This is a genomic window from Streptomyces sp. NPDC091377 (assembly GCF_044757045.1).
In the GTDB taxonomy this organism is placed as follows: Bacteria; Actinomycetota; Actinomycetes; order Streptomycetales; family Streptomycetaceae; genus Streptomyces.
Map to the genome: position 1 here is coordinate 796,799 of NZ_JBIVUE010000001.1, position 57,671 is coordinate 854,469.

The following is a 57,671-nucleotide window of genomic DNA, read 5'->3' on the forward strand; positions in this document are numbered from 1 at the left end:
TTGTCCGTCCCCAGGGAACTCTGGGCGATGAAGGCGCCGATGAGCGAGCCGCCCACGCCGGTCGACAGGACCAGGGGGCGGGCAGGCAGACGATGCGGCAGTCGACTCGCCGCCGCCCAGGCGAGGGCCACACCGAGCACCGCGGAACTGATCGCTTCCAAGAGCATGTCGGGGTTCCTCCCACCAGGCCGTCCCGCCCTAAACGGTCCTAGGCGGTCATACCCCTGACCTGCGGAATGCAATCCCCTCTGTGCGTGAACTGTGGGGGGAGTGTGGAGGCAGTCGGGGGCGCCAGGGGCGCTCGGGGCGCCGGGGACGGGCGAGACCGACGGGAACGGCGAGGGCCGGTGGCCGGGGCTCTCGCCGCCGGGCCACCGGCCCTCGTACCTTGTCTCGCGTCGCCCTACAGCGCCCCGAAGCCCACCTTGCGCGGGGCCGCCTCGCCGATCTCGACGTAGGCCAGGCGGTCGGCCGGGATGAGGAGCTTGCGGCCGTGCTCGTCCTCAAGGCTCAGCAGCTGCGACTTGCCCGCCAGCGCCTCGGCCACCACGCGCTCGACCTCCTCGGCGGTCTGACCGCTCTCCAGAACGATCTCGCGGGGCGCGTGCTGCACGCCGATCTTGACCTCCACGGCTATGTCCCTCCGACGGTCAGTGAAGTGCGCGACCTTCCGCGCCGTACGCAGCACACATTAGCCCGGTGAGGGGACCTAGATGTTCCGCCCTGCCACGCCAGGAGCGAACAGCGGGCGGGAACAAAGCGAACAGCGGGCGGGAACAAAGAAGGACGGGCGGGTCCTCGAGCCGGGACCCGGCTCGGTCCTCGGCTCAGTGCTGCTGCTCGCTGCCGTGCAGCGGGAAACCGGCGATACCCCGCCAGGCGAGCGAGGTGAGCAGCTGGACCGCCTGGTCACGCGGCACACTGCGGTCGCTGTGCAGCCAGGAGCGGGCCACGACCTGGGCGAGGCCGCCCAGCCCGGAGGCCAGCAGCATCGACTCGGCCCGGGACAGGCCGGTGTCCTCGGCGATGACCTCGCAGATGGCCTCGGCGCACTCGGTGGTGACCTTGTCGACGCGCTCGCGCACCGCGGGCTCGTTCGTCAGGTCCGACTCGAAGACCAGACGGAACGCGCCGCCGTCGTCCTCGACGTACGCGAAGTAGGCGTCCATCGTCGCGCGGACACGCTGCTTGTTGTCGGTGGTCGACGCGAGCGCGTGCCGTACTGCCTGGATCAGGGACTCGCAGTGCTGGTCGAGCAGGGCGAGGTAGAGGTCGAGCTTGCCGGGGAAGTGCTGGTAGAGCACCGGCTTGCTGACGCCGGCGCGCTCGGCGATGTCGTCCATGGCGGCCGCGTGGTAGCCCTGGGCCACGAACACTTCCTGCGCGGCGCCCAGCAGCTGGTTCCGTCGTGCACGGCGCGGCAGGCGGGTGCCCCGCGGGCGTGCCGCCTCTGTCTGCTCGATGGCTGTCACGCCGCCTCCCAAGATCGTCCCTGTGCGGTGTGCCGCCGCGCGGCCATCGTACTTTTCGGTAACCGTGGTGTGCGCGGTGCGAGCGCAGAATTTCACGGACCCGGCCGTCATGAAAGCTGTGCGTATGGCGCCGAACACGGTCCGACCGGGAGAAACCGTCGGGGCTCGGCCCTGGTAGCGGTCCCTCGGTCTTCTTGTTCCGGTCAGCGGTAGTCGTCCTCGTCGAGGGAGACCACCCTGGCCTGCTCGGCCAGGTCGCCCTCGTCGGCCTCGTGGCTGTTCAGCGCGGTCGGCGGGTCGTCGCGCTCCGGGGCCACGGCGGCCCGCTGCTCGGCGGTGTCGGCGTCCGGCGCCTCGACGTCGGGCTCCGTGGGGTTCTCCATGCCCTCTTCGCCCTCTTCCAGGAATGTCTCGGGGTCGGTGGGGTCGACGGCCATGGCGGGCTCCCTTCCTGACTACGAGCGTAGGAGACAGCCGCCCCGGACGCTATGCGATCCGCGTCCGGGACGTCACGCCGCGCGAAGGGAGGCACGTATCCGTACTTGTCCGTAATCGGCCCGTCTCTGCTTGTGATGGCGAACACAGGAACCGCTGCGTGATCGTCTCGTAACATTGCCGCATGTCTTCGACCGAGTCGCCGTCCGTATCGACGGCCAACGTCCTCCCGAAGGTGGCGCCCGTCAGGGTCGCGGACGGTGAGCGGCTGCGGTCGGTGCGGCTGCCGGGGATGTCGCTGACGGTCCGTTCGCGACCGGGCGCCCGCGAGGGACTGCCGCCCGCGCTCTACGTCCACGGACTGGGCGGCTCCTCGCAGAACTGGTCGGCGCTGATGGAACTCCTCGACGGCACGGTGGAGAGCGAGGCCCTCGATCTGCCGGGCTTCGGCGACTCCCCGCCGCCGGACGACGGCGACTACTCGGTCACCGGGCACGCCCGCGCGGTCATCCGCTATCTCGACGCCGCCGGGCGCGGCCCCGTCCATCTCCTCGGCAACTCGCTCGGCGGAGCGGTCACCACCCGAGTGGCCGCCGTACGGCCGGATCTCGTCCGGACCCTCACCCTGGTCTCGCCCGCCCTTCCCGAGCTGCGCGTCCAGCGCACCGCCGTACCGACCGCGCTGCTCGCGCTGCCCGGTGTGGCCCGGCTGTTCACCCGTCTCACCCTGGGCTGGAGCGCCGAGCAGCGGGTCCAGGGGGTCACCGGGCTCTGCTACGGCGACCCCGGACGGGTGACGCCCGAAGGGTTCGGCCACGCGGTGCAGGAGATGGAGCGGCGGCTCCAACTGCCGTATTTCTGGGACGCGATGGCACGCTCCGCGCGCGGTATCGTCAACGCGTACACGCTGGGCGGCCAGCACGGACTGTGGCGGCAGGCCGAACGGGTGCTCGCGCCGACCCTGCTCGTCTACGGCGGCCGGGATCAGCTCGTAGGCTTTCGGATGGCCCAGAAGGCGGCCCGCGCCTTCCGGGACAATCGGCTGCTGTCACTGCCGGACGCCGGGCATGTGGCGATGATGGAGTACCCGGAGACGGTGGCCTCGGCGTTCCGTGAACTCCTCGAAGACTTCGGGGAGCCCGCCGGGAGCGCGAGATCGGGTACGGGTGCGGATGTGAAGGCCGTGGCGGCGGTGGACGATGGCGGGAGCGATGTGACGATGGACGCAACGAGGGCCGGGAGTGAACCGGCCGGGTCCATGGACACGTCGAGTACAAGTACGAGCGGGTCGGATGGGTCGGGTACACCGGGCGCACCGGTCACACCCGTCACGCCGAGTACGTCGGATGCGTCGGACCCGTCCGGTCCGTCCACCGGTCCATCCACGAGTACGTCCACGAACACAGGGAGCTGAGGCGGGACGTGGGACGCCACAGTCGCCGGGGGTCCGCCCCCCAGGGGGACGCCACGGGCACGGGGGGTCGCCGCCGAGGGGCGGGGGCCGAACCGGGCCAGGGGGTTTCCGGGGCGCCACGCTCCACTGACGGCGTGCCAGGTCGCGCCGCTGACGGCACGCCGGGTCCAGGCGGGCCGCGTTTCGACGGAAGAGCCTCGGCCGCAGGTGGGCCGAGGCTCACTGACGGTACGCCCGCGCACGGCTTTCCCCGACTGCCCGACGGCACGCCCGCGCACGGCACGCCGGCCCATGGCACGCCGGCCCACGGCACCCCGGTGTACGGGGCCTCCGCTCACGGGACGGCGTCGGCGCGGGGCGGGCACCCCGAGCAGTACGAGACCGGTGGTGGCTGGGGGGAGCTGAGGGGACGGGGCACCGGCGGTGCTTCCGGCGCCGCCGGCCAGGGTGCCCCCGGGGGTCCCGGAGGTTCCGGGGGTCCCGGGATACCGCGACAGCGACCCACCCGGCCCGCTTCTGCGGCCGGTGCCGGGCCCCGACAGGATTACGTCGACGCCTTCGACGGCGACGACGAGGGGTTCGACCCGCCGCACGGGGCGAGGTCCGGCTCCGGCGCGGGCCGCGCGGGTGACCCGTACGCCTCCGTCACCCGGTGGGAGACGCAGACCGACACCCAGGTCGGGCTGCTGATCGACGCCCGTGACGGCGACGACGGTCCACCGGGCTCCACCGCGCCCGAGCGCGGCAGGGACGGCAAGGGCGGCAAGGGCCGGACCTTCACGGGGATCGCGGCGCTCGCTGTGACGACCGTGCTGGCGGTGGTGGTCGCCGGACAGGTCCGCGCCGGCGACGACCCCTCCGTACCGGCGAAGCCCGCCGCCGATCAGGCACGGGACACCCGTGATCCCGCCTCGCGCGGGGACGGGCGGCCGACGCCGACCGAGTCGCCGAGCGTGGTGCCGCTGACGTACGACCAGAAGATGGCGAAGCTCTACCCGCTGAGTGAGACCCTGGCGGGCTCCGGCGAGTTCGAGGCCGTCGAGGGGGTCGACAGGGCGCCGGGCGACGGGGACAAGTACACCTACCGCGTCGACGTCGAGGAGGGGCTCGGGCTCGACGCCGACCTGTTCGCCGAGGCCGTGCAGAAGACCCTGAACGACGAGCGGAGCTGGGCCCACGGAGGCGGTCGTACGTTCGAGCGGGTCCACTCCGGCTCCCCGGACTTCGTGATCACCCTGGCCAGTCCCGGTACCACCGGCGAATGGTGTGCCATGTCCGGTCTGGACACCACCATCGACAACGTCTCGTGCGACTCGGCCTCCACCGAGCGCGTGATGATCAACGCCTACCGGTGGGCGCAGGGCTCGGAGACCTACGGCGACCACAAGATCCACGCCTACCGGCAGATGCTGATCAACCACGAGGTCGGACACCGGCTCGGGTACACCCATGTGACCTGCGACGCGGACGGCGATCTCGCGCCGGTGATGCAGCAGCAGACGAAGTTCCTGGAGTACGACGGGGTCTCCTGCCGGGCCAACGCGTGGCCGTACCCCGGAGGTTCCGGGAGTTCCGGGGACGCCGGGAACTGATGCCCGGGGCGGCGCCGTGCCGGGCCCCCGTGGGCGCCCGCGGCCCTGCGTAGCTGCATGTAGCCGCTTGATCGCATAGCGCGACGGAACGCGATCCGCACGGGAAAGTTACGACCGTTCACCCCTTTTGGTGGCGCGATGGACAACCGTCCGTCGCGCCACCGCCTTGTCCACATACGTTCGTCCCGCTGCGAGCCACCGGGTCGGCGGTGGCTCCCCATACAGGAGATCGGGGGTGCACTCGTGCGCATCGGACTGCTTACGGAGGGTGGCTATCCGTATGTGAGCGGTGATGACGGGCTCTGGTGCGACCGGCTCGTGCGCGGGCTCGGGCGGCATGAGTTCGACATCTACGCGCTCAGCCGCAGCGAGCGTCAGGAGCACGAGGGCCGACTGCCGCTGCCGCCGCAGGTCCGCCGGGTGCGGACCGCGCCGCTGTGGACCGCCCAGGACGACGGGGTCGCCCACGGACGGCGCGCACGCCGGCGGTTCGCGGAGGCGTACGGGGAACTGGTGGCGGTGCTGTGCGCCGCCGAGCCGTACGGGGGCGCGGACTCCTCCGAGCCGTATGGGGGCGCGGACTCCTCCGACCTGGCTGGTCCGTCCGCCGTGGCCGGTCCGTCCGGCCTGTCTGGTCTCTCCGGCCTGTCTGGCTTCTCCGGCCTGTCTGGCTTCTCCGGCCCGTCTGGCTTCTCCGGCCCGTCTGATCTGGTCGGGTCTCCCGGTCGGTCCGGCGGTTCCGGCGGTTCCGGCGGTTCCAGCCGTTCCGCGGTTCAGGCGGACCGTTTCGCCTACGCGCTGTACGGGCTCGCCGAACTCGCCCGCGACGAGGGCGGACTGGTCGGCGCGCTCCGCTCGGAGATTGCCGTACGCGCCCTGGAGCGCGCCTGTCGTGCGCCCGGCGCCCCGCGCCCGGCGCGTGAGGCGCGCGTACCGGATCTGCTGGCCGTCGCCGCGCATCTCGAACGCGCCCTGCGCCCCCTCTCCCTGGACTGGTACGAGGACACCGGGCTCGGCTCGGTCGACCTGTGCCACGCCGCGTCCGGCGGTACGGCCGCCCTGCCCGGACTGCTGGCCCGGCACTTCACCGGCGTACCGCTGGTGGTGACGGAGTACGGCGTGCGGCTGCGGTCGCACTACCTCGCGTCCGGCGCCGATGTGGCGGCCCCCGCCGTACGGGCCCTGCTGGCGGCCTTCCACGGACGGCTCGCGGCGGAGGTGTACCGGCGCGCGGCCCGGGTGACCCACGGCAACGCGCACGCGCGGCGCTGGCAGGAGCGGTGCGGGGCCGGCCGGGACACGCTGCGGACGGTGTACCAGGGGATGGACGTCACCCCCTTCGCGGAGGCCGGTGAGGCACCTGAGCAGACCGACCCGGACACCCTGGTGTGGGTCGGCCGGGTGGAACCCACGAAGGACCTGATGTCGCTGCTGCACGCCTTCGCGGAGATCCGCAGGGCGGCACCGAAGGCACGGCTGCGGGTGGTGGGCGCCGCCGTCGGGGCGGAGGGCGCGGAGTATCTGGCGCACTGCCGGGCGCTCGCGGCGCACCTGTTCCCGGACGAGGCCGCCGGTCCGCACGCGGTCGGCGAGAACCCGGTGTCCTTCGAGGAGATCGGCGGGCCCGACGTGCCGACACCGGCCGCGGCGTACGCCTCCGGCGCGGTCGTGGTGCTGTCCAGCGTGGTCGAGGGATTTCCGCTGAGCCTGGTCGAGGCGATGCTCAGCGGGCGCGCGACCGTGTCGACGGACGTGGGCGCGGTGGTCGAGGTCATCGGCGGTACGGGGCTGGTCGTACCGCCCCGGAATCCGCGGGCGCTCGCGGAGGCGTGCGTCGCGCTGCTACGGGATCCCGCGCGCCGTGCGCGCCTCGGGGCCGCCGCGCGCGCCCGGGCGCTCGAACTGTTCAGCGTCGAGCAGAACGTCGCGGCGTTCCACGGCATTTATCTGGAGGTCGTCTCCCAGTGCCCGGACCGCCATGTCGTCCTCGACGCGACCGGCGACCCGATGCCGTTCGCGGTCCCGGCGGAGGCCCACGTCCCCGGTCACTGGACCGCCGACGTCACCCACCACATGGCGGCACCCCGCGGCACCCCGGGCTGGGCGGCGGGGCCGCCGGTGCGGGGGGCGGCGAGGACACCGCGGCCCGCGCCACCGTCACCGGCACCGTCACCGGCGTCGGTGGGACTGGCGGCCGGGTGGACAGGGGGCGGTGAGCGGTGAGTGCGGTGCGTGACATCAGGGGTGGCAGTGGCATGAGTGGCGTGAGTGGCGTGAGCGGTATGGGCGGTGCGAGCGCACGGCAGATGGTCGACCGTCCCGGCAGGCCGGTCAGTCCGGGGGCCTGGGACACACGGTCGGAGGAGTGGCTGGGGGAGGGGACCTCGGAAGTGGGGCGCGACGACGGTGACTTCGGTGGCGACGGACGGGGCGCTGAGCCCGCGATAGGCGGCGCCGGTCCGACCGGCGAGCCGAGCGGGCCCGGACGGTCGGGCGAACGGCGGGTCATCACCGCGGCCGGACAGGCAGTCGGATCCAGGAAGACGGCCGGGCAGGCGACCGGATCCACGAGGATGGCCGGGCAGGCGACCGGATCCAGGAAGACGGCCGGGCAGGCGGTCGGGCCGCGGCGCGGTACCGCCGACCCCGTGAAGGCCCTGATGCACCAGCACCGGGACCTGTGCGAACAGGCTGTCGACGCCTTGGAGATCGCCGCCGGACTTGAGGCGCACGGGGTCACCGACCGGACCGCCACCCGCTTCCTGCACCGGGACGTCTTCTCCCTCGCCGAGGAGATGTTCGCCCGCGTCCCGCGCGACGGCGAGGCCCGCCCCCGCCCCGAGGCCCTCACGGTGCCCGAGGTGCGGGCCGGCTGGATCGTCCGCACGCTGCTGCCCGGTGCGCTGGGTGCGGCTACGGTGGCCGCACTGCCGTACACCGACGGGCTGCTCCGGCCGGCCGTCGCCGCCATCGGCATCCTCGCCACCGCGCTCGGTCTGCGCGCCGCCCTCACCGCAGGGCCGCTCGCCCCACGCCGCCCGCTGCCGGGGACGTACCCCTCCAACGGCGTCTGGATCTGCTGGCTCCTCGCCTACGCCGTGCTCGGCGACGGTCTCCTCCAGGCCGCCCTCACCGGCGGCCCCGACACCCTGCCGACCGGCACCCCCGACGGCCCCTGGCCCCTCACCGCGGCTCCGCTGCTCACCCTCGCCCTGGCCTGCGCGCCCGCCGCCTGGGCCGCCCACCTCTTCGCCGCCGGGGCCCGCCGCGCCCTCACCGCCAGCCGGGGCCTGGAGGAGTTCGCCGGCGCCGTACGCCCCCGACTCCTCGGCTCGTTCGCGCTGTTCCTCGGCGCCCTCGCCGCCCTGTCCACCGGCTGCGCCACGCTCCTGGACGAACCCGGCACCCCCTTCCGGCTCTCCCAGACCCTCACCCTCGGCGCCCTCCTCCTGCTCGCCCGGCTCCTGCACCTCCACGGCTTCACCCACGCCCCCGCCGTGATCCTCACCGCCGCCGCCGGTACCGAGGCCCTCGCCCTCACCACCGTCTTCGCCGGCCGGCTGCCCGGCCTCGACCCGGTCGCACTGCCGGTCGAGTCCCTCGTGGACACCTGGGGGCCGGCCGCCGTACCGACCCTGATCTGCGGCCTCGGGGCCCTCGCCCTCCTCGTCCACGCGGCCCGCACCCTCACCCGCGCCTCCGCCCACGCCCGGACGGAGTCCCCCTGACGACCGCACCGACGCCGCGGCCACCGGCACCGGCAGCCCACGACAACCCGGCGCACAGCGCCGAGCACCCCGGCATCACCGCCGAAAAGCACCCGTGTCACCCCCTCGAAGGAGAACACCAGATGACCACCTCCCGACCCGGAGCAACCGGAGCACCAGGACCCACCGGTGCCTTCGGCCCGACCGGAGCGCACACCCCGGGAGCCGCCCGATGAGGGTTCTGCTGATCGGAGCCAACGGCTACCTCGGCCGTTTCGTCGCCGACCGCCTGCTCGCCGACCCCGCCGTCCAGCTCACCGCGCTCGGCCGCGGCGACGACGCCGACGTCCGCTTCGACCTCGCGTCCGGCAGCCCCGGCGCGCTCACCCGCTTCCTCGACGCGGTCCACCCGGGCGTCGTCATCAACTGCGCCGGCACCACCCGCGGCGGCGCCCGCGATCTCACCCGGCACAACACCGTGGCCGTCGCCACCGTCTGCGAGGCCCTGCGCCGCAGCGGCTGCGGCGCCCGACTGGTGCAGATCGGCTGCGCCGCCGAGTACGGTCCCAGCCAGCCCGGCTCCTCCACCGCGGAGGACGCCGTGCCGCGGCCCGGCGGCCCCTACGGCGTCAGCAAGCTCGCCGCCACCGAACTCGTCCTCGGCTCCGGCCTCGACGCCGTCGTGCTCCGGGTCTTCTCCCCGGCCGGACCCGGCACCCCGGCCGGCTCCCCGCTCGGCCGGCTCGCCGAGGCCATGCGCCGCGCGATGCAGTCCGGCGACGGCGAACTGAAGCTCGGTGGTCTCGGTGCCCAGCGCGACTTCATCGATGTCCGCGATGTCGCCCGGGCCGTCCACGCCGCCTCCCTCTCGGCCGCCCAAGGCGTGATCAACATCGGCTCCGGCCGGGCCGTCCGGCTGCGTGACGCCGCCGCCACCCTCGCCCGCGTCGCCGGCTACGGCGGCGCCCTGCACGAACTCGACGGCCCGCCCGGCCCACTGCGCGCGACCATCGGCCACCCGCGCGGCGAGTCCGACCATCTGTCCCCCGTCGCGTACCCGTACCCCGACGGCTGCGGCAGCTGGCAGCAGGCCGATGTCCGCACCGCCCGCGACCGGCTCGGCTGGCGGCCCCGGATCCACCTCGAAGAATCGCTCGCCGACATCTGGATGGAGGCCGCATGCCGTATCTGAAGCTGACCGGCCCGACCAGGCCGCCCCGGCTGCACACCCGTGCCCCCGGCGACCCGAGCAGCCTCGTCCGCACCGGCTTCGGCGTACCCGGCTGTGCCCACCCCCTCGTCGCCGGTGCCGAATGGGCCGCGCTCGCCCGCCCCGGCGCCCCGCTGCACTGGGTCGTCCTCGATGTCGCCGACGGTCCCGGCGACCGCCCCGACCCGCACTGCCTGGAAGCCGCGGGCCGGCTGCGCAACGCCGGGATCCGGATCCTGGGCCGCATCGACACCGCCTACGGCGCCCGCGGCTTCGGCGATGTGATCTCCGACGCCCACCGCTATCTCGACTGGTACCTCACCGACGGATTCCTCCTCGACCGCTGCCCCGCCGGACGTGACACCCTCCCCGAGATCCGCCGCACCGTGACCGCCCTGCGCGCCATCAGCCCCACCGAACCCCATGTCGTCCTCGGCCACGGCACCCACCCGCACCCCGGCTACGCCGAGAACGCCGACCAGTTGGTCACCTTCTCCGGCCCCTGGAGCGACTACCGCTGGTCGCAGGTGGCCGAGTGGACCGCCGGCTATCCACCCGAGAAGTTCTGCCACTTCGTCCACGGTGTGCCCCGAGGGCATCTGGACGAGGCCCTCCGTATCGCCCGCTGGCAGGGCGCCGCCACGCTCTGGTTCACCGACCGGGTCGCACGGGGCCGGCGGGGCGGGCGGGACACCCCCGGAGGGAGCCCCTGGGAGACCATGCCCGGTTACTGGGACGAGATCGTCTCGCGTGTTGGAACAGGTGTCTCGGAATGAAAAAGGCCGTGGCACTGTTACGGGGAGAACCACCGTAGTGATAGACCGACCAACGGAGTCCCCGTGTCGCTGCCACCCCTGGTCGAGCCCGCCGCCGAGCTCACCGTAGACGAGGTCCGCAGGTACTCCCGCCACCTGATCATCCCCGACGTGGGCATGGACGGGCAGAAGCGGCTGAAGAACGCCAAGGTGCTCTGTGTGGGCGCCGGCGGCCTGGGCTCGCCGGCGCTGATGTACCTGGCCGCGGCGGGTGTCGGCACGCTCGGCATCGTCGAGTTCGACGAGGTCGACGAGTCGAACCTGCAGCGTCAGATCATCCACAGCCAGGCCGACATCGGCCGCTCCAAGGCCGAGTCCGCGCGCGACAGCGTCCTGGGTATCAACCCGTACGTGAACGTGGTCCTTCACCAGGAGCGGCTTGAGGCCGACAACGTGATGGACATCTTCAGCCAGTACGACCTGATCGTCGACGGCACCGACAACTTCGCCACCCGCTACCTCGTCAACGACGCCTGCGTCCTGCTGGACAAGCCGTACGTGTGGGGCTCGATCTACCGCTTCGACGGCCAGGCCAGCGTCTTCTGGTCCGAGCACGGCCCGTGCTACCGCTGCCTCTACCCCGAGCCCCCGCCCCCCGGCATGGTCCCCTCCTGCGCGGAGGGCGGCGTCCTGGGTGTGTTGTGCGCGTCCGTCGGCTCCATCCAGGTCACCGAGGCGATCAAGCTCCTCGCCGGCATCGGTGAACCGCTGATCGGCCGCCTGATGATCTACGACGCCCTGGAGATGCAGTACCGCCAGGTCAAGGTCCGCAAGGACCCGGACTGCGCGGTCTGCGGCGAGAACCCCACCGTCACCGAACTCATCGACTACGAGGCGTTCTGCGGTGTCGTCTCCGAGGAGGCGCAGGCCGCCGCCGCCGACTCGACCATCACTCCCAAGCAGCTCAAGGAGTGGATCGACGACGGCGAGAACATCGAGATCATCGACGTCCGTGAGATCAACGAGTACGAGATCGTCTCCATCCCGGGCGCCAAGCTGATCCCGAAGAACGAGTTCCTCATGGGCACCGCCCTGGAGAGCCTCCCCCAGGACAAGAAGATCGTCTTGCACTGCAAGACGGGTGTCCGCAGTGCGGAAGTCCTCGCGGTCCTGAAGTCGGCGGGCTTCTCCGACGCCGTCCACGTGGGCGGCGGGGTCATCGGCTGGGTCCACCAGATCGAGCCGGACAAGCCGGTCTACTGATCCGGCTCCACCGTCCGACCGGCGGGGGCCACAGGCGCCAAGGGTGCTTGTGGCCCCCGCCGTCGTCATGAGCAGGTCGTGCCGTCCTTGGGTGTCCTGCCCTCCAGCAGATAGGTGTTGATCGCCGAGTCGACACAGTCGCTGCCGTTGCCGTACGCGCCGTGGCCCTCGCCCTTCCAGGTCAGGACCACTCCGACGCCCTTGCCCAGCTCGTCGGCCATCCGCTGGGCACCCTCCACCGGGGTCGCCGGGTCGCCCGTGTTGCCGACCACCAGGATCGGTGCCGCGCCCGGGGCGCTCACCTCCGGTGTGTCGAACTGGCCCAGCACCGGCCACTCGTGGCACCAGCCGGCCGTGTCCCAGCCCAGGAACGCCCCGAACACCGGCGAGATCTTCTCGAACTCCGGCAGCAGCGCCTTCGTCTCCTTCACGGTGGGCCGCTGCTTGTCGTCCAGACACGATATGGCCCGCTGGGAGTGGGTCGAGGTGCCGTAACGGCCCGAGGCGTCCCGGTCGTTGTAGGCGTCGGCCAGCGCGAGCAGCTCGGAGCCGTCGCCCTTCTCGGCCGCCTCCAGCGCGCTGGTCAGCGTGGGCCAGCTGGACTCGCTGTACAGCGGCAGCACGATGCCGATCACCGCGAGCGTCTGGGTCAGCTCACGGTCGGACGAGGTGGCCAGCGGCTTCGCGTCCATCCGCTTCAGCAGGTCCGCGATCCGGCGGGTGCCCTCCTCGGGGTTCTCGCCGGTGGAGTCGAGGTAGTTGTCGAGGGCGCGCTGGAAGCCCCGCGCCTGGTTCTTGGCGTGGTCGATGGTGCCCGCGGCCGGGTCGACCACCGCGTCCAGGACCAGCCGCCCCACGTTCTTCGGGAACAGATGGGCGTAGACCCCGCCCAGCTCGGTGCCGTAGGACATGCCGAAGTAGTGCAGCTTGGTGTCGCCCAGGACCTGGCGCATCAGGTCCATGTCGCGCGCGGTGTCCGTGGTGGAGACATGCGCCAGCAGCGGCCCGGCCCCCTTCTCGCAGCCCGCCGCGAAGTCGGCCGCGTCCGCGAAGAGCGCCCGCTCCTCCTGCGCTGTGTCCGGCGAGGCGTCCAACGACTCGGCCGCCTCGATCGCCTTGTCCTCGCGGCAGCGCACGCCCTCGCTGGCGCCGACCCCCCGCGGGTCCCAGCTCACCAGGTCGTACCGCTCGTGCAGGGTGCCGACCGTGGACTCGAACGCCGGCATGGTGGACACGCCCGAGCCGCCCGGTCCGCCGAAGTTGAACAGCAGCGAGCCGATCCGGTCGTCCCCCTCGGCCTTGGCGCGGATCAGCGCCAGATCGATCGTCTTCCCCTCCGGCTTCGACCAGTCCAGCGGCACCTTGAGCGTGGCGCACTGCCAGCCGCTGCCCGGAGCCGGGGAGTCGTCGGTCGCGTCGCACTTCCCCCAGTCCGGCCGCTGGGAGGTCAGCGACGCCGGCAGCCCGGATCCGGACGGGGGCGCCGCGCCGGTCGGGCTGGAACTCCCGTCGCCGTCACCGCCCTTCCCCTCGTCCGACGAACCCGAGCTGCACCCGGCCGTCAGCAGTGCCGCCGCGGCGCCGAGCGCCGCCCACCGTACGAAACGCGTCATCGCATCCCCCTCGTTCTTCCCCCGCGCAAACCGCCCGCCTCTCGTCCGCGAGCGCTGTCTGACCATCGTAGGCGGAGATCGCACTGTCTGTCGGAGCCTGTGGATAACTCTCTGACCTGCGGTTTTCCTGGTCGCTCTGGTGGTGGGTCGGGGTGCTCCGCCGGTCAGGAGCAGACCGTGCCCGCCGCCGGGACCCTCCCGTTCAGCAGATAACCGTCCACCGCCGTCCGTACGCACGGGTTCTTGCTGTCGTACGCCCCGTGCCCCTGACCCTTGTACGTCACCTCGACGCCCACGCCCTTGCCCAGCGCGGTCACCATCTTGCGCGCGCCCTCGTACGGGGTCGCCGGGTCGCCGGTGTTGCCGACGACCACGATCGGCGCCGCGCCGGGCGCGCTCACGTCCGGGTGGTCCGCGGCGCCGGGCACCGCCCAGTCGGTGCAACTGATCATGCCCCAGGCCAGATAGTCGCCGAAGACCGGCGAGGCGGCGCGGAACTCGGGGAGCTTCCGCTGGACGTAGCCGACGTCGTAGCGGGGCTTGTCGTCGGCGCAGTTGATGGCCACATTGGCCGCGGTGAGGTTGCTGTACTCCCGGTTCTGGTTGCGTCCGTTCATCGAGTCGGCCAGCACCATCAGGATCTGGCCGTTGCCGTCGTACGCCTGGTCGAGGCCCTCGGTGAGATAGGGCCAGAAGTCCTGTGAGTACAGCGACTGCGCGATGCCGCTGGTGGCGGCGGTCTGGGTGAGTTCCCGAGGGAAGACACCGGGGATCGGCTTGCGGTCGAGGTCGCGCAGCAGCTTCGCGATACGGCTTTTCACGTCCTGGGCGCTGGTGCCGATCGGGCAGTCCTCCTCCTGCGAGACGCAGTTCTGGGCGAAGTTGTCGAGCGCGAGCTGGAATCCCTTGGCCTGGCCGAGCGAGCCCTGTTCGGAGGTCTGCGTCGGATCGACCACCGCGTCGAACACGGCCCGGCCCACGTTCTTGGGGAACAGATGGGCGTAGACGCCGCCGAGTTCGGTGCCGTAGGAGATGCCGAAGTAGTGGAGCTTGCTGTCGCCGAGGACCTGGCGCATCAGGTCCAGGTCGCGGGCCGCGTCGGTGGTGCGCACCTGCGGGAGCACCTTCTTGGAGTTCTTCTCGCAGGCCGCGTTGAACTCCTTCACGTTGTTCAGGTACGTGGCGCGCTCGGCGGCGTCGTCGGGGGTCGCGTCCTGCTGGAAGTACGCGTCGAGTTGCTGGTCGTTCTCACAGCGGACCCCGGCGCTGCGGCCCACCCCGCGCGGGTCGAAGCTGACCAGGTCGTAGCGGGTGCGCAGGGTGTCGTACTCGGTCCCGAAGGCGGGCAGCGTGGTGACGCCGGAGCCGCCGGGGCCACCGAAGTTGAAGATCAGCGAGCCGAGGCGCCGGTCCGCCGATCCGCTCGTCCTCGCCCGGATCAGCGCGATGCCGATGGTGTCGCCCTTGGGATCGCTCCAGTTCAGCGGCGCCTTCATGGTGGCGCACTGCCATGCCGTGCCGCCCGGCAGCGGTGAGGGCGCGTCCCCGCCGCCCTCGGCCTCCGACGGGGCGGGACACTCCTTCCAGCTCAGTTTCTGCGCCGTCGGATCCTCGCCCTTGGAGTCGTCGTCACCACAGGCCACGGCGGTGGAGGTGAGCAGCAGGGCGGTGGCGGTGAGAGCGGCGGCCCGCAGGGATCGGTTCGGCATGAACCCATCCTGCGGTCGGCCGGGGCACGCCGCTCGGGGCACGGGCCGTACGAGGTACTGGCCGTGCGAGGTACTGGCCGTACGCGTGCCGGCGGTACGGGCGTCAGTGCGTGAAGCGGCTCACTGTCTGCGGGTGGATCACCAGACGGACCTGGTCCTCGGCCAGCATCCCGGCGAGTGCGGTGGCGCGGGCCGGGTCGGCGAGGTCCCAGTAGCGGGCGGCCAGCCGGGAGCACAGGTCGTGCGCCCCGTCGGACTCGACCGTGGTGCGGCCGGCGACCGACACCCAGCGCTCGGTCTCCCCCACGGGCGCGGCGACGACGATCGAGGCGCGGGGATCCTGGCGCAGCCGCCGCACCTTGAGCGTCTCCGGGCCCGTGAACAGCTGGATCGTTCCCTCGGCGGTGGCCTCGAACCACACCGGACGCGGCTGCGGCGGGACCGGTCCCTCGGCCACGGACAGGAATCCGTGCAGGGGGCGTCGGAGGAATTCGAGGTCCTGGGCGGTCAGCGCACTGGTACTCATGGCGCCGATTCAACACGGCCGCGTCGGACGATTCCATAGGTGAGAAGCCGGGTCGCCTGTGTATGCGTCTCATGGGGGTGCTGGTGTCGGTGACGTGGCGTCGGTGACGTGGGCGTCGGCGGGGACGCCGGTGACGGCCGGGGGCGACGACCCTGATCGTCGGTGTCTATCCCGCGCGCGTAGAGCGCCCTTTCCGGATGCCGCCGCTATAGGGCGTCGCGTCGGCTGCCCGTCCTCAGAGCGCGCCCTTGCGCGTGAGGTGGCTGAACGCCAGCCAGCCCGGCAGTACCGGCAGCCACAGGGTGAGCAGGCGGAACATCAGGACGGCCGGGGCGGCCACCTCGCTGGGCAGGCCGACCGCGATGAGGCCGAACGTCAGGGTGGCCTCCACCGCGCCGACACCGCCCGGCGTGGGCGCCGCGGAGCCCAGCGCGTTGCCCGCGAGGAAGACGATCGCGACGCTGGCGATGCTGATGGAGGTGGTCTCGTCGCCGAAGGCGCGGATCGAGGCGTCCAGGCACATCACGAAGCACGCCGTCAGCAGCAGCATGCCGCCGATGCCGGTGACGAGCTTCTGCGGGCGCTGGAGCACATCCAGCATGCGCGGTACGACGCCCGCGAAGAGCGACCTCACGCGCGTGACGACGAACTTCCGCAGGAACGGCACCGACGTGGCCACGAGTGCGAGCACCGCGACCGTCAGCAGACCGGCGATGACGGTCCGGGACGGCGACAGCGACGGTGTCTTCTCGATGCCGGTCAGATAGCCGAAGGCCAGCAGCATCAGGATGTGACAGCCCAGTCCGAACAACTGCGACGCGCCGACGCTCGCCACCGCGAGACCGGGCCGCACCCCCTGGCGTTGCAGGAAGCGCGTGTTCAGGGCCACACCGCCGACCGCCGCAGGCGCCACGATCTTCACGAACGACCCGGCGACCTGCGCCGCGACGGTCCGCACGAACGGCACCCGTTCCGGCACGAACCCCAGCAGGCTCATCGCCGCCGCGAAGTAGCTCAGCGCCGAGAACAGCACGGCCGCGATGACCCAGCCCCACTCGGCGGTCGCGAACAGTGTCCCGAACTCGATGTGGGTGAGCTGCGAGAGCAGGAAGTAGGCGGCGAACGCCCCGGCGATGATGCTGATCAGGGTGCGCGGCCTGACCCGCTCCAGCCGGGCCGGTTCCACCGGCGCCTGTGGCCTGATCCGCAGCACCTCGTGCCGGATCTGGGTGAGCGGATCCTCCTCGCGCGCCTCGTCCATGGCGACGTCTATGGCCCGCTTCTCCGCACGCGACTGGGCGCGCGCCGTCTTCTTGTCGAGCTTCTCGGGTACGGCGCCGGCCTCGTCGCCCGCCGCCTCCGCACGGGCCGGCTTGGACTGCCGGGACGCTTCGAGCACGGCCTCGCGCTCCCGCTCGGCGCGTTCCCGGGCCAGTCGGCGCAGGGTCGCGCGCGTGGAGCGGGTCAGGCCGATCGGCTGGAGCATCGGCAGACAGTCGGCCACGGTGTCCGGGCCGAGCACACTCAGCGCCGATGCCACCGCGCGCTCGGCGCCCACCCGCAGGGCGAGCGTGGTCACCAGTTGCGCGATGTCCATGCGCAGCAGCAGATCGCCGGCCGCGATCTCACCGCCGCGCAGATCGGTGAGGATCACCCTGCCGGAACGATCCACCAGGATCGCGTCTCCGGCCAGCCTGCGGTGCGCGATACGTCGTGACTGCAGGGCCCGTACCTGGTGCCAGGCGTTGCGCAGCAGTTCGTCGGTGATCTCCTCGTCCGCCAGGGAGTCGAACGAACGTCCACCGGTGTGCTCGTAGACCAGTATCACGGCGTCGGGACCGAGTTCCGAGGTCGCGATCAGCTTGGGCGCGTTGGCCCCGGCGGCGATGGCCGCGTAGGCGAGCAGCGCCTCCTGCTCCAGGGCCTGGCGCAACGACTGGAGACTGCGCCGGGTGGCGAAGCCGCGCAGGGTCAGATTGCGCCACACCCGGTAGAAGAAGCCCTGCGCCTGCTGCTCGCGGTCCACGACCGTGACATCCAGCGGGCGGCCGTCCTCCAAGGTGACGAAGTAGCGCCTTCCGCGGTCGCCGATGTCGGTGTCCGTGGGCTCCTCGCGCGCGGCGCTCACCGGGCGGAAGCCGACCGTCCGCAGCCCCGCCATGAGGGTGCGCCCGGTGGGCCGGACGTTCGGCGAGCCGACCGCGTAGAGCGTCCCGTAGGCCACGCTCCAGCCGATCAGCACCGTCAGGATGATCGAGAACGGGGTCGTGTAGCCGGTGACCAGCATCGAGAACGCGTCGAGCATCAGGACGATCCACAGCACCGCGCGCCAGCGTGGTCTGCGGGACATGCCGACGGCGGTCATGTACGCGATCACCGGTGCGAGGTAGCCGTGCACCGGGTCGGTGAGCGCGGTGATGTCGCCCGGGGAGGGCTGGGTGAGCGCCTCCTGGATGGAGCCCGGGGCGGCCTCGGCGACCCACAGGTCCGTGGCGAGGGTCACTCCGTGCGCGAGCACCGCCGCGAGCACGCCGTCGGCGATGCGCAGCCCGTCGCGTTTGATCAGCCGCTCGATCGCGAAGGCGACCGGGACCAGCAGGATCGCGATGCTGGACGCCAGCCCCGCGATCTTGATCAGCAGGTCGGGTGCCTGGCCGGTGCCCTTGTTGATGTCCTGTTCGAGGCCCGAGGTGGTGCCGTGCGCGAACGCCGCGATCGCCAGCAGGACGGCGATCCCGAGGACGCCGACCAGAAGGCGCATGAGGTCGGAAGGACGGTGCACGCGCGCGGGGAGCAGTGGTTCGTCGCCCTCCACCGCGTCCGGACGGTTCTCCTCGGGACCGGGACCGGGACCGGGCCCGGGGCCGGGACCGGGGTCGCGGTCGGGGTCAGGACCGGGACCGGGGGGCGGGGCGGGCGTGGAGCCGTTGTCGCCGTCGCCGTTGCGGTCGTTATGGCCGTCGTGGTCGTCCCGTGGGTCCTGTCCGTCGCGGGAGCCCGGTGGACCGGGTGGTCCCGGTGGACCTGGCGGGCCGGGCGGGCCGGGTGTGCCAGGCGCCTCGGTGCCTTCGGTGCCCTTGGGCCTGTCGGGGGTGACGGGTGCGGGTGTGACGGGGGGGACGGGTGTGACGGGTGTGTCACGGGGGTCCGGTGTTTCCCGGGACGGCCCGTCGCGGTGGGCGGATCCGTCGCCCTCGCCCGGTGCCTTCATGACCGTCTCGCCGGTGTCCGGGCGCGACGCGGCGTCAGCGGTACCCGCCGCGTCCTCGGGGTGCACACCCTGCTGCTTCATCGACTCTTCTTGGTCTCGTATCACCGGTCACCGCCCGCACGATGGTGGCATGCCCCACCGACACACGGGGGCATCAGGGTGCAAAAGCGGGGCCGCACAGTCTGCCGGAAGCGCCGCGGCGGGGCGAGGGCCACGCACCGTCGCGGGCCCGCCGCATTGTCGGTGGGGTGGGGCAGGATGGGACGAATGAGTGAGGAGAGCCTGCCGGTGGACGCCCGTGCGCAGTACGCGGACGCCCTGCCGGACTACGCCGAGCGGGTCCTTGAGGTGGCCGAACTGATTCCGCCCGGCCGGGTGATGACGTACGGCGATGTCGCGGAGTGGTTGCAGGAGGGCGGCCCGCGTCAGGTCGGCCGGGTGATGGCCCTGTACGGCGGCGCCGTCCCGTGGTGGCGCGTCGTGCGCTCGGACGGCGTTCTGCTGCCCGGGCACGAACTGGAGGCGCTCGCTCACTACAGAGCCGAGGGGACGCCCCTGAAGACGGCGAGCCGGGCCGCCGAGAACCATGTGCCCCGGATCGACATGAGACGGGCGCGCTGGGACGGCGGAGGACACGCGGAGGCTCACACCTGACAGCTTCCGCCATCGCAGGCCGCCACGGGGGAAGCGTGATCCGTACGAGGGAAGCGGGGCACCGGCGTGACATGACATACGTTCGTGCAGCGAGGGGCGGGTGTGACGCACGGGCCGCAAGGGAAGAAGCGGAAGCCCGGCTTCCGGCCTCTTCGGCGGCGTAGCGTCGGCTGCGCGCGTCCCGCTCACCCCGCGGTCACCGCCCGCCACACCCGACGACGGCCGTCCCCCGGCACCCCTTGCCGGGCGGCGCCTCCCGCAGCCCGAGACAGACCCGAGCACGACCACCAGGACCGGCGAACCACGTGAGCTCCTCTTCCTCCACAAGGCGTCTGCCGCACCCACAGGTGCGGCAGGGGAACCGTGGCGCTCACCGGCTGGTGCGTACCCCACCGGCCCCGCCCGACCCCCCTCGTCTGGACGCCGAACAACGTGCGGTGGTTGCTCACGGTCACGGCCCCCTGCTCGTTCTCGCAGGTCCGGGCACCGGGAAGACCACGACCCTGGTGGAGTCGGTGGCCGCCCGCATCGCGCGCGGAGGGGACCCCGCCCGCATCCTCGTCCTGACCTTCAGCCGCAAGGCCGCCGTCGAACTGCGCGACCGCATGGCCCTGCGCATAGGAGCGGCCCGCGCCCCCCAGGCGACCACCTTCCACTCGTTCTGCTACGCCCTGGTCCGCGCCCACCAGGACAACGAACTGTTCGTGGAGCCCCTGCGGCTGCTCTCCGGCCCCGAGCAGGACGTCACGGTCCGTGAACTGCTCGCCGGCCAGACCGACCTGCAACGGGCCGACCTCGCATCCGTGCGGTGGCCCGACGAACTGCGCGCCTGTCTGACCACCCGGGGCTTCGCCGACGAGGTCCGCGCGGTCCTCGCCCGCAGCCGTGAGCTGGGCCTCGGCCCCGAAGCCCTGGACGCCTTCGCCCGCCGCATCGGACGGCCCGACTGGCGGGCCGGGGCCGCCTTCCTCGCCGAGTACCTCGACGTGCTCGACCTCCAGGGCGTCCTCGACTACGCCGAACTCGTCCATCGCGCGGTGCTCCTCGCCCACCGCGCGGAGATCGCCGAGAAGCTCGCCACCCGCTACGACGCCGTCTACGTGGACGAGTACCAGGACACCGACGCGGCCCAGGTACGGCTGCTGCACGCGCTGGCGGGCGGCGGGCGCACCCTGGTCGCCTTCGGCGACCCCGACCAGTCGATCTACACCTTCCGGGGCGCCGACGTGAACGGCATCCTGGAGTTCCCGGACGACTTCCCGCGCGCGGACGGCCGCGCGGCCCCCGTAGAGGTGCTCGGCACCTCACGCCGCTCCGGCGCCGCCCTGCTCGCCGCCACCCGCCTGCTCACCCGCCGCATGCCGCTGACCCGGCTGCCCGCCGACAAGGTTCGCGCCCACCGGGAACTCGCCCCCGCGCGCGAGGGAGGCCGGGTCGAGGTCTTCACCTACCCGACGGCCGGCACCGAGCTGGACAACATCGCCGACATCCTGCGCCGCGCCCACCTGGAGGACGGCGTCCCCTGGCGCGACATGGCCGTCCTCGTCCGCGCGGGATCCCGCACCATCCCCACCCTGCGCCGCTCCCTCACGGCCGCCGGGGTCCCCCTCGACATCGACGGCGACGACATCCCGCTGCGCCACGAGCCGGCCGTGGCACCCCTGCTGACGGCCCTGCGCGCGGTGGCCACGGCGGAGGTGACGGGACGGAGCGACGGGGGAGCGCGGAGCACCGGAGGGCAAGGGCTGTCAGGGCCCGGCCCCGACCCGTCCCCCGGGTCGGAGGAGGAACCCGCTCCGTGGCTCGACACCGAAACCGCCCTCACGCTGCTCACCTCCCCCCTCGCCGGTATGGACGCCGCCGATCTGCGGCGCCTCGGGCGGGCCCTGCGGGACGAGGAGCGGGCCGGCGGCAATCCGCTGCCGCCGCCCTCGGACGAACTGCTCGCGCGGGCGCTCGCCGAGCCGGAGCGGCTGGCCGTGCACGACCCGGCGTACGCGCGCGGCGCCCAGCGGCTCGGCGGGCTGCTGCGCACGGCCCGCGAGCGCCTCGCGGGCGGGGGCACCGCCGAGGAAGCCCTGTGGGCCCTGTGGGAGGGCACGCCCTGGCCCGGCCGCCTGGAGCGGGCCACCCGACGCGGCGGCGCGGCCGGCCGCAACGCCGACCGCGACCTGGACGCCGTCTGCGCCCTGTTCGCCACCGCCGCGCGCGCGGAGGAACGCACCGGGGGCCGCGGCACCCTGAACTTCCTGGCGGAGATCGACGCCGAGGACATCGCCGCCGACACCCTCACCCGGCGTGCCGTGCGCCCCGACGCCGTCCGCCTGATGACCGCGCACCGCTCCAAGGGCCTCGAATGGCGCCTCGTCGTCGTCGCGGGCGTACAGGAGGGACTGTGGCCGGACCTGCGCCGCCGCGGCTCCCTGCTGGAGGCCGACCGGATCGGCCGCGACGGGCTCGCCGAACCCCTCACCCCGGGCGCCCTGCTCGCCGAGGAACGCCGGCTCTTCTACGTCGCCGCCACGCGCGCGAAGGAACGCCTCGTCGTCACCGCCGTGAAGGCCCCCGCGGACGACGGCGACCAGCCCTCCCGCTTCCTGACCGAACTCGGCACCGAGCCCCGGGACGTCACCGGCCGCCCCCGCCGCCCCCTGTCCGTCGCCGCGCTCGTCGCCGAACTCCGCGCCACCACCGTCGACCCGCGGGCCTCCGACGCGCTCAGGGAGGCCGCCGCCCGCCGGCTGGCCCGGCTCGCCGCGCTCACCGACGAGGACGACCGCGCGCTGGTGCCGTCCGCGCACCCCCAGCGCTGGTGGGGCATGTACGAGCCGACCGAGTCCAAGGTGCCGCTGCGCCACCGCGACCAGCCCGTGGTGCTCTCCGGCAGCGCGCTCGACCAACTCGCCAACACCTGCTCCCTCCAGTGGTTCCTGGGCCGCGAGGTGAAGGCCGACGCGCCCGCGACCGCCGCCCAGGGCTTCGGCAACGTCGTGCACGCCTTGGCCGACGAGGTCGCCTCAGGACACTCGCCCGCCGACCTGTCCGTCCTCATGGAACGCCTCGACTCCGTGTGGAACGCGCTCGCCTTCGACGCGCCGTGGAAGTCCGCCCAGGAGAAGGACAACGCGCGCGTGGCGCTCGAACGCTTCCTGAAGTGGCATGTGACGGACCGCGCGGGCCGTACGCCCGTGGCCAGCGAGCACGACTTCGACATCACCCTCGAAGCGGGTGACTACGAGGTCCGTATCCGCGGCCAGATGGACCGGGTGGAGGCGGACGGCAACGGCCGCGCCTATGTGGTCGATTTCAAGACCGGCAAGCAGGCACCCAGTTCCGCCGAGGTGGCCCGCCACCCCCAGCTCGCCGTCTACCAGCTCGCGGTCCGCGAAGGCGCCGTCGACACCGTGTTCGACGACGTACGCCCCGAGCCCGGCGGCGCCGAACTAGTCCAGCTCCGCCAAGGCGCCGCCAAGCGCGACGGCGGCGAGACCCTGCCCAAGGTGCAGGCCCAGGAGGCGCTGGAGGGGGAGTGGATCGGCGAGCTGTTGGCCACGGCCGCGGGCAAGGTGCTCGACGAACGGTTCACCCCGACCACCGGCCAGCAGTGCGCGCACTGCGCGTTCCGCGCGGCGTGCAGCGCCCGGCCCGAGGGACGGCACGTGGTGGAGTGAGCGGGGCGGCAGGGGGGGCGTGAGCGTTGTGCCTAAGGGAGGCGGGCGGCAGCGGTGGCGTGAGACGGGCGGCAAGCGGTGGGGTGAGACGGGCGCTGTCACCTCCCGCCGGGCTGCCGGGCCCGCTGCCGAGCCGCGGCCTCTCCGGTCCGGGTGACGGCCGGGATCGCTCCGGTCCGGGTGACGGCCGGGACCGCGTTGTCAGTGGGCGCCGATAGCCTTTTCGACATGCCCGCTCGTATCACCGATCCCGAGCAGCTCAAGGAGATCCTCGGGATTCCGTTCACCCCGGAGCAGACGGCCTGCATCATCGCGCCGCCTGCCCCGCAGGTGATCGTGGCCGGGGCGGGCTCCGGCAAGACGACCGTGATGGCCGCCCGGGTGCTGTGGCTGGTCGGCACCGGCCAGGTCGCCCCCGAGCAGGTGCTCGGCCTCACGTTCACCAACAAGGCGGCCGGTGAACTGGCCGAGCGGGTCCGCAAGGCCCTGGTGAAAGCGGGCGTGACCGACCCCGACGTCATCGACCCGGACAACCCGCCCGGCGAGCCGGTGATCTCGACGTACCACGCCTTCGCGGGCCGGCTGCTGACCGACCACGGACTGCGCATCGGCCTGGAGCCGACCTCCCGGCTGCTCGCCGACGCCACGCGGTTCCAGCTCGCCGCGCGCGTACTGCGCGAGGCCCCCGGCCTCTACCCGGCGCTGACCCGTTCCTTCCCCGACCTCGTCAGCGACCTCCTCACGCTCGACTCCGAGCTGGCCGAGCACCTCGTACGGCCGGAGAGCCTGCGCGCGTGGGACGCCGAACTGCTGCTCTCCCTGCACGACGCCACGCTCACCAACGCCGATCTGCGCAAGGTGCCCGACACGGCCGCCGCCCGTCGCGAACTCGCCGAGCTGGTCCTGCGCTACCGCACCGCCAAGCGCGAGCGCGATCTCCTCGACTTCGGCGACCAGATCGCCCTCGCCGCCCGGCTCGCCCAGCTCCCCGAGGTCGGCCGGGTGCTGCGCGAGGAGTTCCGCGTGGTGCTCCTGGACGAGTACCAGGACACCTCGGTCGCCCAGCGCGTCTTGTTGGCCGGGCTGTTCGGCGGCGGCACCGGCCACCCGGTCACCGCCGTGGGCGACCCCTGCCAGGCGATCTACGGATGGCGCGGCGCCTCCGTCGCCAACCTCGACGACTTCCCCGAGCACTTCTCCCGCGCCGACGGCAGCACCGCCACCCGCCAGGCGCTCAGCGAGAACCGCCGCAGCGGCGGACGCCTCCTCGACCTCGCCAACGGCCTCGCCGAGCCGCTGCGCGCCATGCACGCGGGCGTGGAGGCTCTGCGCCCCGCCCCCGGCGCCGAGCGCGACGGACTGGTCCGCTGCGCCCTGCTGCCCACCCACGCCGAGGAGATGGACTGGCTCGCCGACTCCGTCGCCCACCTCGTGCGCACCGGCACGGCACCAGGAGAGATCGCCGTACTGTGCCGCACGGCGACGGACTTCGCCCAGATCCAGGGCGCGCTCGTCGCCCGGGACATCCCCGTCGAGGTCGTCGGCCTGGCGGGGCTGCTGCACCTGCCCGAGGTCGCCGACCTCGTCGCCGTCTGCGAGGTCCTCCAGGACCCCGGCGCCAACGCCTCCCTCGTCCGGCTGCTGACCGGACCGCGCTGGCGCATCGGCGCGCGCGACCTCGCCCTTCTGGGACGCCGCGCCCGGCTGCTCGTCGCCCACGCGCGCGTCACGGACGACGGCGACGCCGACCGCAGGCTCGCCGAGGCCGTGGAAGGCGTCGACCCGGCCGAGGTGATCTCCCTCGCCGACGCCCTCGACACCTTCCTGGAGGGCGGCGGGGAGGACGACGCGCTGCCGTTCTCCGGCGACGCGCGCGTGCGCTTCGCCCACCTCGCGACCGAACTGCGCGACCTGCGCCGCTCCCTCGCCGACCCGCTCATGGACGTCCTGCACCGGGTCCTCGCGGTCACCGGTCTGGAGGTCGAGCTCTCCGCGTCCCCGCACGCGCTGGCCGCCCGCCGCCGCGAGACCCTGTCCAACTTCCTGGACGTCGCCGCGTCCTTCGCCGCCGGTGACGGGGAGGCCACCCTGCTCGCCTTCCTGGGCTTCCTGCGCACCGCCGCCCAGTACGAGAAGGGGCTGGACAACGCCCTGCCCGGCGGCGAGAACACCGTCAAGGTGCTCACCGCCCACAAGTCCAAGGGCCTGGAGTGGGATGTCGTCGTCGTCCCCGGCCTGGTCAGCGGCACCTTCCCCAGCGGCCAGGGCCGCGAGAAGTGGACAGCCCAGGCCAAGGTGCTCCCGCACGGACTGCGCGGCGACAGCGCCACGCTCCCCGACATCGAGACATGGGACGCGCGCGGGATGAAGGCGTTCCACGAGGCGATGAAGGACCACCAGCACACCGAGGAACTGCGCCTCGGCTATGTCACCTTCACCCGCCCCCGCTCCCTCCTCCTCGGCTCCGGCCACTGGTGGGGCCCCACCCAGAAGAAGCGCCGCGGCCCCTCCGACTTCCTCACCGCCCTGTATGACCACTGCGTCGCCGGACACGGCGAGATCGAGGTCTGGGCCGACGAACCCGAGGAGGACGCGGAGAACCCCGCGCTCCACCAGCAGACCGCCGACCAGATCTGGCCGCTGCCTCTGGACGCCACCGCCCTCGCCCGCCGCCGCGCCGCCGCCGCGACGGTCCTGGCCCACCTGGAGCGGGCCGCGGACCCCGCCGCCGGCCCCGGCACCCCACCCGAAGCGGACGGACCCGCCCCGGAGCCGTACCCCGACCCGGACTGGCCGGTCCCGGAGCCGTACCCCGACCCGGACTGGCCCGCCCCGGAGCCGTACGACGATCCGGACTGGCCGGTCCCGGAGACTTACGGCGACCCGGACCGGCCCGCCGTACCCGACGGCGAGGAGAACCCTTTCGGGGACGGGCACGAGTCGCCGTACGAGGGCGAGGCTCTCGACCCCACCGGCTGGGACGACTGGGACACCGACCGCCCGACCATCCCCCACCAGGCACCGGCTCCCCGCCCCCCGGCGACCGTCCCGCTCCCCGGACCCGACCCGCTCACCCCCGAGGAAGCCCGCGTCGTCGACTCCTGGGACCGCGACCTGGACGCGCTCACCGGTGAGCTGCTCCGCGCGCGGGAGGCGGTCACGGACGTTCCCCTGCCCGCGTCGCTCACCGCCTCGCAGCTGGTGCGGCTCGCCGCCGACCCCGACGGCTTCGCGCGCGAGCTGGCCCGGCCGATGCCGCGTCCACCGCAGCCCGCGGCCCGACGGGGCACCCGCTTCCACGCCTGGGTCGAGGCCCGTTTCGAGGAACTGACCCTGCCCATGCTCGACCCGGACGACCTGCCCGGCAGCGAGGCCGAGATCGCCGACGAGCGTGACCTGGAGGCCCTGAAGGAGGCGTTCGAGCGCACCGAGTACGCCCACCGCACGCCCTACCGCGTGGAGGCCGCCTTCCAGCTCGGCATCGCCGGGCGCGTGGTCCGGGGCCGCATCGACGCCGTCTACAGAACGAGCGACGCGGACAGGAGCAAGGGAAGCGGCAGGGACGGGGCCGGAGAGACGTACGAGATCGTCGACTGGAAGACCGGTCACGGCCGGGACGCCGATCCGCTCCAGCTCGCCCTGTACCGGCTGGCGTGGGCCGAGCAGCAGCGGGTGCCGCTGGAGTCGGTGACGGCGACCTTCGTGTACGTCCGCAGCGGGGAGGTCGTCCACCACGACGCACTGCCCGACCGGTCCGCGCTGGAGCGGCTGCTGCTGGAGGAACCCGGGGACGGGCCGCCCGGTGACGAACCGCACGATCGGATTGTCACTGTGGGCCGATAGGCTCGTGACCATGAGCCACCCCTCGGACGACGGAGTCCGCGCGTACATCGAGTGCCGTCGCGAAGCCTTCCTGGACGGCCTGTGCGAATGGCTGCGCATCCCGTCGGTGTCCGCCCAGCCCGACCACGCGGCGGACGTCCGGCGCAGCGCCGACTGGCTCGCCGCCAAGCTCACCGAGACCGGCTTCCCGGTCGCCGAGGTCTGGCCCACCCCGGGCGCCCCCGCCGTCTACGCGGAGTGGCCCAGCGACCACCCCGACGCGCCCACGGTCCTCGTCTACGGCCACCACGACGTGCAGCCCGCCGCCCGCGAGGACGGCTGGCACAGCGACCCCTTCGAGCCCGTCGTCCGCGAGAACCGGCTCTACGCGCGCGGGGCGGCCGACGACAAGGGCCAGGTGTTCTTCCACACCCTCGGCGTGCGCGCCCACCTCGCCGCGACCGGCCGTACGGCCCCGGCGGTCCATCTCAAGCTGCTGATCGAGGGCGAGGAGGAGTCCGGCTCGCCGCACTTCCGGGCGCTGGTGGAGGAGCGGGCCGAGCGGCTCGCGGCGGACGCGGTGATCGTCTCCGACACGGGCATGTGGTCCGCCGACACCCCGACGGTGTGCACCGGCATGCGCGGCCTCGCCGAGTGCGAGATCCGGCTGTACGGGCCGGACCAGGACATCCACTCCGGTTCGTTCGGCGGCGCCGTGCCCAATCCGGCGACGGCCGCCGCCCGCCTGGTGGCCGCCCTGCACGACGAGCACGAGCGTGTGGCGATCCCCGGCTTCTACGACGGCATCGTGGAGCTGACCGAGCGCGAGCGGGCGCTCTTCGCCGAGCTGCCCTTCGACGAGGAGCGCTGGCTGAGCACGGCCAAGTCGTATGCCGCCCACGGTGAGGCCGGGCACACCACCCTGGAGCGGGTCTGGGCCCGCCCCACCGCCGAGGTCAACGGCATCGCGGGGGGCTATCAGGGCCCCGGCAGCAAGACGATCATCCCCTCCGAAGCCATGGTGAAGCTGTCCTTCCGGCTGGTGGCCGGCCAGGACCCCGACCGGATCGAGAAGGCCGTCCGCGCCTGGACGGCCGAGCGGCTCCCCGCCGGCATCCGGCACGAGATCGACTTCGGCGCCGCCACCCGCCCCTGTCTGACCCCGCTCGATCACCCGGCCCTGCGCTCCGTGGTCCGCGCCATGAGCCGCGCCTTCGACCGACCCGTGCGTTACACGCGCGAGGGCGGTTCCGGCCCGGCCGCCGACCTCCAGGAGGTGCTGGGCGCCCCGGTGCTGTTCCTCGGCATCTCCGTCCCCTCCGACGGCTGGCACGCCCCCGACGAGAAGGTGGAGCTGGACCTGCTCCTCAAGGGGGTCGAGGCCACGGCGTACCTGTGGGGCGATCTCGCCGAGCACTGGAGCCATGCCCCCTGACAAACCTCCCGACAGGCTCCGTGACCAACCTCCCGACAGGCCCCGTACAAGCCCCCTGGCAAGCCCCGTGACAAGCCTCCTGACAAACCCCGTGACAAGCCCCGTGACAAGCCCGTCGATCGGCCCGGAACCCGCCCTGACCGGCCCACACCGCGGTCCTGTCCGGTCCCGTCCGTCCCATCCGGAGGGGTCCCACCGGGACAGCCGTCCGAGGGACCGTCGTCCGAAGGGACCGCCCGCGCGGGGCACACTGGAGACACCGCCCCGCCCGGCCGGGCCCCGGCGGGCAAGGACCCCCTCGCACCTGCCGCCCACGCCCCGTCGAACCGCCCGCCGAAACGAACCGTTGCCCTGGGGGAGTTGGAAGCACTCGTGACCACCTGGACCGACCACACCGCCGACCGACCTGTCTCGCTCACCGCCCCCAGCGGCATCGACCGCGCCGCGCACCACCGGCTCGACGAGGCGTGGCTCGCGGCGGCGTGGAGTCACCCCACGACCCGCTGTTTCGTGGTCTCCGGCGGCCAGGTCCTCATCGACGAGACGCCCGAGGGCCACACCGAACTCGTCATGACCCCGTCCTTCGAGGCCCCGCTCACCGAGGCGCACCGCTACTTCCTGGGCATCGACGGTGACGGTGTGAGCTATTTCGCCCTCCAGAAGGACACCCTGCCCGGCCGGATCGACCAGTCCGCCCGCCCCGCCGGGCTGCGCGAGGCCGGGCTGCTGCTCTCCCCGCGTGACGCCGGACTCATGGTGCACGCGGTCGGTCTGGAGAACTGGCAGCGCACCCACCGCTTCTGCTCCCGCTGCGGTGAGCGCACGGTGATCGCCGCCGCCGGACACATCCGCCGCTGCCCCGCCTGCGGAGCCGAGCACTACCCGCGTACCGACCCCGCCGTGATCATGGCGGTCACCGACGAGGAGGACCGCATCCTGCTCGGCCGCCAGGTGCACTGGCCCGAGGGCCGCTTCTCCACGCTCGCCGGTTTCGTCGAGCCCGGCGAGTCCGTCGAGCAGTCCGTGCGCCGCGAGGTCTTCGAGGAGGTCGGGATCACCGTCGGCCAGGTCGAGTACATCGCGAGCCAGCCCTGGCCGTTCCCGTCCAGCCTGATGCTGGGCTTCCTGGCGCGCGCCACCTCCACCGAGATCGACGTGGACGGCGACGAGATCGGCGAGGCCCGCTGGTTCTCCCGCGACGAGCTGAGCGCGGCCTTCGCGTCGGGCGAGGTGCTGCCGCCGTACGGCATCTCCATCGCGGCCCGGCTGATCGAGCTGTGGTACGGCAAGCCCATGCCGACCCGCACGGCGGCCTGACGGCCCGCCACTCCCGCGTCGCCCCTCCCGGGCCTTCCCGGCCCCGCCCGGACAGACGGCAGCCCCCTCCGGTGCGTACGGGAGGGGGCCGCGGTGCCGATACCGGCGTCAGGCCGCCAGGGCCTGCTTGACCTGGGCCAGGCTCGGGTTGGTCATGACGACCTCGTCGGCGCCGGAGGCGGGCTGCACACGCAGGGTCGGCACGGTCTGGTTGCCGTTGTTGATCTTCTCCACGAAGGCGGCGGACTCCGGGTCGTGCTCGATGTTGATCTCGTTGTACGCGATGCCCTCGCGGTCCATCTGGCTCTTCAGCCGGCGGCAGTAGCCGCACCACGTGGTGCTGTACATCGTGACAGTGCCCGACATGTGTCTCGCGCTCCTTCGGCGGTCCCGGGGACGGATGAGAGCGCCCGTCCGAAGACGATCGCCCGCGTCGGTGCAACGTACGCGACCCCGTCACGATTCCCGCCGGGGGAGTCCGCTGTCCGGCCCGGCGCACGGCGTCAGGGCACACGGCCCGGGTACCACTGCGACGACTCAGGCGACTCATCGGCGCGAACGACTCAGACGACTCATCGGTGCAGACGACTCAGATGACTCAGATGACTCAGGCGGCTCCAGCGGCTCCGGCGGCTCAGGCGACTCATTAGTACGACTGCGACGGCTCGCCTGTGGACAACCGGCTCACCCGTCTCCGCCGACCTGGCAGCATGGCGGTGTGACAGCAGCAACGCACTCACCCCTCTTCCCGCGGGTACCGGACACGGCCGACGCGGTGCTCGACGGGCTCGACCCCGAGCAGCGCGAGGTGGCCACCACCCTGCGCGGTCCGGTGTGCGTCCTGGCCGGGGCCGGTACGGGCAAGACCCGGGCCATCACCCACCGCATCGCCTACGGGGTGCGCTCGGGCATCCTCCAGCCCTCCAGCGTGCTCGCCGTCACCTTCACCAACCGCGCCGCCGGAGAGATGCGCGGCCGGCTGCGCCAGCTCGGCGCCCAGGGCGTCCAGGCCCGTACGTTCCACTCGGCCGCCCTGCGTCAGCTCCAGTACTTCTGGCCGAAAGCCGTCGGTGGCGGCATGCCCCGGATCGCCGACCGCAAGATCCAACTCGTCGTGGACGCCGCCGCCGCCTGCCGGATCCGCCTCGACCGCAGTGAGCTGCGGGAGGTCACGGCAGAGATCGAGTGGTCCAAGGTCACCCAGACCGTGCCCGCCGACTATCCGCTCGCAGCCGCGAAGGCGGGCCGCGACACCCCCCGCGCCGCGGCCGAGATCGCACAGGTGTACGCGGCCTACGAGGATCTCAAGCGCGCCCGCGCGGTCATCGACTTCGAGGACGTGCTGCTGCTCACGGTCGGCATCCTCCAGGACCGCCACGACATCGCCGAACAGGTCCGCTCCCAGTACCAGCACTTCGTGGTGGACGAGTACCAGGACGTCAGCCCGCTCCAGCAGCGCCTCCTCGAACTGTGGCTCGGCGAACGCGACGACCTGTGCGTCGTCGGCGACGCCAGCCAGACGATCTACTCGTTCACCGGAGCAACCGCGGACCATCTGCTCGACTTCCGCGTCCGCCATCCCCGCGCCACCGTGGTCAAGCTGGTGCGCGACTACCGCTCCACACCCCAGGTCGTCCGGCTCGCCAACGGACTGCTCGCCCAGGCCGCTGGCCGGGCCGCCGACCACCGGCTGGAACTGATCTCCCAGCGCCCCGCCGGACCCGAGCCCGTCCACACCGAGTACACCGACGAACCCGCCGAGGCCGAGGGCGCCGCCCACCGCATCCGCGCCCTGCTCGACTCCGGGGTCCCGGCCGGTGAGATCGCCATCCTGTTCCGTGCCAACGCCCAGTCCGAGACCTATGAGCAGGCACTCGCCGACGCCGGGATCCCGTACCAGCTGCGCGGCGCCGAACGCTTCTTCGACCGGCCCGAGGTGCGCAAGGCCGGGATCGCGCTGCGCGCCGCCGCCCGCTTCGGGGGCAACGACGCCCTGCTGGACGAAGTCGTCGACCTGCCCTCCCAGGTCCGTGCCGTCCTCTCCGGCGAAGGCTGGAGCGCACAGCCCCCCGCCGGTTCCGGCGCGGTCAGAGAGCGCTGGGAGTCCCTGGCCGCGCTGGTGCACCTCGCCCAGGCCTTCGCCGCCGCCAGAGCCGACGCCACCCTGGGCGACCTGGTCGCCGAGCTGGACGAGCGGGCGAGTGCCCAGCACGCCCCGACCGTGCAGGGCGTCACCCTCGCCTCCCTGCACTCGGCGAAGGGCCTGGAGTGGGACGCCGTCTTCCTGGTCGGAGTCGCCGAGGGCATGATGCCGATCACCTACGCCAAGACCGACGAGCAGATCGAGGAGGAGCGCCGCCTCCTCTATGTAGGGGTCACCCGCGCGCGCGAGCGGCTCCATGTCTCCTGGGCGCTGTCCCGCTCGCCCGGCGGACGGCCCAGCCGCCGCGCCAGCCGCTTCCTGGACGGACTGCGCCCCGGCTCCTCGGCGGCCACCGCCCGCGCGGGAGCGGGCGGCCCGGGCGGTGTGGAGCGCGGCAGCCGGGGCCCGGCCGGTACGGTCCCCCGACGCGGCCGGCGCACCCCGGCCCGCTGCCGCGTCTGCGGGCGCACCCTCATCGAGGCCGGTGAGATGAAGCTGATGCGCTGCGAGGAGTGCCCCTCCGACATGGACGAGGGGCTCTACGAGCGGCTGCGCGAGTGGCGCGCGGACATCGCCGCCCGCAGCGGACAGCCGGCGTTCTGTGTGTTCACCGACAAGACGATGATCGCGATCGCGGAATCCGGTCCGGAGGACGAGGGCGAGCTGGCCCGGATCTCCGGCGTCGGCCTGCGCAAGCTCCGCCGCTACGGAGCGGATGTGCTGGCCATCTGCGCAGGCCGCGACCCCGTGGAGGCGCCCGACGAAGCCGATGAGAACTCGTCGAGAAAATAGTTTGCGCAAGGCCCGACCATGCCCATAGGTTCTTACACACGCGAACAGCGGCCTTCTCGAAGGCCCTGATCCCGTGTTCTACTTGCATATCCGACGGGTTGGTTCACCCCAGCCCCCGATACGCCGAGAGGAGGCGAGTCCAGTGATCACCATTAACACCAGCTTCAGCAGCCGCACGGTCGAAATGACCGATCGCTCGACCGTCTCCCTGTGCATGCTCGGCGTCTCGAACCCGGGCACCGGTCTGTCCGGCGCCCCTGTCGTGCGTCTGGCGTCCTCCCTGTCCGTCGTGGGCCTCCCGGTTCGCGAGGGCAATGAGCGACCGACCAAGGCACCGGAAGCGGCAGTGATGGCACAGGCACGCGCCTATGCCTTTGCGGCGCCCGGTGCCGGATTCCGGAAGCAGACGACGCAGCACCACCAGATGTGGGCCTTCCGTGGGCCAGAACCCTGGAGTGATCCAGCCTGATCGGCGATCAGGCCGGCGCCTTCCAGGGCCGCGGAACCCCACCCGGGATCCGCGGCCCTTCTGTTTTCCCCGAACGGGGAGAACGGACCGAAGGGACCTCGGGACCAGCACTGAACCCGGTACCAAGCCGACCCCGGCCCACCCGGCCGGACCGACCAGACGAGGAAGACGAACCGTGCAACTCGAAGCGCACGCCCCGTCCGTACCGCCTTCCCAAACGATGCCCCCGCCCGGTCTCACGAAGGACTCCACCTTGACCCCGCTCACCGCGCTGACCGCGCTCGACGACGCCATCGAGAACCTCGGCGTGCCCGTCCCCTGCCGTTCCTACGACCCGGAAGTCTTCTTCGCGGAGTCCCCGGCGGACGTCGAGTACGCCAAGTCCCTCTGCCGCACCTGCCCGCTGATGGAGGCGTGCCTCGCCGGTGCCAAGGAGCGGCGTGAGCCGTGGGGCGTCTGGGGCGGCGAGCTGTTCGTCCAGGGTGTCGTGGTCGCCCGCAAGCGTCCGCGTGGCCGTCCGCGCAAGAACCCGGTCACAGCATGAACGCCGCAGGAACGATCGATCGCCCCCTCACGCTCGACCCCAGGAAACAGGCCCCGATGAAACCGTCCGCCAACGAGCCCACCGGCTCAGCGACCGAAGACGTCACCACCACCGGCGCGAACGACTCGCGCCAGAACAGGACCCGCGAGATGCAACTCATCCCAGAAGCACTGGCTCGTGCCCGAATGCACGACCAGCTGCGTGAAGCGGAGCAACAGCGCCGGGCCGCGAGCCTGGTGGCTGCCCGCAGGATGCAGCGCCGGGCCGAGCGCGCCTCGATGCGTGCCCGCCGAGCGCTGGCCATCGCCGTCATGCAGTGACGACTGACTACTGACCAGTGACCAGTGACCAGTGACCAGTGACCACTGGCCAGTGGACCACTGATCAGTGATCCGTACTCACCTGAAGCGGTGGCCTCCCTGACCGGGAGGCGAAGGCTTCCCGCGGGGGTCGGTCCGTCCGAACGGACCGACCCCCGCGGTGCGTTGTGCCCCGTTATCTCCCGATGGCGGGGGTATCGTCAGCTGATGACGCGTAGGACCGGAGGCAGTGACGACGGCGGCTCGGCCGGGCCGTCCCCGACTCTCGTGTGCGCCCGCTGCGGCAGCCCCGCCGAGGGGCCGGCGGCGTTGTGGACCTGCTCCGTGGAGAACGGTGCCCGTCGGTACTTCTGCGACGCCTGCTCACGGGAGCACCTCAGAGCGATCGAGGGGCGGCTCGACTCGGCCTGGTGGTAGGGAGAACACCCTCGCCCTCACCCTCACCCTCGTCCTCGTCCTCGTCCAGGACGAAGCCCGGGAGCCACTCCTCCAGTTCCTCCCGCAGCCGTACGGTCGCGTTCAGTTGGCAGAGCACGCCGATGGTGCTGAGGGTCACACGGTGTATCAGCAGATAGGCGGGCGGCAGATTGAGCTGCTTGCCGAGCTGGTAGGCGGGGGAGCGGACATCGGCGATCCGGGCCGCCTGGCTGCGCATCCAGCCGCGGGTGAAAGTGAAATCCGCCACACGGGCCGGTTCGATAATCGGCAGCAGATAGTCCAGGACGGCCTCCGGGTCCAGCTCTATCGACTCCTTGACGAAGCCCTCGGAGCACAGCAACTCGTAGACCGCCTCGGCCTCGTCGTCCAGGGTCAGCCGCAGGCTGTGGCCGATGGGGGCGGGCAGCCCGCCGGGCAGCCGGTCGACCGTGCCGAAGTCCAGGACACCGAGCCGCCAGCGGCTCACACCGTCCCCGCCGTCGTCACCCTCGTCACCCTCGTCACTCTCGCCGTCCGGGGTGACGGGCAGCAGCCGGAAGTTGCCGGGGTGCGGATCGGCGTGCAGCAGGCCCGTACGGGCGGGGCCGGAGAACAGGAAGCGGGCCAGAAGCTGACCGGCGCGGTCGCGCTGCTCCTCCGTGCCGTCCGCGATGACCTCCGACAGCGGGATCCCGTCGATCCACTCCGTGACCAGCACCTGCTCGCACTGGTGGACCACGTCCGGGACGAGGACGTCCGGGTCGTCCGCGAACTCCTCGGCGTGCGCCCGCTGCGCCTCGGCCTCCAGGGCGTAGTCCAACTCCTCGGCGACCCGGTCGCGCAACTCCGCGAGCAGCGGCTTGATGTCCATCCCCGGGATGAGCGGCCCCAGCAGACGGGAGAAACGGCTCAATTGGGTCAGGTCGGACAGCAGGGCCTCGCCGGCCCCGGGGTACTGGACCTTGACCGCGACTTCTCGCCCGTCGTGCCACACCCCCCGGTGCACCTGGCCGATCGACGCCGCCGCCGACGGTTTGTCCTCGAACTCCAGGAACAGCTCACGCCAGTCCTCCCCGAGCCGCTCGCTGAGCACGGCGTGCACCGTGCGGGTCGGCATCGGGGGTGCCGCCTCCTGGAGCTTGGTCAGTGCCGCCCGGTACGGTCCCGCGATCTCCTCGGGGAGGGCGGACTCGAAGACGGACAGCGCCTGTCCGAACTTCATCGCACCGCCCTTCAGCTCACCGAGCACCTTGAAGAGCTGGTCCGCGGTGCGCTGCTGAAGCTCGCGGCCGACCAGTTCGGCCGACTCGCCCACGATCCGCTTGCCCAGGCCCCACGTGGCCCGTCCGGCGAATCCGAGCGGGAGCGCGGCGAGCTTGGCGGTCCGGGTGACCGCCTTGCGGGGAAGATCAGACATGCGCCCTCCAAGTGCCGGACGGCCGCGCCGTGCCTGGCGTACGGAACGACTTCGTCGACGACCGTTGCCCTGCCATTGTCGCGTGCGGTGCGCCCTTCTCAGAGGGGTGTTCCGTCTCACCTTTCCGCGTCGTCCTCTCATGGGTCTCCGCAGCGGTCCTCCCGGCCCTCTCGCCGGCCGGTTCCACCGCCTCTCCTTCCGCCGCCTTCTCCGCGGCGCCGCACGGGCACGAGGGGTGCGGCAGGACCGGCCGGGCGTGCCACTGGAGGACCGGCAGCGACACCTCCCAGCGGACGCCCGCGCCCGACGGCGTCCGTCCGTCGAGGAAGGCCAGCGCGTGCGCCGCGGCCAGGCCCGCGACCGTCATGGCCAGCGTCAGATCGCAGGCGCCCACCCGGCGCTGCCGCCCCGAGCGCCACTGGGCGACCAGCCGGGGCCAGGTCGGGTCGCGGTCGGTACGGGACTCGTGGAGACAGCCCGCGCAGCCGGTCACCCCCGGCAGCACCAGCGGGCCCACCACCCCCGTCGCCTCCACCACACCGGCGTACAGATGCGGCGTACCGGAGGCGAGGAAGGCGCGGACGGATTCCGCGGCGGGCGCGTGGACGGCGACGTCGTCCCTCGGGGCGAGGACCACCAGGGACAGCCCGGGGTCACCGTCCGGCCCGGCCGGGCCGGGGGAGCGGCGCGGGGGCCGGTCGGGCGCGGCGCGCAACGCCGCACGGCGCGCCGACTCCGCCCGGTGCTCGCCCACCGACTCGGCGGGCAGACCGCCCGGCGCCACGTCCCACGGCTCGACGGTGCCGATGTCGCGTACGTCCACCTCGCCGACGCCCGCCCCGGACAGCAGCGAGGCCACCACCGCGCCGACCCGGCCCGCGCCCAGCACCCGGACCCGCATCGCCCGGCGGGCCGCCAGCCGGGCGAGGGCGTCACCCGGCTCGGAGGTGGTCACCGACAGCGACGCGAGATCGGGGCGCAGCCGGTCGAGCACCTCCTGTTTCGCGCGCAGGGCGTCGGCCCGCGGACCACCCCCGCGCGCGTCGTCCAGCAGCCCGGACCGGGCCAGTCGGTCGACCACCGCGTCCGCGTGGCCGTCCGGGAGCCGCATGCGGCGGGCCTCCTCGCGCAGCAGCGGCAGTCCGCGCGTGCCGTTGATCAGGTCCAGGAAATGGGCCGTCGCCGGGTCCACCGGGCCCAGCGTCATCGCGTGCGCCGGAGCCAGCCCGAACTGAACGGTGTTGAGATCGCGCCAGCCGCGCCGCAGCGCCGGCTTCACCATCGGATGCATGACAGGTCCCCCCCGTGGTCCCAGAAGTGCCGTGGAACATTCCGTTCGCCGGTGGAACCGTGGAACCCACGGGACCCCGCGGCCACCGTGGAGACCCACGGGAACCCGCGGGAGACCACGGGAACCCGCGAGACCTGCGGAAACCCACGGGAGGCGCGGAGAACCCCCTCGCCGGTCCGCGCTCCTCCGACCTGCCTCAGGATGCCCGGCCACGCGCAGCGGGGCGGAAAGTTGTCCACAGGCACCGGGTGTTCGTCGTACAAATCAGACGCTTGGTGGGCGATCGGAAACGGAACGGTTCCCGAGTCAAGACTTCACTCATGTGCAGCGGGTAACGTCGGGGCGTGTCCGCCGATCCACTCCACCGCGCCGGAACACCACAGCGCCGTACGTCCAGCCAGCCGCCGAGCGGCCCGGGGGCGAGCGCGATCGAGGTGCGCAGAAGCACCCGCCGACGACGGACGGTCTCGGCGTACCGCGAAGGCGATCGCACCGTCGTCCTCATCCCTGCCCGGATGTCCGAGGCCGAGGAGCAACGCTGGGTCGGCGTCATGCTGGACAAGCTCGCCGCCCAGGAGAGCAAGCGGATGCTGGGCGACGCCGAACTGACCGAGCGCGCCGAGCGGCTGTCCGAGCAGTACTTCGACGGCCGGGCCCGCCCCGCGTCCGTGCGCTGGGTCACCAACCAGAACACCCGCTGGGGCTCGTGCACCCCGTCCGACGGCAGCATCAGGCTCTCCCACCGGTTGCAGGGGATGCCCGAGTACGTCGTGGACTACGTCCTCGTCCATGAACTCGCCCATCTTCTGGTGCCGGGTCACGGCCCGCGGTTCTGGCGGCTGCTGGAGGCGTATCCGCGTACCGAGCGGGCGCGCGGTTATCTGGAGGGCGTGGTGGCGGCGGAGCGGCTGCCCCATCTGCCGGGCGCGCGGGAGGAATGAGCGAGGTCGTGGGCCGACCGCTCTGTACCGGGTCTGTACCGACTTCAACCGTTGTCCGGGATTGCCGTTAGCCTGACGCGACGCACTCGCATTCGGGATGGGGGACGGTCGTAACGCATGGCCAGGGAATTCCAGCGCGGCCACAAGGCCAGGATCAGTGACCTCACCGCGGGGACGGATCTGTACGTAGGTGTGCAGATATCGGGCCCCGGGCTGAGCTTCGACATCAGTTGTTTCGGACTCGACTCCGACGAACGGCTCTCCGACGACCGTTACTTCATTTTCTTCAACCAGCCGAAGTCCCCCGAGGAGTCCTTGCAGCTCCTGGGCGAACAGGCCGGTGACACGGAGTCCTTCCGGGTCACCCTCGACCGGATCCCGCCGCAGATCCAGAAGTTGTCGTTCACGGCGACGCTCGACGGCGACGGACAGATGTCGCAGGTCGCGCCCGGATATCTGCGTATCGTCGCGGGCGGCGAGGAAGTGGCCCGGTACTCCTTCGACGGCTCCGAGTTCTCCACCGAACGGGCCGTGATGCTGGGCGACTTCTATCTGAAGGACGTCTGGCGGTTCGCGGCCGTCGGCCAGGGATTCGACGGTGGGCTGGACGCGCTGCTGAAGAACTTCGGCGGCGAGGTGATGGAGGAGGAGGCGCCCGAGGAGCCCGCCCCGCAGACCGACCCGGCCCCCGGTTTCGCCGCGCCCGGTTTCGCGCCGCCCGCCCAGGCCGCCGCGCCGCCGCCCGCGTTCGGCGCCCCCTCGGCACCGGCCCCGACACCTCCGCCTGCTCCCGCCCCGGCACCGGCCCCCACCCCGCCGCCCGCTCCGGCGCCCGCGCAGGGCTTCGCCCCGCCGCCCGCAGCGACGCCGCCCGGGGCCACGCCGGACGTGCACGCCGCGCAGACGGTCGTAGCGCCCCTCACCACCCCACCCGCCGGTACGGTTCCGCCGCCCGCCACGGCCCCGCAGGCCCCACAAGCCCCGCAGGCCCCACAGGCCCCGCACGGCGGTCCCTTCACGCCCCCCGGCGGTACGGGCGCCCCGGCCGGAGGCCCCTTCACGCCCGCGCCCGGTACCGGCGCCCCGGCCGGAGGCCCCTTCACCCCCGCGCCCGGTACCGGCGCCCCCGCCGGAGGCCCCTTCACGCCCCCGGGCGCCCCCGTGGGCGGGCCGTTCACGCCCCCGCCCGGCGCTCCGGCGTTCCCCGGTCAGGCCCAGCCCTTCGGCGGCGGTGTCCAGCTCGCGCCGGTGCCGCCGGAGGCCGGGCTGCGCAACGTCCTGTCGCGGTACGCGGAGGCGCCCGTCGGTGACCGCTGGACCGAGCAGAACCCCGAGCTGGTGCGCGCGACCCTCACCAAGGGCGCCAACATCCTCGCCAAACAGGGCAGCATGGTCGCCTACCAGGGCGACATCGACTTCGCCCACAAGGGCTCCGGACTGCTCGGCAAACTGACCGGACAGCTCACCGGCCAGGGCATGGCCCTGATGCGCTGCTCCGGCGACGGCGAGGTGTTCCTCGCGGACGAGGCCAGCCGGCTCTTCGTGATCCGGCTCCAGGGCGAGCAGATCTACACCAGCGCGCGCGGAGTGCTCGCCTTCGACGAGGCCCTGGACACCGAGATCCGCCGGATCGAGGGCGCGGGCCTGCCCGGCGGCGGTCTGTTCAGCATGCTCTTCTCCGGCACCGGCGCGGTCGTCGTCAAGACCCGCGGCGTACCCGTCGTCCTGCCCGTGGGACCGGCCACCTATGTGGACGGCAACGCCGTCATCGCCTGGTCCGCGGGCGCGCAGGCGGTCACCACGACCTCGCTCAGGCTGCGCCGCTCCGGCTACGCCCGGCAGACCTCGGAGGCGGTCAACCTCCAGTTCCGGGGAGCGCCCGGCAACTTCGTCGTCGTCCAGCCCTTCGAGGTGTGAGGCAGCCATGGACCTCCAGTCACTCCACGCGCAGCGTCCCGCGCCGACCGGCGTCCGGATGGGCGTGCACAACTCCAAGACGCTCAAGGTGACCATGGTCACCGGCCAGGATCTGTACGCCAAGGCCGGATCGATGATCGCGTACGACGGCTATGTGCAGTTCGACGGGGCCCCCGGCACCCTCCGTCGCACCGCCGAGGAGATGGTCACCGGCGAGGGCGGCAAGCTGATGCTCTGCCGCGGCGACGGCGAGCTGTACCTCGCGGACTACGGCGGCGAGGTGCTCGTGGTCCATCTCGACAACGAGGCCATCTCCGTCAACGGCCCCACCCTGCTGGCCTGCGACGCCTCGCTCGGGCTCACCATCGAGCCGGTCAAGGGCCTCGCCAAGCTCTCCGGCTCCGGCCTGACCAACCTCGTCATCCGCGGCACCGGCTGGGTCGCCCTGGTCACGCGCGGGATGCCGATCTCCCTGGACTGCGCCGAGCGCGAGACCTACGTCGACCCGGACGCGCTGATCGCCTGGACCGACGGCCTCGACATGAAGGCCCGCCGGACCATGAAGGCGAGCGCGCTGATCGGCCGGGGCAGCGGCGAGGCGTTCCAGATCGGGTTCAAGGGGCAGGGCTTCGTGGTCGTCCAGCCCAGCGAGGACACCGGCGACCGTTTCAAGATCCGTGGCTGACCGGGGCTGAGAGGAACACCAGGACACATGCACAGCACACTCTTCGCGCACATCCCGGTCGAGCACAGCACGCGCTACACGCTGCAGAACCCGCAGCTGCTCAAGGCCGACGTCTCGCTCGGGAGCGGCCCGGCGCTGGCCCGGCAGGGCGCCATGGTCGCCTTCGAGGGACAGGTCGAGTTCAAGAGCCAGTACCGCGACCGGAGCTGGCGCAACATCGAGCGGCTGACCGACGAGCAGCTCGACCTCATGCGCTGCAAGGGCAACGGGATCGTCTACCTCGCCAATTTCGCGCAGTACCTGCACATCATGGAGGTCGGCCGCGGCATCACCGTGGACTCCTCCTCGGTCCTCGCCTTCGACGGCTCGCTCGATGTCGGCATCGTCGCCGTGGACAGCGCGGTCGAGATCGCCTCGGCGGGCGCCTACAACCTGGAGCTGTCCGGTACCGGGCAGGTCGTCCTGATGACCTCCGGTGAACCGCTGGTCCTGGAGGTCACGCCCGAGCGGAACATCTGCTGCGACTCGGACGCGGTCATCGCCTGGTCCACGTCCCTGCGCACCCAGCTCCAGGCGCCCACCTCCACCTCGGCCGTCTGGCGCCGCCGCGGTTCGACGGGAGAGGGCTGGGAGATGCACTTCTCCGGCACCGGGCATGTCCTGGTGCAGCCCAGCGAACTGCTGCCGCCGCAGCACGTGCGCACCTCCGGAGTGCTCGGCCAGTTCGGCATGGGCTCGGGCGGCCTGAGCGGAAACTCGCTCGGGGGCAGCCGCAACTGACCCGGCGGGCCACACGCACCCCCACGAGTAAGGGGCGATCTCTATAGAGGTCGCCCCTTACCCGTCGTCCCTCAGCCCCCGCCCCTTACCCGTCGTCCCTCGCCCGGCGGGCGTCGCCCTGTCAGAGCCCGCGGGGAGGCCGACCGGCCCTGCGGGGAGGCCGACCGGCCCGGCTCACTCGCCGAGCCGCGCCCGTGTCGCGTCCAGCAGTCGTACGACGGAGTCGTCCGCCACGTCCGCGACCTCGGCGTACGGGAACCAGCGCACGTCCAGCGACTCCTCGCTCACCGCGTGCCGGGCGTCCGGGGGCGGCAAAACCGCGTACTGGACGTCGTAGTGCCAGTGGCAGGGCGCGGGGATGGGATGGCGGTCCAGGCGCACCGGGCCGCCCGGGACCGGGGTCAGGCCCGTGATGCCCGACTCCTCCGTGGCCTCGCGCAGGGCCGCTCCCCGCAGGGTGCTGTCGCCGGGCTCGCAGTGGCCGCCCATCTGGAGCCACATCCGCAGCTTGCGGTGCAGGGTGAGCAGCACCTGGCCGCGTGCCGGGTCGATCACCAGCGCGCTCGCCGTGACATGTCCGGCGTGGCAGGACTTCCACAGGCCGTCCGGGTGGGCGGCGAGGTGGTCCAGGTACGACTGGCGCAGCTCGTCCTGGCCCTCGCCGCGGCCCTCGTAGCCCTTGAGCACGAGGACCGCGTCGTCGTACAGGCTCATTCGGCTCCGTCGCCCTTGGTGTCGGTGCCGTCGTCCTTCTTCGGCTGATCCTTCTTCGGCTGATCCTGCTTCGGCTCGGCCTGGTCGGTGCCGTCCTTCTTCAGATCGGGCCCGGCGCCGGAACCCGAGGCTCCGCCGGCCGCCTCGCCGAGCATCTTGTCCAGCTCGGAGAAGTCGAGGTGCTCGCGGTGCACGAAGCCGTCCGGATCGTCCAGGTCGGAGGCGGTCGGCAGCATGTCCGGGTGGCTCCACAGAGCGTCACGGCCGTCCACCCCGCGGGCGTCCGCCAGGGACGCCCACAGCCGGGAGGCGTCACGCAGCCGACGCGGGCGCAGCTCCAGGCCGATCAGCGTGGCGAAGGTCTGCTCGGCCGGACCGCCTGTGGCCCGGCGGCGACGCAGGGTCTCGCGCAGCGCGTCCGCGGACGACAGCCGCGGCTTGGCGGCGGCGTGCACCACCGCGTCGACCCAGCCCTCCACGAGCGCCAGGGCCGTCTCCAGACGGGCCAGGGCCGCCTTCTGCTCGGGCGTGTCCTGCGGCTGGAACATGCCCTGCTGGAGTGCCTGCTGCAGCTCCTCGGGGTTCTGCGGGTCGAACTGGCCGACCACGTCCTCCAGCTTCGCGGTGTCGACCTTGATCCCGCGCGCGTAGCCCTCGACCGCGCCGAACAGGTGCGAGCGCAGCCACGGCACATGTGAGAAAAGACGCTGGTGGGCGGCCTCGCGCAGGGCGAGATACAGCCGCACCTCGTCCTTGGGCACACCGAGGTCCTTGCCGAACGTCTCGATGTTCAGCGGCAGCAGCGCGGCCTTGCCGGACGGGCCCAGGGGCAGGCCGATGTCGGTCGAGCCGACGACCTCGCCCGCGAGCACACCCACGGCCTGCCCGATCTGCGTGCCGAACATGGCGCCGCCCATCGAGCGCATCATCCCGATCAGCGGGCCGGCCATGGCCTGCATCTCCTCGGGGAGGATGTCGCCCATGGCGCCGCCCACCCGCTCGGCGACCGGATCGACCAGCTCCTTCCACGCGGGCAGGGTCGCCTCGACCCACTCCGCGCGGCTCCACGCCACGGCGATGTTCGCGCCGGACGGCAGCGAGGTCGCGTCGTCGAGCCACAGGTCGGCCAGCCGGACGGCCTCCTGGACGGCGGTGCGCTCGGCCGGTCCGACGCTGGAGTCCTTGACGCCGTCAGAGGTGCCCTGGGACACCGTCTGCCGGGCGATCTGCTTGGCCATGTCCCAGTTCACCGGGCCGCCCTCGTAGGAGAGCATCTGCCCCAGCTGCTGGAACGCGGCGCCCAGGTCGGTGGGGTTCAGTGATCCGAACATGGCGGCGAGCGGATTGTCCGCACCGGGGCCGCCGGCTCCGGGCAACCCGAAACCGAGCGGGTTGGCCGGTCCCTGACCACCACCGCTCTGCTGGTCCTTCTTCTTGCCCTCGTCGCCGTCCTCCGGCTCCTCCGGCGGAAGGCCGAATCCGAATGGGGTGTCACTCACGGGATTCCTCGGCTGTTAAGGCCACCGTTTCTTTCCGGCGGCACGACTGCCCGACAACACCACCCAGCCTAGACACCCCGGGCCGATGGGGCCTCGGTGCTTCGCCCACGGCAGCGCTGCGGCAGGATGGATGTCACCTGGTACGTACGCGTCACTCGCGCTACGTAAGTAGACAACCGCTGGAGACGCCCGGTGAGTTCCCCAGATCCACAGGTTCGCGCACCGCGAAACCATTCAACCTCTCCGTCACCACCGACCCCGACCCCGCCTCCGACCCCGGCCTCGACCCCTGCCCCTGCCCCGGCCCCGACTCCGACTCCGACTCCGGCCTCCGCGTCGGCCTCACCCTCGCGGGGGCCCGTCGTCGCGGTCACCGGCGCGGCGACCGGGGTGGGCGCCCTGCTCGTCGAGCGGCTCGTCGAGTCACCGGAGGTCAAGCAGGTCATCGCCCTGGACGAGCGGCGCGGCGAGAGCGCCGAGGCGCAGTGGCACATCCTCGATGTACGGGACCCGGCGATCGCGGACAAGCTGCGGGGCGCGGACGTCGTGGTGCATCTCGCGCTCGACCTGGACCTGGAGACCGACGCGGCGGCCCGTACGGCGTACAACGTCCGCGGCACCCAGACCGTGCTGACCGCCGCCGCGGCGGCCGGGGTGCACCGGGTGGTGCTGTGCACCTCGGCGATGGTCTACGGGGCGCTGCCCGACAACGAGCTTCCGCTGTCGGAGGACGCCGAACTGCGGGCCACGGCGGAGGCGACCGGCGTGGGCGACCTGCTGGAGATCGAGCGGCTCGCACGGCGCGCGCCCCGGGCGCACCCGGGGCTGAATGTCACGGTGGTACGGCCCGCCGTGCTGGTCGGCGGTACCGACACCGCGCTGACCAGGTATTTCGAGTCCCCTCGGCTTCTTGTGGTGGCCGGTTCGCGGCCCGCGTGGCAGTTCTGCCATGTCGAGGATCTGTGCGGCGCCCTGGAGTACGCGGTCCTGGAGAAGGTGGAGGGGGAGCTGGTCGTCGGGTGCGACGGGTGGCTGGAGCAGGAGGAGGTCGAGGAGCTGAGCGGGATCCGGCGCATGGAGCTGCCGTCGGCGGTCGCGCTGGGCGCGGCGGCCCGCCTGCACCGGATCGGCCTGACCCCGTCCCCGGCCGGTGACCTGGCGTACACGATGTATCCGTGGGTCGTCAGCGGCAGCCGGCTGCACGACGCCGGGTGGCGTCCGCAGTGGACCAACGAGGAGGTGCTGGCCGAGCTGCTGGAGGAGGTCGCCGGGCGGCACACCGTGGCGGGGCGCAGGCTGGGCCGCAAGGACGCGACGGCGGCGGGGGCCGCGGGGGCGACGGTGGCGCTGCTGGGCGCGGCGGCGGTGGTGCGCCGGGCGCGCAAGGCGCGGCGCCGCCTCTGACCGATGCCGTCCGCGAGCACTCCACAGCGGTCAGTGAAATCGGTATTCCGGAATGCGGGAGTCATCGGGCACGATGGCGGTATGGCTGTTACGCATGATCACCCCGGGGAACGGGCCGCCGACGAGCCCGTCAAGCTCATCGGGGTCCGGGACACGCCGCTCTCCGTCGACGAGGTGTACACCGCCGTAGGTGAGGCCGCCGCCGGTGGCATCGCGCTGTTCGTGGGGACCGTGCGCAACCACGACGGGGGCGCCGACGTCGACGGGCTCGGCTACTCCTGCCATCCCTCGGCCGAGGCCGAGATGCGCCGGGTCGCCGAGAAGGTCGCCGCCGAATACCCGGTACGCGCGCTGGCGGCCGTGCACCGCGTCGGTGAGCTGGGGGTCGGTGACATAGCCGTCGTCGTCGCCGTGGCGTGTCCGCACCGGGCCGAGGCGTTCGAGGCGTGCCGCATGCTGATCGACACCCTCAAGCACGAGGTGCCCATCTGGAAGCACCAGACGTTCTCCGACGGCACCGAGGAGTGGGTCGGCTCCTGCTGACCGGCGCCCCCGCCGCCATGCCGCCCCGCCCGTGCCCCCGCGCCACGCCGAACCCGCCGCCCCTGCCGCCCTGCCCCTGCCGCCCTGCCCCTGCTGCCCCCCTGCCACCCCGTGCCCCGCCGGCCCCGCCGCCCCGCCCTCCCGCCATGAGGGCGACTCCCTTGCACTCCCTCCGCTTGCGTAACCGCACCCCTGCCGTGAGCGTTGTCAGTGCGGATGGTTAATCTGCTGATCAGTCAGTTGGGGATGCTCATCTGGGGTTGGGAGGTCCGGCATGGCGGCGCTCGCCTGGTTGCTGATTCCGCTGATGGCCGGTATCGGCGCGGGTCTGTGGGGCAGTTGGGCCCATCGCACCCGCAAGGCCAGAAGCGACGGCCCCGAGCTGGACGGCTACGCCCGCTTCCGCGAGGCGATGGAGAAGACCCACACCGGCCCGTGATCACGGGCCCCGTCCCCCGACGGACGCCCTGACGGTGCGCCGACAGAACTGTCCCGTACTGTCGATGCATGCCACGCCGTACCGTGACGATGCTCGCGTCCACCCTGATGCTGATCGCGCTGCTCTGCGCCGGCGTGCTCATCAAGGTCCCGTACTCGGAGATGTCCCCGGGCCCGACGGTGAACACGCTCGGGGACCACGACGGAGAACCGGTACTGCACATCTCCGGCCGCAAGACGTACCCCACGGACGGCCACCTCAACATGACCACGGTCCGGGTCACCAGCGCCGACTACCGGATGAACATGGTCGAGGCGGTCTACGGCTGGCTGGCCCACGACAACAAGGTCGTGCCGCACGACACCCTCTACCCGGACGGCAAGACCGAGGAGCAGTCGACCCAGGAGAACGCCGAGGAGTTCAGCCAGTCCCAGGAGAGCGCCAAGGTCTCCGCGCTCAAGGCCCTGGACATCGACGTGCGGTCCTGGGTGGTCGTCGCCACCGTCGTCAAGGACTCCCCGGCCGAGGGCGCGCTGCACGCCGGCGATGTGATCAAGGCCGTGGACGGTACGGAGGTCAAGGAGCCGGCCGATGTCGCCGAGCTGGTGACCCGGCACAAGCCCGGCGAGGACGTCACCTTCACCATCGTGCCCGCCAAGGAGCAGGCCGCCGCCGAGAAGGAGAACCGGGAGCCGACCCGGACGGAGAAGGTGACGATCACCACAGCCGCCTCGGAGGACGCCGGGAAGCGGCGGGCGGTCGTCGGCATCTCCGCCGGGACCGACCACACCTTCCCGTTCACCATCGACATCAAGCTCGCCGACGTCGGCGGCCCGAGCGCCGGGCTGATGTTCGCGCTGGGCATCTACGACAAGCTCACCCCGGGCAGCCTCACCGGCGGCAGCTTCGTCGCCGGGACCGGGACGATCGACGACGAGGGCAAGGTCGGTCCGATCGGCGGCGTCGAGATGAAGACGGTCGGCGCCCGCGACAAGGGCGCCCGGTACTTCCTGACGCCCGCCGACAACTGCGAGGCCGCCGCCAAGGACGCCCCCGAGGGCCTCACGCTCGTCAAGGTGGGCACCATGGACGACGCGCTCGGCGCCCTCAAGGACATCCGCGACGGCGACACGGCGTCCCTGCCGACCTGCGCGACCAAGGGCTGACGCCGGGCCCGCACCGGACCGCAGGATCCCGGACCTCAGCCCCGGCAGCCGACCGCCCGGCCCCTGGGCCCCGGGCCCGATAGCGGGCCGCCCGGTTCCCGGCCCTTGGTCCCGGGCCGTCCGGGCCCTCAGCCCCCCGTCGCGATCCCGACCCCGCCCCCGACCGGACCCGCTCAGTCCGCGAACGTCGCCGTCAGGGCCTCCGCCAGCCCCGGCACCAGATCCGACCCGGTCAGCACCTCGGTCGGGGTGTCCTTCTCGCGCAGCCGCAGGGCGGACTCGCGGGCCCCGTCGCGCAGGACCGCGACCGTCATCCGGACCTCCTGGCGCTTGGGGTGTTCGGCCACCCACTTCGCCAGCCCCGCCTCGTCCAGATCCTGCGGGACCTGCGCCTCCGCCGACGGCGGCAGCATCAGCCGCTCCACGGACAGCGCGCATCCGGCCACCGCGTCGGGCCAGGCGATGGTGGCGAGGAACTCGTCGAGCGCCTTGTCCGTTGCCATGTCGTCCTGCTCGATGGGGGTGAGACCGGTGGCGTCGGAAGTGTCGTCGAGGCCGAGCTGGGTGGCGAGGGAGGGTTCCTGGGTGCGCAGCCGAGCGGTGTCGACCAGAGCGAAGAGGCGGGCGGGCTGGTCCCAGCCGAGGCCGGAGACGTACTCGTCGATCTCCAGTACGGCCCGGGTGAGCGGGCTCGCCGCCATGGGGGTGTTGGACGGGGTGTTGGACATGGTCACAATCCTGCCTCGTTCCACCCCGAAATCGGGAACTGAGTAAAGCGTAGGTAAGTTGCATAGGTGAGGGCCTAGGATCGCTGGGCCCTTTCGAAGGCCCGAAAAACGGGCGGGCCGGACAGATCAACAGCGATTTTCGAGGTGCACACCTTGGCTTTCCAGATGCCGGACCGCGGCGGAGGCCCGACCGGGTCACGGATCAGAGTGGGCCGACCGTCCCGGCGGGTCCGGACCCTGCTCATGACGCTGGGCGTCCTTGCCGTTCTCGGCATGGCGTTCACCATGTTCGCGGGGTTCTGGACGGACTGGCTCTGGTACCGGTCGGTGAACTACTCGTCGGTCTTCACCACCACGCTGTGGACCAAGATCGGCCTTTTCTTCGTCTTCGGCCTGCTCATGGCCCTGGCGGTCGGATTCAACATCTGGCTGGCCCACCGGCTGCGCCCGCCGCTGAGCGCGATGTCGATGGAGCAGCAGAACCTCGACCGCTACCGGATGGGCATCGCGCCCTACAAGAAGTGGCTGCTGCTCGGGATCACCGCGCTGGTCGGCCTGATCGCCGGCGCCTCGGCCTCGGGCCAGTGGCGGACCTGGCTGATGTGGGTCAACGGCGTGCCGTTCAAGCAGAAGGACCCGCAGTTCGACCTCGACGTGTCGTTCTACGCGTTCGACCTGCCCTGGTACCGGTTCCTGCTGGGCTTCGGCTTCGCGGCCGTGATCCTCTCGGTGATCGCCGCCGCCCTGACCCACTACCTGTACGGCGGGCTGCGCGTCACCAGCCCCGGCGCGCGGGCCACGGCCGCGGCCACCGGGCATCTGTCGGTGCTGATCGGTGTCTTCGTCTCGCTGAAGGCCGTCGCCTACTGGCTCGACCGGTACGGCCTGGCCGTGAAGTCCAGTGACTTCAAGGCCACCGACAACTGGACCGGCCTGCGCTACGTCGACGCGAACGCGTATCTGCCGGCCAAGACGATCCTGTTCTGCATCGCCGTCATCTGCGCCCTGCTGTTCTTCGCCACCCTGTGGCGGCGCACCTGGCAGCTCCCGGTCATCGGCTTCGGCCTGATGGTGCTGTCGGCGATCCTCATCGGCGGGCTCTACCCGGCGATCGTCCAGAAGTTCCAGGTCCAGCCCAACGAGCAGGCCAAGGAAGCGCCGTACGTCGCAGAGAACCTGAAGGCGACCCGCGAGGCGTACGGCATCGAGGACGCCCAGGTCAACGACTACGACGGCAAGAGCGACACCAAGGACCTGGCCACCCTGCGGGACGATGTCGCGGACGCGGCCAGCATCCGCATCATGGACCCGAACATCGTCTCGCCGACCTTCCAGCAGCTCCAGCAGATGCGGAAGTACTACGCGTTCCCGACCAATCTGGACGTGGACCGTTACAGCGAGGACGGCAAGGACCAGGACACGGTCATCGGTCTGCGCGAGCTGAACCTCGACGGCGTGGACAAGCAGAACTGGATCAACACCCACTTCCGCTACACCCACGGCTACGGCGCGGTCGCCGCCAAGGGCACCACGGCCGACGGCGAGGGCCGCCCGCTGTTCACCGAGTCCGACCTGCCCTCGAAGGGCGAGCTGGGCGACTACGAACAGCGGATCTACTACGGCGAGAAGACCACCACGTACTCGATCGTCGGCGGTCCCCAGAAGGAGATCGACTACTCCGACGACAACGGGGAGAAGACCTACACCTACACGGGTGACAGCGGGGTCAGTCTCTCCAACCCGGTGAACCGGGCCGCGTACGCGGTGGCGTTCGGCGAACCGCAGATCCTCTACTCAGGAGCCATCGGCGAGGGCTCGCAGGTGCTCTACAACCGCACCCCCAAGGAGCGGGTGGAGGCGATCGCGCCCTGGCTGACCATCGACGGCGACGCCTACCCGGCGGTCGTGGACGGCCGTATCCAGTGGATCGTGGACGCCTACACGACGACCAACGGCTACCCGTACGCATCGCGCACGACGCTCGGGGACACCACGGCCGACTCGCTGACGGCGACCAACGACTCCCGTGCGGTGGTGGCCCAGCAGAACCAGGTCAACTACATCCGCAACTCGGTGAAGGCGACCGTCGACGCGTACAGCGGTGAGGTCAAGCTCTACGAGTGGGACACCAAGGACCCGGTCCTGAAGACCTGGATGAAGGCGTTCCCGAACACGGTCGAGCCGCGCACCGCCATCGACAAGGACCTGATGGACCACCTGCGGTACCCGCAGGACCTGTTCAAGGTCCAGCGTGAGCTGCTCACCCGCTACCACGTCAAGGACGCGAACACCTTCCTGAGCGGCAGCGAGGTGTGGCAGGTGCCGGACGACCCGACCAACAAGTCGGGCAACGCGGTGCCGCCGTACTACCTCAGCATGAAGATGCCGGACCAGAAGCAGCAGTCGTTCTCGCTGACGACGACGTTCACCCCCAACGGGCGCGACAACCTCAGCGCGTTCATGGCGGTCGACGCGGAAGCCGGCACCAAGGACTACGGCAAGATCAGAGTGCTGAAACTGCCGACCAGCACCACGGTCGACGGACCCAAACAGGTGCAGAGCCAGTTCAACTCCGAACAGGACATTGCCGAGTCGATCAGGCTGCTCAGAGGTGGTGACTCGGAAGTCGAGTACGGCAACCTGCTGACCGTGCCCCTGGACGGCGGACTGCTCTACGTCGAACCGGTCTACGTCCGAGGCGGCGGCCTGAAGTACCCGCTGCTGCGCAAGGTGTTGGTGACCTACGGCGGCAACACGGCCTTCGAGGACACCTTGGAAGAGGCGCTCGACAAGGTCTTCGGGGCCGAGGGCACGCCACCGCCACCGGCGGACACCGGCGAGAACACCGAGCAGCCACCACCGCCGACGTCCGACAACCCGACGGTGCAGAAGGCGCTGGACGACGCCCAGAAGGCGTTCGACGAGGGTCAGCAGGCCCTCAAGGACGGCGACTGGGAGGCGTACGGCCAGGCGCAGAAGAACCTGGAGGACGCGCTCAAGCAGGCCGAGGACGCCCAGGCGCGGGCCGGTGACTCCGGTGGCGGCGAAGGCGGTTCGAGCGCGAGCCCGAGCGACAAGCCGTCCGGCGACGCGAGTCCCGATCCGTCGGACACCCCCGATCCCGAGAGATCGGGCTGAGCGAAAGCACGGGTGAAATGCCCTGCCCCGCGCCGTGGTACGGTTGCAACACAACGGCGCGGGGTGGAGCAGCTCGGTAGCTCGCTGGGCTCATAACCCAGAGGTCGCAGGTTCAAATCCTGTCCCCGCTACTGAAGTCGACGTCTCTGACGTACGACATCGAAGGCCCGGATCCTTCCAAGGATCCGGGCCTTCGTGCTGTGCGGAAACCGATGTCCGGACATCGCTCTCCGGGCATGGTTCTCCGGGCATGGCTCTCTTCGGAGATCGATCTCTCCGGACATCGATCTCCTGGCACAGATGCCAGGGCGCAGATGCCGGGCCACAGATGCCCGGTCACGGATCTGCGAACACAGATCCGTGTTCGCAGATCCGCGAACACGGATCTGCGAACACGGATCTGCCGGCGCGGATCTCCGGACGGCCGGTCGCCGTGCCGCCGTGGAGAGTTGGGCCGACTGTGTTTGACTTGTCTCTCTGTGGGCATGTCGACAAAACGCCGAAGAGACCTCGCTGGCTGCGGTATACCAGGTGTACCCAGGTTGTTGGTGGTGCGACGATGGACGTTATGGGGGACAAGGCAACTCTGTTGGATACAGGGCGTTTTGTGCAGCCTGCTGCCCACGAGGAATCCGGGTCCGACCGGGACGAAACGGTCGAGGCCGTGGAGGAGGCACGCCATCGTGCCGCGGCGGAGGCCGGTGAGATCGAGGCGATGAGCGTCCTCGGAGCCATGCTGCTGCGCCGCGGCGACCTCGACGGAGCCGAATCCCATCTCCGCGCCGCCACCGCCGCCGGTGACCGCGCCGCCGCCAACAATCTCGGCGTCCTGCTCCACCAGCGCGGATACGCCGATGAGGCCGCCGGATGGTGGCGGATCGCCGCCGTCGCCGGATCGGCCGCCGCCGCCCACGCGCTCGGCCGCCACCACCGCGAGCGCGGCGACGAACCCGCCGCCGAGTACTGGCTGCGCCAGTCCGCCGAGCAGGGCCACGCCCTCGGCGCCTACGCGCTCGCCGACCTGCTGGAGCACCGCGCCGACGCCACCGCGGGCCAGTGGATGCGCGCCGCCGCCGAGCGGGGCCACCGCGAGGCCGCGTACCGCCTGGCCCGTGCGCTGGACCAGCGGGCCCACCAGGAGGGCGACGGCCGCCCCGGGGGCTCCGGCGCCCGGGAGGCGGAGCAGTGGTACCGCCAGGCCGCCGCGCGCGGCCACCGGCGGGCCGCGCTCCAGCTCGGCGCCATCCTGGAGCGGCGCGGCGACCTCAAGGAGGCCGGGCGCTGGTACCTCACCTCCGCCAAGGACGGCGAGGCCCGGGCCGCGTGCGCGCTCGGGTTCCTGCTGCGCGACGCGGGCGACAGCGAGAACGCCGCCGTGTGGTGGCTGCGGGCCGCCCAGGACGGCGACGGCAACGCCGCCAACGCGCTGGGCGCGCTGCACGCCGAGCGCGGGGAGACCCAGACCGCCGAGCGGTGGTACCGGGCCGCGATGGACGCCGGGGACATCAACGGCGCCTACAACCTCGCCCTGCTCTGCGCCGAGCAGGGACGCACCGCGCAGGCCGAGCAGTGGTACCGGCGCGCGGCGTACGCCGGGCACCGCGAGGCGGCCAACGCGCTCGCCATCCTGCTGCTGAGGGGCGGCGATGCGACCGGCGCCGAGCCGTGGTTCTCCAAGGCGGCCGAGGCGGGCAGCGTCGACGCCGCCTTCAACCTCGGGATCCTGTACGCGGGCCGGGGCGCGGACGGCGAGGCACTGCGCTGGTACGAGCGCGCGGCGTCCGCCGGCCACACCGACGCGGCCCTCCAGGTCGGGATCGCCCGGCTGCGGGAGGGCGACGAGCGCGAGGCCGAGCGGCATCTGCGGTGCGCGGCGGGCGGAGGCAGCGCGGAGGGCGCGTACCGGCTCGCGGCCGTGCTCGACGCGCGCCGACCGCCGGTGTCGCCGCACGAACTGGGCGAGCCCGCGCACGAGAAGACCGAGTGCGAGGAGTGGTACGAGCGGGCGGCCTCCCAGGGGCACCGGCGCGCACAGGTGCGGGTCGGGATGCTGGCCGCCGCGCGCGGTGACGTGGTGGAAGCGGCACGGTGGTACCGGGCGGCGGCGGAGGCGGGCTCCCGCAACGGGGCCTTCAACCTCGGTCTGTTGCTGGCCCGCGAGGGCAGCGAGCCGGAGGCCGCCGTGTGGTGGACCCGCGCCGCCGACGCCGGTCACGGCCGCGCCGCGCTCCGCCTCGCCCTCGTCTACGCCCGCCGCGGCGAACTCGCCGAGGGCCAGCGCTGGGCCGACCGCGCCGTCAGCCTGGGCCCCGAGGAGGTCGCCGAACGCGCGGCCCGCCTCCGGGACGCCCTGCGCGAGGAACTCTCGGCCTGAGCACGAAGGCCCGTACCCCTGAGGGCACGGGCCTCGCTCCTGCCCGGCGCCGGATCAACGCCTACGACGCCGTGGACCGGGGCCCGCGCTCAACGGGCCCCGGCCGGCACCGTTGCCTAGTCCCCGGCACCCCGATGCCGCAGCCGACGCAGCTTGCGCAGCTGGATCGGGTCGGGGTGGGTGCGCCGGCCGCTCGGTTCACGGTGGCGGCGCGGCGGCCCGCACTCCGCAACCTTCTCCGCCCGCTCGGTCAGCGCCGGGTGGCGGGCGAGAAGTTCGGGGTCGTCGTGACAGGCCGTGAAGAACTGGTGCAACGACCTCAGCAGCAGGAACAGGGTGTCGTCCTCGGTCGTCCTCGACCGGTGCAGAGGGAGCTTCATCGCCGGGTCCCTTCGCCGTACTGCTGGGCGGCCCACTCGTCCTCAGGGCCCCAGTACCCGGCGCCCTCGCCGGACTGCCCGTACTCCACATAGCGCGGGTACAACCCGTTCGGGTCCTGCTGGGGATACGGCGGCCCGTCGTGTCCCTGCTGATGCGGCTGCTCCGGGTGCTGATGGCCCTGGCCCTGGTGGAGCTGACCGGGGTGGGTCTGGTGCTGGGGGTGCCCGGACGGGTGCTGACGCGGGTACGAGGTGCTGGGCCCGGCGTAGCCGTGCGAGGTGTGCGGGTGCCCCGCCTGACCGTGCCCGGGGTGGGCGTGCCCGGGGTGGGCGTGGCCGGGATGGGTGTGGACCGGGTGGCTGTGCCCGGGGTGGTTGTGCCCGGGGTGGGCGTGCGTGGGGTGGTCGTGGGCGGACTGGGTGTGGCCGTAGCCCTGGCCCATGCTCTGACTCGCGGCCCCCGCCGGGTAGGGCGGCCGGACCGACTCCATCGGGGGCCGCTCCGCCGCGACGACGGTGGCGACGACCTCGGTCTCCACGGTGTCCCCGACCGGACCCCGCACGCTGTCCGCCCGCTCCCGCTCCCGCTCCGCGCGTCCCTGCTCCACCCTCTCCTGCTCCGCCTCCACGGCGGACAGATCGTCCTCGGCAGGCTCCGCCGAGCCGGGCAGGCGCACGTCCACGTGCAGCGCGCCGGCCTTGCGGCGCTGTTCCGCCCACTCCTCGATCTGGCTGCGGCAGGCGAGGTCCAGATGGGAGATCCCGCTGGCGTCCACATGCACCCGGGGCTTGTCGGAGATGGACTCCAGCGCCTCGATCAGCTTCGGCAGCCGCAGGAAGGTCGCGTTGCCCTTCAGCTCGACCCGCGCCGTGTCGCCGGTCGTGGTGGTACGGATACTGATGCGCGACATCCGCAACGCGACCAGCACGATCGCCACGGCCAGCCCCGCGAGGACACCTTCCAGCAGGTTCGCCAGCACAATCGCGCCCGTGGTGATGAACATGACGGTGCCCTCACCGCGGTCGGTCTTCCACATCGCCTTGAACGCGGGCGGGTTGAAGAGCTTCCAGCCCGCGTGCAGCAGCACACCCGCCAGGACCGAGACGGGGATCAGCCCCAGCAGCCCCGGCAGCAGCAGACCGAAGCCCAGCAGCCAGACGCCGTGCAGAATCCGGGAGATCTTGGTCTTGGCGCCCGCCTGCACATTGGCCGCGCTGCGTACGATCACCGCGGTCAGCGGCAGCGCGCCCACCAGACCGGCGATGGTGTTGCCGACGCCCTGGGAGAACAGCTCCGCGTTGTACTTGGTCCGCGGGCCGGTGTGCATCCGGTCCACGGCCGCCGCGCTGAACAGGCTCTCCGCCGAGGCGATCACCGTGAACGTCACGATCATCGTCAGCAGCGCCGGGTCGAGGAGGTGGCTCATCGACGAGGGGGTCACGAAGTTGACGGCGTCGAGCATGTTGCCGAACGACACCTTCTTGACGTCGAAGCCCGGCAGCAGCCCGATGAGGCAGCCCAGGACCACCGCGATCAGAGGGGCCGGCACCTTGCTCAGCGGCGCCGGAACCTTCTTCCACACGAAGCACAGCACCAGCGCCATCACACCGAGCGACAGCGCGGCGAGCTTCGTGGAGTCACCGGCCACCGTCGTGGCCAGATCGGGCAGCCCACCGATGTTCTTGAGGGCCGTACCGAGCTGCTTCGTGTCGACCATGGCGTACGTCTGACTGAGGATCAGCGGTACGCCGATACCCGCCAGCATGCCCTGCACCACCGCGAGCGAGATGGACTGGAAGAACCGGCCCGCGCGCAGCGCGCCCAGTGCCATCTGGAGCAGTCCGCTGACCAGGACCACCGGGCCCAGCATGCCGACGCCGTGCTCGGTGACGAACTCCAGGACCAGTACGGCCAGTCCGGCGGCCGGACCGCTGACCTGGAGGGAACTGCCGGGCAGGAAGCCCACCACGAGCCCGCCGATGATGCCGGAGATGATGCCCAGCGCGACGGGGACTCCGGAGGCCGCGGCCACCCCGATACACAGGGGGAGGGCGACCAGGAAGACAACGATCGAGGCGACGAAGTCCGTGCCGAAAGAGGCGCTCATCGGCTCGGCGGCCGGGGAGCCCCCGCCACCGCCTGAACCGGTTCCGCGGCGCGCGTGGCGCCCCGTACTGCCAAGAAGCGTGCGGTCGTTTGACACAGCGATCGGTCCTTTCGCCGCATCCGGCGTCATTGCCGGGGCGCCCGGGGGTGCGCGTCTTCGGCTGCCGGATGCGTCTGTGGGGGGCGAGTTGGAAGGAGGGGCCACGGACGGCTCGCCCCGAACGCCGGAGACCTCCCGACGTCCGTCGGCGGGCACGGCGCCCGATGGGTACGCGCGCCGTCCTGCGATGCGTGCTGCCGTCCTGCGGTGGGTCTGTTGTCCGGCGGTGTGTACGCCGTCCTGCGGTGGGTCTGTTCCAGCGGTGTGCGCCGTCCTGCGGTGTGGCCGGCGGTGCGTCGGGCGGGGAGACCGGTTGGGGAGACCGGCGGGGAGTACTGGGCGGGCCTCGCGGACGGGGCCTCGGCCGAGGGCCGGGGCGGACACCTGGATGGTGTCCGAGGCGTGCGCCCGGACGGTGTCCGCCGCGGACACCTGGGGTGGTGTCTGCGACGGACTCCACGACCGTCGCGGGCGCGGTCGCCGTGGCCGGCGCCTGGGTGGCGTCTGCCGTGTCCGTCCGGCGGGGTCCTGGACGGACTCCGCGGCGGGTGTCCGGGGGTGCCCTGGACGGAGTCCGCGAGTGGACGCCCGGGTGGCGTCCACTGCGGGCACCGGGACGGTCCGCGACGGACTCCGCGAGGGGTGGCCTCGGTGGGGTCGTCGCGGGCGCCTGGGTGGGCCCGGACGGGCTCCGTGACGAACGATCGGTCGGTGTCTGCTGTGGGCACCTGGGTGGTGTCCTTGAAGACCCGGCGAGGGCGGGCCCCGGGGTGGGACCGCCGCGGGCGCCTGGGTGGCGTCCGCCGGTTCGTCCGTGCGATGTCCTGGGTGGACTCCGCGTCCGGCGTCCGGGGAGACGGGCCCCGCGAGGAAGCCTCGGCGAGAACCGTGGCGGGCACCTGGATGGTGTCTGCCGTGTCCGTCGAACGGTGGTGTCCTGGACCGACCCGGTGACGAACACCCGGCCCGCGTCCGTTTCTGACGTCCGTCGCGGTGAGCAGCCGCACGGGTCCTGGGACGGAACCCGTACCGAGCGCCCGCACGGTGTCCTGACGGACCCGGGCTCTGAGCGCCGGGTCCGGTGTCCGGAGGGACTCGCGCCCCGAGCACCCCGGGTGGTGTCCCGGTGAACCCGTGCCATGAGCCCTAGGCCGATGTCCCGGCGGACCGTGCCACGGCCACCCGGACGGGTGCCCGAGGTTCCCGCGTCACGAGTTCCTGACCGGGCCCTGGCGGACCTGCGCCGCGAACACCTGGCCGGTGTTCCGGCTGGCCCGTGCCGTGAATCCGTGCCCGTGTCCGGACGGGCCGTGTCACGGACGCCTGGCCGGTGTCCTGGCGGGCCGGTGCCATGAGCCCTGACCCGTGTCCGGAGGGACCGTGTCAGGGACCCCTGGTCGGTGTCCCGGTGGACCCGTGCCATGAGCCCCTGACCCGTGTCCGGACGGGCCGTGTCAGGGACCCCTGGCCGGTGTCCTGGCGGATCCGTGCCATTGAATCCGCGACCCGGTCCGGACGGGCCGTGTCACGGACGCCTGGCCGGTGTCCTGGCGGGCC

Annotated in this window: 43 protein-coding genes and 1 tRNA gene (1 of these 44 cut by a window edge); 28 read left to right on the forward strand and 16 right to left on the reverse strand. The window is 72.2% G+C overall.

The window, feature by feature from the left end:
- The 4 genes from ACIQNG_RS03530 to ACIQNG_RS03545 all read right to left on the reverse strand — a co-directional run.
- Window positions 1-167, reverse strand: the 5' portion of a protein-coding gene (locus ACIQNG_RS03530) for a hypothetical protein (RefSeq protein WP_401429861.1). 100 nt of this gene lie to the left of the window's left edge; the window shows 167 of its 267 coding nt (coding positions 1-167); it begins with the start codon at window positions 165-167; its stop codon lies beyond the left edge, outside the window.
- Window positions 168-403: 236 nt separating this feature from the next.
- Window positions 404-631, reverse strand: a complete 228-nt coding sequence (locus ACIQNG_RS03535; protein WP_401429863.1) for a DUF3107 domain-containing protein — start codon at window positions 629-631, stop codon at window positions 404-406.
- 196 nt (window positions 632-827) lie between these two features.
- Window positions 828-1,472 carry a TetR/AcrR family transcriptional regulator gene (locus tag ACIQNG_RS03540; protein WP_401429865.1) on the reverse strand — a complete coding sequence of 215 codons (645 nt, stop codon included), beginning with the start codon at window positions 1,470-1,472 and terminating at the stop codon, window positions 828-830.
- 203 nt (window positions 1,473-1,675) lie between these two features.
- A complete protein-coding gene (locus ACIQNG_RS03545) occupies window positions 1,676-1,909 on the reverse strand; it encodes a hypothetical protein (protein WP_401482435.1) in 234 nt (77 codons plus the stop codon).
- A 182-nt stretch (window positions 1,910-2,091) separates the two neighbouring features.
- Here ACIQNG_RS03545 and ACIQNG_RS03550 point away from each other — a divergent pair, with 182 nt between their 5' ends.
- The 7 genes from ACIQNG_RS03550 (at window position 2,092) to moeZ (ending at window position 11,848) form a co-directional block, all read left to right on the forward strand.
- Complete coding sequence (locus tag ACIQNG_RS03550; RefSeq protein ID WP_401482436.1) at window positions 2,092-3,321, forward strand: alpha/beta fold hydrolase; 1,230 nt, start codon at window positions 2,092-2,094, stop codon at window positions 3,319-3,321.
- An 8-nt stretch (window positions 3,322-3,329) separates the two neighbouring features.
- A complete protein-coding gene (locus tag ACIQNG_RS03555) occupies window positions 3,330-4,913 on the forward strand; it encodes a DUF3152 domain-containing protein (RefSeq protein ID WP_401482437.1) in 1,584 nt (527 codons plus the stop codon).
- Between the two features lie 243 nt (window positions 4,914-5,156).
- A complete protein-coding gene (locus ACIQNG_RS03560; RefSeq protein ID WP_401482438.1) occupies window positions 5,157-7,136 on the forward strand; it encodes a DUF3492 domain-containing protein in 1,980 nt (659 codons plus the stop codon).
- 32 nt (window positions 7,137-7,168) lie between these two features.
- Window positions 7,169-8,641 (forward strand): hypothetical protein, encoded by a 1,473-nt coding sequence (locus tag ACIQNG_RS03565; RefSeq protein WP_401482439.1) that lies wholly within the window; start codon window positions 7,169-7,171, stop codon window positions 8,639-8,641.
- A gap of 211 nt (window positions 8,642-8,852) precedes the next feature.
- Window positions 8,853-9,812: an NAD-dependent epimerase/dehydratase family protein gene (locus ACIQNG_RS03570; protein ID WP_401429875.1), complete on the forward strand. Its 960-nt coding sequence runs from the start codon at window positions 8,853-8,855 to the stop codon at window positions 9,810-9,812.
- Window positions 9,800-10,606 (forward strand): spherulation-specific family 4 protein, encoded by an 807-nt coding sequence (locus tag ACIQNG_RS03575; RefSeq protein WP_401482440.1) that lies wholly within the window; start codon window positions 9,800-9,802, stop codon window positions 10,604-10,606. Before ACIQNG_RS03570 ends, ACIQNG_RS03575 begins: the two co-directional genes overlap by 13 nt.
- 63 nt (window positions 10,607-10,669) lie before the next feature.
- On the forward strand, window positions 10,670-11,848 hold the full coding sequence (moeZ, locus tag ACIQNG_RS03580; protein WP_401482441.1) for an adenylyltransferase/sulfurtransferase MoeZ: 1,179 nt from the start codon (window positions 10,670-10,672) through the stop codon (window positions 11,846-11,848).
- 65 nt (window positions 11,849-11,913) lie between these two features.
- On the opposite strand, the gene ACIQNG_RS03585 is transcribed toward moeZ, so the two are convergent.
- The 4 genes from ACIQNG_RS03585 to ACIQNG_RS03600 all read right to left on the reverse strand — a co-directional run bounded on the left by ACIQNG_RS03585 (window position 11,914) and on the right by ACIQNG_RS03600 (window position 18,988).
- The gene (locus tag ACIQNG_RS03585; protein ID WP_401482442.1) at window positions 11,914-13,461 is read right to left on the reverse strand and encodes an alpha/beta hydrolase; all 1,548 of its coding nucleotides are present in this window, start codon (window positions 13,459-13,461) and stop codon (window positions 11,914-11,916) included.
- A gap of 164 nt (window positions 13,462-13,625) precedes the next feature.
- Entirely contained in the window at window positions 13,626-15,170 is a 1,545-nt protein-coding gene (locus ACIQNG_RS03590; protein ID WP_401482443.1) for an alpha/beta hydrolase, read from the reverse strand.
- Window positions 15,171-15,273: 103 nt separating this feature from the next.
- The gene (locus ACIQNG_RS03595; protein ID WP_401482444.1) at window positions 15,274-15,696 is read right to left on the reverse strand and encodes a pyridoxamine 5'-phosphate oxidase family protein; all 423 of its coding nucleotides are present in this window, start codon (window positions 15,694-15,696) and stop codon (window positions 15,274-15,276) included.
- Between the two features lie 235 nt (window positions 15,697-15,931).
- Window positions 15,932-18,988, reverse strand: coding sequence for a YbhN family protein (locus ACIQNG_RS03600; RefSeq protein ID WP_401482445.1), 3,057 nt, complete (start codon window positions 18,986-18,988; stop codon window positions 15,932-15,934).
- 186 nt (window positions 18,989-19,174) lie between these two features.
- Between ACIQNG_RS03600 and ACIQNG_RS03605 the strand changes: the two genes are divergently transcribed.
- The 5 genes from ACIQNG_RS03605 to nudC all read left to right on the forward strand — a co-directional run bounded on the left by ACIQNG_RS03605 (window position 19,175) and on the right by nudC (window position 29,806).
- On the forward strand, window positions 19,175-19,561 hold the full coding sequence (locus tag ACIQNG_RS03605) for an MGMT family protein (RefSeq protein WP_401429889.1): 387 nt from the start codon (window positions 19,175-19,177) through the stop codon (window positions 19,559-19,561).
- A gap of 305 nt (window positions 19,562-19,866) precedes the next feature.
- Window positions 19,867-23,232 carry an ATP-dependent helicase gene (locus ACIQNG_RS03610; protein ID WP_401482446.1) on the forward strand — a complete coding sequence of 1,122 codons (3,366 nt, stop codon included), beginning with the start codon at window positions 19,867-19,869 and terminating at the stop codon, window positions 23,230-23,232.
- Window positions 23,233-23,460: 228 nt separating this feature from the next.
- The gene (locus tag ACIQNG_RS03615) at window positions 23,461-27,075 is read left to right on the forward strand and encodes a UvrD-helicase domain-containing protein (protein ID WP_401482447.1); all 3,615 of its coding nucleotides are present in this window, start codon (window positions 23,461-23,463) and stop codon (window positions 27,073-27,075) included.
- Window positions 27,076-27,085: 10 nt separating this feature from the next.
- Entirely contained in the window at window positions 27,086-28,489 is a 1,404-nt protein-coding gene (locus ACIQNG_RS03620; protein WP_401482448.1) for a dipeptidase, read from the forward strand.
- Window positions 28,490-28,861: 372 nt separating this feature from the next.
- Entirely contained in the window at window positions 28,862-29,806 is a 945-nt protein-coding gene (gene nudC, locus ACIQNG_RS03625; protein ID WP_401429897.1) for an NAD(+) diphosphatase, read from the forward strand.
- Between the two features lie 108 nt (window positions 29,807-29,914).
- Here nudC and ACIQNG_RS03630 read toward each other — a convergent pair whose 3' ends face one another.
- Window positions 29,915-30,172 (reverse strand): mycoredoxin, encoded by a 258-nt coding sequence (locus tag ACIQNG_RS03630; protein WP_401429899.1) that lies wholly within the window; start codon window positions 30,170-30,172, stop codon window positions 29,915-29,917.
- A gap of 352 nt (window positions 30,173-30,524) precedes the next feature.
- On the opposite strand from ACIQNG_RS03630, the gene ACIQNG_RS03635 reads away from it, so the two are divergent.
- From ACIQNG_RS03635 to ACIQNG_RS03655, 5 genes are all read left to right on the forward strand, one after another.
- Window positions 30,525-32,741 (forward strand): ATP-dependent DNA helicase UvrD2, encoded by a 2,217-nt coding sequence (locus ACIQNG_RS03635; RefSeq protein ID WP_401482449.1) that lies wholly within the window; start codon window positions 30,525-30,527, stop codon window positions 32,739-32,741.
- 142 nt (window positions 32,742-32,883) lie between these two features.
- Entirely contained in the window at window positions 32,884-33,210 is a 327-nt protein-coding gene (locus ACIQNG_RS03640; protein ID WP_401429903.1) for a hypothetical protein, read from the forward strand.
- A 175-nt stretch (window positions 33,211-33,385) separates the two neighbouring features.
- On the forward strand, window positions 33,386-33,754 hold the full coding sequence (locus tag ACIQNG_RS03645) for a WhiB family transcriptional regulator (protein ID WP_401429905.1): 369 nt from the start codon (window positions 33,386-33,388) through the stop codon (window positions 33,752-33,754).
- Window positions 33,751-34,074, forward strand: coding sequence for a hypothetical protein (locus ACIQNG_RS03650; RefSeq protein ID WP_401429907.1), 324 nt, complete (start codon window positions 33,751-33,753; stop codon window positions 34,072-34,074). The genes ACIQNG_RS03645 and ACIQNG_RS03650 overlap by 4 nt, the downstream gene beginning before the upstream one ends.
- Before the next feature lie 207 nt (window positions 34,075-34,281).
- A complete protein-coding gene (locus tag ACIQNG_RS03655) occupies window positions 34,282-34,491 on the forward strand; it encodes a hypothetical protein (RefSeq protein ID WP_401429909.1) in 210 nt (69 codons plus the stop codon).
- Here the strand turns inward: ACIQNG_RS03655 and ACIQNG_RS03660 are convergent.
- Window positions 34,451-35,908, reverse strand: coding sequence for an ABC1 kinase family protein (locus tag ACIQNG_RS03660; RefSeq protein WP_401482450.1), 1,458 nt, complete (start codon window positions 35,906-35,908; stop codon window positions 34,451-34,453). The two genes, ACIQNG_RS03655 and ACIQNG_RS03660, sit on opposite strands and share 41 nt — an antisense overlap.
- Entirely contained in the window at window positions 35,901-37,199 is a 1,299-nt protein-coding gene (locus tag ACIQNG_RS03665) for a TOMM precursor leader peptide-binding protein (protein WP_401482451.1), read from the reverse strand. The genes ACIQNG_RS03660 and ACIQNG_RS03665 overlap by 8 nt, the downstream gene beginning before the upstream one ends.
- Window positions 37,200-37,543: 344 nt before the next feature.
- Between ACIQNG_RS03665 and ACIQNG_RS03670 the strand changes: the two genes are divergently transcribed.
- The 4 genes from ACIQNG_RS03670 to ACIQNG_RS03685 all read left to right on the forward strand — a co-directional run bounded on the left by ACIQNG_RS03670 (window position 37,544) and on the right by ACIQNG_RS03685 (window position 41,522).
- Entirely contained in the window at window positions 37,544-38,140 is a 597-nt protein-coding gene (locus tag ACIQNG_RS03670) for a M48 family metallopeptidase (protein ID WP_401429915.1), read from the forward strand.
- 117 nt (window positions 38,141-38,257) lie between these two features.
- Window positions 38,258-40,057, forward strand: a complete 1,800-nt coding sequence (locus ACIQNG_RS03675) for a TerD family protein (protein WP_401482452.1) — start codon at window positions 38,258-38,260, stop codon at window positions 40,055-40,057.
- Between the two features lie 7 nt (window positions 40,058-40,064).
- Complete coding sequence (locus ACIQNG_RS03680) at window positions 40,065-40,742, forward strand: AIM24 family protein (protein ID WP_401429919.1); 678 nt, start codon at window positions 40,065-40,067, stop codon at window positions 40,740-40,742.
- A gap of 27 nt (window positions 40,743-40,769) precedes the next feature.
- The gene (locus ACIQNG_RS03685; RefSeq protein WP_401429921.1) at window positions 40,770-41,522 is read left to right on the forward strand and encodes an AIM24 family protein; all 753 of its coding nucleotides are present in this window, start codon (window positions 40,770-40,772) and stop codon (window positions 41,520-41,522) included.
- A 174-nt stretch (window positions 41,523-41,696) separates the two neighbouring features.
- On the opposite strand, the gene ACIQNG_RS03690 is transcribed toward ACIQNG_RS03685, so the two are convergent.
- Window positions 41,697-42,236, reverse strand: a complete 540-nt coding sequence (locus ACIQNG_RS03690) for an NUDIX hydrolase (protein ID WP_401482453.1) — start codon at window positions 42,234-42,236, stop codon at window positions 41,697-41,699.
- Entirely contained in the window at window positions 42,233-43,735 is a 1,503-nt protein-coding gene (locus tag ACIQNG_RS03695) for a zinc-dependent metalloprotease (RefSeq protein ID WP_401482454.1), read from the reverse strand. Before ACIQNG_RS03695 ends, ACIQNG_RS03690 begins: the two co-directional genes overlap by 4 nt.
- 192 nt (window positions 43,736-43,927) lie before the next feature.
- On the opposite strand from ACIQNG_RS03695, the gene ACIQNG_RS03700 reads away from it, so the two are divergent.
- The 4 genes from ACIQNG_RS03700 (at window position 43,928) to ACIQNG_RS03715 (ending at window position 47,287) form a co-directional block, all read left to right on the forward strand.
- Complete coding sequence (locus ACIQNG_RS03700) at window positions 43,928-45,139, forward strand: SDR family oxidoreductase (protein ID WP_401482455.1); 1,212 nt, start codon at window positions 43,928-43,930, stop codon at window positions 45,137-45,139.
- 81 nt (window positions 45,140-45,220) lie between these two features.
- Window positions 45,221-45,682 carry a molybdenum cofactor biosynthesis protein MoaE gene (locus ACIQNG_RS03705; protein WP_401429929.1) on the forward strand — a complete coding sequence of 154 codons (462 nt, stop codon included), beginning with the start codon at window positions 45,221-45,223 and terminating at the stop codon, window positions 45,680-45,682.
- A gap of 274 nt (window positions 45,683-45,956) precedes the next feature.
- Entirely contained in the window at window positions 45,957-46,121 is a 165-nt protein-coding gene (locus ACIQNG_RS03710; protein ID WP_401482456.1) for a hypothetical protein, read from the forward strand.
- Window positions 46,122-46,189: 68 nt separating this feature from the next.
- Window positions 46,190-47,287, forward strand: coding sequence for a PDZ domain-containing protein (locus tag ACIQNG_RS03715; protein ID WP_401429933.1), 1,098 nt, complete (start codon window positions 46,190-46,192; stop codon window positions 47,285-47,287).
- Window positions 47,288-47,460: 173 nt separating this feature from the next.
- On the opposite strand, the gene ACIQNG_RS03720 is transcribed toward ACIQNG_RS03715, so the two are convergent.
- Entirely contained in the window at window positions 47,461-48,015 is a 555-nt protein-coding gene (locus ACIQNG_RS03720; protein WP_401482457.1) for a PPA1309 family protein, read from the reverse strand.
- 165 nt (window positions 48,016-48,180) lie between these two features.
- On the opposite strand from ACIQNG_RS03720, the gene ACIQNG_RS03725 reads away from it, so the two are divergent.
- The 3 genes from ACIQNG_RS03725 to ACIQNG_RS03735 all read left to right on the forward strand — a co-directional run bounded on the left by ACIQNG_RS03725 (window position 48,181) and on the right by ACIQNG_RS03735 (window position 53,527).
- The gene (locus tag ACIQNG_RS03725; protein WP_401482521.1) at window positions 48,181-51,153 is read left to right on the forward strand and encodes a UPF0182 family protein; all 2,973 of its coding nucleotides are present in this window, start codon (window positions 48,181-48,183) and stop codon (window positions 51,151-51,153) included.
- Window positions 51,154-51,210: 57 nt separating this feature from the next.
- Window positions 51,211-51,284, forward strand: a tRNA-Met gene (locus ACIQNG_RS03730).
- 476 nt (window positions 51,285-51,760) lie between these two features.
- Window positions 51,761-53,527, forward strand: coding sequence for a tetratricopeptide repeat protein (locus ACIQNG_RS03735; RefSeq protein ID WP_401482458.1), 1,767 nt, complete (start codon window positions 51,761-51,763; stop codon window positions 53,525-53,527).
- Window positions 53,528-53,643: 116 nt separating this feature from the next.
- Here the strand turns inward: ACIQNG_RS03735 and ACIQNG_RS03740 are convergent, their stop codons facing one another.
- Window positions 53,644-53,907, reverse strand: a complete 264-nt coding sequence (locus tag ACIQNG_RS03740; protein ID WP_401482459.1) for a hypothetical protein — start codon at window positions 53,905-53,907, stop codon at window positions 53,644-53,646.
- Complete coding sequence (locus ACIQNG_RS03745; RefSeq protein WP_401482460.1) at window positions 53,904-56,015, reverse strand: SulP family inorganic anion transporter; 2,112 nt, start codon at window positions 56,013-56,015, stop codon at window positions 53,904-53,906. The genes ACIQNG_RS03740 and ACIQNG_RS03745 overlap by 4 nt, the downstream gene beginning before the upstream one ends.
- Window positions 56,016-57,671 lie beyond the last annotated feature (1,656 nt).

What these genes read in the sequence shown, in the direction of transcription:
- ACIQNG_RS03545 (WP_401482435.1), bottom strand. Translation starts at nt 1,909, where the DNA reads ATGGCCGTCGACCCCACCGACCCCGAGACATTCCTGGAAGAGGGCGAA.
- ACIQNG_RS03550 (WP_401482436.1), top strand. Translation starts at nt 2,092, where the DNA reads ATGTCTTCGACCGAGTCGCCGTCCGTATCGACGGCCAACGTCCTCCCG.
- ACIQNG_RS03565 (WP_401482439.1), top strand. Translation starts at nt 7,169, where the DNA reads ATGAGTGGCGTGAGTGGCGTGAGCGGTATGGGCGGTGCGAGCGCACGG.
- ACIQNG_RS03570 (WP_401429875.1), top strand. Translation starts at nt 8,853, where the DNA reads ATGAGGGTTCTGCTGATCGGAGCCAACGGCTACCTCGGCCGTTTCGTC.
- ACIQNG_RS03575 (WP_401482440.1), top strand. Translation starts at nt 9,800, where the DNA reads ATGCCGTATCTGAAGCTGACCGGCCCGACCAGGCCGCCCCGGCTGCAC.
- ACIQNG_RS03585 (WP_401482442.1), bottom strand. Translation starts at nt 13,461, where the DNA reads ATGACGCGTTTCGTACGGTGGGCGGCGCTCGGCGCCGCGGCGGCACTG.
- ACIQNG_RS03590 (WP_401482443.1), bottom strand. Translation starts at nt 15,170, where the DNA reads ATGCCGAACCGATCCCTGCGGGCCGCCGCTCTCACCGCCACCGCCCTG.
- ACIQNG_RS03595 (WP_401482444.1), bottom strand. Translation starts at nt 15,696, where the DNA reads ATGAGTACCAGTGCGCTGACCGCCCAGGACCTCGAATTCCTCCGACGC.
- ACIQNG_RS03600 (WP_401482445.1), bottom strand. Translation starts at nt 18,988, where the DNA reads ATGAAGCAGCAGGGTGTGCACCCCGAGGACGCGGCGGGTACCGCTGAC.
- ACIQNG_RS03605 (WP_401429889.1), top strand. Translation starts at nt 19,175, where the DNA reads ATGAGTGAGGAGAGCCTGCCGGTGGACGCCCGTGCGCAGTACGCGGAC.
- ACIQNG_RS03615 (WP_401482447.1), top strand. Translation starts at nt 23,461, where the DNA reads ATGCCCGCTCGTATCACCGATCCCGAGCAGCTCAAGGAGATCCTCGGG.
- ACIQNG_RS03620 (WP_401482448.1), top strand. Translation starts at nt 27,086, where the DNA reads ATGAGCCACCCCTCGGACGACGGAGTCCGCGCGTACATCGAGTGCCGT.
- ACIQNG_RS03630 (WP_401429899.1), bottom strand. Translation starts at nt 30,172, where the DNA reads ATGTCGGGCACTGTCACGATGTACAGCACCACGTGGTGCGGCTACTGC.
- ACIQNG_RS03650 (WP_401429907.1), top strand. Translation starts at nt 33,751, where the DNA reads ATGAACGCCGCAGGAACGATCGATCGCCCCCTCACGCTCGACCCCAGG.
- ACIQNG_RS03655 (WP_401429909.1), top strand. Translation starts at nt 34,282, where the DNA reads ATGACGCGTAGGACCGGAGGCAGTGACGACGGCGGCTCGGCCGGGCCG.
- ACIQNG_RS03660 (WP_401482450.1), bottom strand. Translation starts at nt 35,908, where the DNA reads ATGTCTGATCTTCCCCGCAAGGCGGTCACCCGGACCGCCAAGCTCGCC.
- ACIQNG_RS03665 (WP_401482451.1), bottom strand. Translation starts at nt 37,199, where the DNA reads ATGCATCCGATGGTGAAGCCGGCGCTGCGGCGCGGCTGGCGCGATCTC.
- ACIQNG_RS03675 (WP_401482452.1), top strand. Translation starts at nt 38,258, where the DNA reads ATGGCCAGGGAATTCCAGCGCGGCCACAAGGCCAGGATCAGTGACCTC.
- ACIQNG_RS03680 (WP_401429919.1), top strand. Translation starts at nt 40,065, where the DNA reads ATGGACCTCCAGTCACTCCACGCGCAGCGTCCCGCGCCGACCGGCGTC.
- ACIQNG_RS03685 (WP_401429921.1), top strand. Translation starts at nt 40,770, where the DNA reads ATGCACAGCACACTCTTCGCGCACATCCCGGTCGAGCACAGCACGCGC.
- ACIQNG_RS03690 (WP_401482453.1), bottom strand. Translation starts at nt 42,236, where the DNA reads ATGAGCCTGTACGACGACGCGGTCCTCGTGCTCAAGGGCTACGAGGGC.
- ACIQNG_RS03705 (WP_401429929.1), top strand. Translation starts at nt 45,221, where the DNA reads ATGGCTGTTACGCATGATCACCCCGGGGAACGGGCCGCCGACGAGCCC.
- ACIQNG_RS03710 (WP_401482456.1), top strand. Translation starts at nt 45,957, where the DNA reads ATGGCGGCGCTCGCCTGGTTGCTGATTCCGCTGATGGCCGGTATCGGC.
- ACIQNG_RS03715 (WP_401429933.1), top strand. Translation starts at nt 46,190, where the DNA reads ATGCCACGCCGTACCGTGACGATGCTCGCGTCCACCCTGATGCTGATC.
- ACIQNG_RS03720 (WP_401482457.1), bottom strand. Translation starts at nt 48,015, where the DNA reads ATGTCCAACACCCCGTCCAACACCCCCATGGCGGCGAGCCCGCTCACC.
- ACIQNG_RS03725 (WP_401482521.1), top strand. Translation starts at nt 48,181, where the DNA reads ATGCCGGACCGCGGCGGAGGCCCGACCGGGTCACGGATCAGAGTGGGC.
- ACIQNG_RS03740 (WP_401482459.1), bottom strand. Translation starts at nt 53,907, where the DNA reads ATGAAGCTCCCTCTGCACCGGTCGAGGACGACCGAGGACGACACCCTG.
- ACIQNG_RS03745 (WP_401482460.1), bottom strand. Translation starts at nt 56,015, where the DNA reads ATGAGCGCCTCTTTCGGCACGGACTTCGTCGCCTCGATCGTTGTCTTC.